At 66.7% G+C, this 57,671-nt stretch carries 47 protein-coding genes and 1 pseudogene (2 of these 48 running past the window's edge); 16 read left to right on the top strand and 32 right to left on the bottom strand.

Annotated elements, in window-relative coordinates:
• Positions 1–219: the beginning of a toxin-antitoxin system YwqK family antitoxin gene (locus F468_RS0100515; protein WP_018994419.1), read on the bottom strand. The gene continues 759 nt to the left of window position 1, outside the view; 219 of the gene's 978 nt are visible here — the first part of the coding sequence; its start codon is at positions 217–219; its stop codon lies beyond the left edge, outside the window.
• Complete coding sequence (locus F468_RS0100510; RefSeq protein ID WP_018994418.1) at positions 216–2,513, bottom strand: hypothetical protein; 2,298 nt, start codon at positions 2,511–2,513, stop codon at positions 216–218. Before F468_RS0100510 ends, F468_RS0100515 begins: the two co-directional genes overlap by 4 nt.
• 498 nt (positions 2,514–3,011) lie before the next feature.
• Between F468_RS0100510 and F468_RS14480 the strand changes: the two are divergent.
• Together F468_RS14480 and F468_RS0100495 are read left to right on the top strand one after the other, a co-directional pair.
• Positions 3,012–3,110: pseudogene (locus F468_RS14480) on the top strand (formyltetrahydrofolate deformylase); the annotation flags it as partial.
• A 210-nt stretch (positions 3,111–3,320) separates the two neighbouring features.
• Complete coding sequence (locus tag F468_RS0100495; RefSeq protein ID WP_018139542.1) at positions 3,321–4,091, top strand: S1C family serine protease; 771 nt, start codon at positions 3,321–3,323, stop codon at positions 4,089–4,091.
• Positions 4,092–4,102: 11 nt separating this feature from the next.
• On the opposite strand, the gene F468_RS0100490 is transcribed toward F468_RS0100495, so the two are convergent.
• The 6 genes from F468_RS0100490 to F468_RS0100465 all read right to left on the bottom strand — a co-directional run bounded on the left by F468_RS0100490 (position 4,103) and on the right by F468_RS0100465 (position 9,680).
• On the bottom strand, positions 4,103–5,221 hold the full coding sequence (locus F468_RS0100490) for a nucleotidyltransferase family protein (RefSeq protein ID WP_018994417.1): 1,119 nt from the start codon (positions 5,219–5,221) through the stop codon (positions 4,103–4,105).
• On the bottom strand, positions 5,211–6,122 hold the full coding sequence (locus F468_RS0100485; RefSeq protein ID WP_018994416.1) for an HprK-related kinase A: 912 nt from the start codon (positions 6,120–6,122) through the stop codon (positions 5,211–5,213). Before F468_RS0100485 ends, F468_RS0100490 begins: the two co-directional genes overlap by 11 nt.
• Positions 6,122–6,388: an HPr-rel-A system PqqD family peptide chaperone gene (locus F468_RS0100480; protein ID WP_026296394.1), complete on the bottom strand. Its 267-nt coding sequence runs from the start codon at positions 6,386–6,388 to the stop codon at positions 6,122–6,124. The genes F468_RS0100485 and F468_RS0100480 overlap by 1 nt, the downstream gene beginning before the upstream one ends.
• Positions 6,389–6,440: 52 nt before the next feature.
• The gene (locus tag F468_RS0100475) at positions 6,441–7,151 is read right to left on the bottom strand and encodes a hypothetical protein (RefSeq protein ID WP_018994415.1); all 711 of its coding nucleotides are present in this window, start codon (positions 7,149–7,151) and stop codon (positions 6,441–6,443) included.
• 347 nt (positions 7,152–7,498) lie between these two features.
• Positions 7,499–8,239: a class I SAM-dependent methyltransferase gene (locus tag F468_RS0100470; protein ID WP_018139537.1), complete on the bottom strand. Its 741-nt coding sequence runs from the start codon at positions 8,237–8,239 to the stop codon at positions 7,499–7,501.
• Entirely contained in the window at positions 8,220–9,680 is a 1,461-nt protein-coding gene (locus F468_RS0100465; protein WP_018139536.1) for a VanZ family protein, read from the bottom strand. The genes F468_RS0100470 and F468_RS0100465 overlap by 20 nt, the downstream gene beginning before the upstream one ends.
• 133 nt (positions 9,681–9,813) lie before the next feature.
• Here F468_RS0100465 and F468_RS0100460 point away from each other — a divergent pair, with 133 nt between their 5' ends.
• Complete coding sequence (locus F468_RS0100460) at positions 9,814–11,193, top strand: hypothetical protein (protein WP_018994414.1); 1,380 nt, start codon at positions 9,814–9,816, stop codon at positions 11,191–11,193.
• A 12-nt stretch (positions 11,194–11,205) separates the two neighbouring features.
• Here the strand turns inward: F468_RS0100460 and tviB are convergent, their stop codons facing one another.
• Entirely contained in the window at positions 11,206–12,495 is a 1,290-nt protein-coding gene (tviB, locus tag F468_RS0100455; RefSeq protein WP_018139534.1) for a Vi polysaccharide biosynthesis UDP-N-acetylglucosamine C-6 dehydrogenase TviB, read from the bottom strand.
• Between the two features lie 239 nt (positions 12,496–12,734).
• Between tviB and wecB the strand changes: the two genes are divergently transcribed.
• Genes wecB through F468_RS0100430 form a run of 5 tightly spaced genes read left to right on the top strand, consistent with a single transcriptional unit; the run spans position 12,735 to position 18,001 of the window.
• On the top strand, positions 12,735–13,877 hold the full coding sequence (wecB, locus tag F468_RS0100450) for a non-hydrolyzing UDP-N-acetylglucosamine 2-epimerase (protein WP_018139533.1): 1,143 nt from the start codon (positions 12,735–12,737) through the stop codon (positions 13,875–13,877).
• 57 nt (positions 13,878–13,934) lie between these two features.
• Positions 13,935–14,882 (top strand): polysaccharide deacetylase family protein, encoded by a 948-nt coding sequence (locus F468_RS0100445; protein WP_018994413.1) that lies wholly within the window; start codon positions 13,935–13,937, stop codon positions 14,880–14,882.
• Positions 14,883–14,895: 13 nt separating this feature from the next.
• Positions 14,896–15,891, top strand: a complete 996-nt coding sequence (locus F468_RS0100440; RefSeq protein WP_018994412.1) for a polysaccharide deacetylase family protein — start codon at positions 14,896–14,898, stop codon at positions 15,889–15,891.
• Positions 15,888–16,886, top strand: coding sequence for a GNAT family N-acetyltransferase (locus F468_RS0100435; protein WP_018994411.1), 999 nt, complete (start codon positions 15,888–15,890; stop codon positions 16,884–16,886). Before F468_RS0100440 ends, F468_RS0100435 begins: the two co-directional genes overlap by 4 nt.
• Positions 16,883–18,001: a sugar-transfer associated ATP-grasp domain-containing protein gene (locus tag F468_RS0100430; protein WP_018994410.1), complete on the top strand. Its 1,119-nt coding sequence runs from the start codon at positions 16,883–16,885 to the stop codon at positions 17,999–18,001. The genes F468_RS0100435 and F468_RS0100430 overlap by 4 nt, the downstream gene beginning before the upstream one ends.
• Here F468_RS0100430 and F468_RS0100425 read toward each other — a convergent pair.
• Both F468_RS0100425 and F468_RS0100420 read right to left on the bottom strand, forming a co-directional pair.
• Positions 17,998–19,062 (bottom strand): ATP-grasp domain-containing protein, encoded by a 1,065-nt coding sequence (locus F468_RS0100425; protein ID WP_018994409.1) that lies wholly within the window; start codon positions 19,060–19,062, stop codon positions 17,998–18,000. The two genes, F468_RS0100430 and F468_RS0100425, sit on opposite strands and share 4 nt — an antisense overlap.
• A gap of 11 nt (positions 19,063–19,073) precedes the next feature.
• Entirely contained in the window at positions 19,074–19,649 is a 576-nt protein-coding gene (locus F468_RS0100420) for a GNAT family N-acetyltransferase (protein WP_018994408.1), read from the bottom strand.
• 447 nt (positions 19,650–20,096) lie between these two features.
• On the opposite strand from F468_RS0100420, the gene F468_RS0100415 reads away from it, so the two are divergent.
• From F468_RS0100415 to F468_RS0100405, 3 genes are all read left to right on the top strand, one after another.
• Positions 20,097–21,212, top strand: coding sequence for a sugar-transfer associated ATP-grasp domain-containing protein (locus F468_RS0100415; RefSeq protein WP_026296472.1), 1,116 nt, complete (start codon positions 20,097–20,099; stop codon positions 21,210–21,212).
• 82 nt (positions 21,213–21,294) lie between these two features.
• Positions 21,295–22,755 (top strand): asparagine synthase-related protein, encoded by a 1,461-nt coding sequence (locus tag F468_RS0100410; protein ID WP_018994406.1) that lies wholly within the window; start codon positions 21,295–21,297, stop codon positions 22,753–22,755.
• Positions 22,755–24,977, top strand: a complete 2,223-nt coding sequence (locus tag F468_RS0100405) for a hypothetical protein (protein ID WP_018994405.1) — start codon at positions 22,755–22,757, stop codon at positions 24,975–24,977. The genes F468_RS0100410 and F468_RS0100405 overlap by 1 nt, the downstream gene beginning before the upstream one ends.
• Positions 24,978–25,026: 49 nt before the next feature.
• Here F468_RS0100405 and F468_RS0100400 read toward each other — a convergent pair whose 3' ends face one another.
• On the bottom strand, positions 25,027–26,868 hold the full coding sequence (locus tag F468_RS0100400; RefSeq protein ID WP_018994404.1) for a hypothetical protein: 1,842 nt from the start codon (positions 26,866–26,868) through the stop codon (positions 25,027–25,029).
• 30 nt (positions 26,869–26,898) lie between these two features.
• On the bottom strand, positions 26,899–28,290 hold the full coding sequence (locus tag F468_RS0100395) for a putative O-glycosylation ligase, exosortase A system-associated (protein WP_018175022.1): 1,392 nt from the start codon (positions 28,288–28,290) through the stop codon (positions 26,899–26,901).
• A gap of 181 nt (positions 28,291–28,471) precedes the next feature.
• Here F468_RS0100395 and F468_RS0100390 point away from each other — a divergent pair, with 181 nt between their 5' ends.
• On the top strand, positions 28,472–30,070 hold the full coding sequence (locus F468_RS0100390; protein ID WP_018994403.1) for an acyl-CoA ligase (AMP-forming), exosortase A system-associated: 1,599 nt from the start codon (positions 28,472–28,474) through the stop codon (positions 30,068–30,070).
• Positions 30,071–30,111: 41 nt separating this feature from the next.
• On the top strand, positions 30,112–31,317 hold the full coding sequence (locus tag F468_RS0100385; RefSeq protein WP_038048924.1) for a pyridoxal-dependent decarboxylase, exosortase A system-associated: 1,206 nt from the start codon (positions 30,112–30,114) through the stop codon (positions 31,315–31,317).
• 16 nt (positions 31,318–31,333) lie between these two features.
• Here F468_RS0100385 and F468_RS0100380 read toward each other — a convergent pair whose 3' ends face one another.
• The gene (locus F468_RS0100380; RefSeq protein ID WP_018994401.1) at positions 31,334–33,133 is read right to left on the bottom strand and encodes an ABC transporter ATP-binding protein; all 1,800 of its coding nucleotides are present in this window, start codon (positions 33,131–33,133) and stop codon (positions 31,334–31,336) included.
• A gap of 298 nt (positions 33,134–33,431) precedes the next feature.
• On the opposite strand from F468_RS0100380, the gene F468_RS0100375 reads away from it, so the two are divergent.
• Both F468_RS0100375 and F468_RS0100370 read left to right on the top strand, forming a co-directional pair.
• Positions 33,432–35,039: an amino acid adenylation domain-containing protein gene (locus F468_RS0100375; protein WP_018994400.1), complete on the top strand. Its 1,608-nt coding sequence runs from the start codon at positions 33,432–33,434 to the stop codon at positions 35,037–35,039.
• A 43-nt stretch (positions 35,040–35,082) separates the two neighbouring features.
• On the top strand, positions 35,083–35,784 hold the full coding sequence (locus F468_RS0100370; protein WP_018994399.1) for a class I SAM-dependent methyltransferase: 702 nt from the start codon (positions 35,083–35,085) through the stop codon (positions 35,782–35,784).
• Here the strand turns inward: F468_RS0100370 and F468_RS0100365 are convergent.
• Genes F468_RS0100365 through F468_RS0100350 form a run of 4 tightly spaced genes read right to left on the bottom strand, consistent with a single transcriptional unit; the run spans position 35,781 to position 38,751 of the window.
• Positions 35,781–36,782: a glycosyltransferase gene (locus tag F468_RS0100365; RefSeq protein ID WP_018994398.1), complete on the bottom strand. Its 1,002-nt coding sequence runs from the start codon at positions 36,780–36,782 to the stop codon at positions 35,781–35,783. The genes F468_RS0100370 and F468_RS0100365 overlap by 4 nt on opposite strands.
• A gap of 8 nt (positions 36,783–36,790) precedes the next feature.
• Positions 36,791–37,675 (bottom strand): hydrolase 1, exosortase A system-associated, encoded by an 885-nt coding sequence (locus F468_RS0100360; RefSeq protein ID WP_018994397.1) that lies wholly within the window; start codon positions 37,673–37,675, stop codon positions 36,791–36,793.
• Positions 37,672–38,499 (bottom strand): hydrolase 2, exosortase A system-associated, encoded by an 828-nt coding sequence (locus tag F468_RS0100355; protein ID WP_018994396.1) that lies wholly within the window; start codon positions 38,497–38,499, stop codon positions 37,672–37,674. Before F468_RS0100355 ends, F468_RS0100360 begins: the two co-directional genes overlap by 4 nt.
• The gene (locus tag F468_RS0100350) at positions 38,500–38,751 is read right to left on the bottom strand and encodes an acyl carrier protein (protein WP_012983883.1); all 252 of its coding nucleotides are present in this window, start codon (positions 38,749–38,751) and stop codon (positions 38,500–38,502) included.
• Between the two features lie 430 nt (positions 38,752–39,181).
• Between F468_RS0100350 and F468_RS0100345 the strand changes: the two genes are divergently transcribed.
• Positions 39,182–40,894, top strand: coding sequence for an asparagine synthetase B (locus tag F468_RS0100345; protein WP_018994395.1), 1,713 nt, complete (start codon positions 39,182–39,184; stop codon positions 40,892–40,894).
• Here the strand turns inward: F468_RS0100345 and F468_RS0100340 are convergent.
• From F468_RS0100340 to F468_RS0100275, 14 genes are all read right to left on the bottom strand, one after another.
• Positions 40,888–42,234 carry a phenylacetate--CoA ligase family protein gene (locus tag F468_RS0100340; protein ID WP_018994394.1) on the bottom strand — a complete coding sequence of 449 codons (1,347 nt, stop codon included), beginning with the start codon at positions 42,232–42,234 and terminating at the stop codon, positions 40,888–40,890. The genes F468_RS0100345 and F468_RS0100340 overlap by 7 nt on opposite strands.
• A gap of 2 nt (positions 42,235–42,236) precedes the next feature.
• A complete protein-coding gene (locus F468_RS0100335) occupies positions 42,237–43,472 on the bottom strand; it encodes a glycosyltransferase (protein WP_018994393.1) in 1,236 nt (411 codons plus the stop codon).
• Positions 43,462–44,679 (bottom strand): TIGR04063 family PEP-CTERM/XrtA system glycosyltransferase, encoded by a 1,218-nt coding sequence (locus F468_RS0100330; RefSeq protein WP_018994392.1) that lies wholly within the window; start codon positions 44,677–44,679, stop codon positions 43,462–43,464. The genes F468_RS0100335 and F468_RS0100330 overlap by 11 nt, the downstream gene beginning before the upstream one ends.
• The gene (locus F468_RS0100325) at positions 44,676–45,623 is read right to left on the bottom strand and encodes a methyltransferase domain-containing protein (protein WP_018175009.1); all 948 of its coding nucleotides are present in this window, start codon (positions 45,621–45,623) and stop codon (positions 44,676–44,678) included. The genes F468_RS0100330 and F468_RS0100325 overlap by 4 nt, the downstream gene beginning before the upstream one ends.
• Before the next feature lie 2 nt (positions 45,624–45,625).
• A complete protein-coding gene (locus F468_RS0100320) occupies positions 45,626–47,557 on the bottom strand; it encodes an XrtA/PEP-CTERM system amidotransferase (RefSeq protein ID WP_018994391.1) in 1,932 nt (643 codons plus the stop codon).
• Between the two features lies 1 nt (position 47,558).
• The gene (locus F468_RS0100315) at positions 47,559–48,794 is read right to left on the bottom strand and encodes a TIGR03088 family PEP-CTERM/XrtA system glycosyltransferase (RefSeq protein ID WP_018994390.1); all 1,236 of its coding nucleotides are present in this window, start codon (positions 48,792–48,794) and stop codon (positions 47,559–47,561) included.
• Entirely contained in the window at positions 48,791–50,335 is a 1,545-nt protein-coding gene (gene xrtA / locus F468_RS0100310; RefSeq protein ID WP_018139505.1) for an exosortase A, read from the bottom strand. The genes F468_RS0100315 and xrtA overlap by 4 nt, the downstream gene beginning before the upstream one ends.
• Complete coding sequence (locus F468_RS0100305) at positions 50,332–51,573, bottom strand: TIGR03087 family PEP-CTERM/XrtA system glycosyltransferase (protein ID WP_018993302.1); 1,242 nt, start codon at positions 51,571–51,573, stop codon at positions 50,332–50,334. Before F468_RS0100305 ends, xrtA begins: the two co-directional genes overlap by 4 nt.
• A gap of 90 nt (positions 51,574–51,663) precedes the next feature.
• Complete coding sequence (locus F468_RS0100300) at positions 51,664–52,734, bottom strand: FemAB family XrtA/PEP-CTERM system-associated protein (RefSeq protein WP_018994389.1); 1,071 nt, start codon at positions 52,732–52,734, stop codon at positions 51,664–51,666.
• Positions 52,718–53,626: an XrtA system polysaccharide deacetylase gene (locus F468_RS0100295; RefSeq protein ID WP_018175003.1), complete on the bottom strand. Its 909-nt coding sequence runs from the start codon at positions 53,624–53,626 to the stop codon at positions 52,718–52,720. Before F468_RS0100295 ends, F468_RS0100300 begins: the two co-directional genes overlap by 17 nt.
• 16 nt (positions 53,627–53,642) lie before the next feature.
• Complete coding sequence (locus F468_RS0100290) at positions 53,643–54,704, bottom strand: XrtA/PEP-CTERM system-associated ATPase (RefSeq protein ID WP_018994388.1); 1,062 nt, start codon at positions 54,702–54,704, stop codon at positions 53,643–53,645.
• A gap of 2 nt (positions 54,705–54,706) precedes the next feature.
• Complete coding sequence (locus tag F468_RS0100285) at positions 54,707–56,164, bottom strand: TIGR03016 family PEP-CTERM system-associated outer membrane protein (RefSeq protein WP_018175001.1); 1,458 nt, start codon at positions 56,162–56,164, stop codon at positions 54,707–54,709.
• A gap of 73 nt (positions 56,165–56,237) precedes the next feature.
• Positions 56,238–57,131, bottom strand: a complete 894-nt coding sequence (locus F468_RS0100280) for an XrtA-associated tyrosine autokinase (protein ID WP_018139499.1) — start codon at positions 57,129–57,131, stop codon at positions 56,238–56,240.
• A 117-nt stretch (positions 57,132–57,248) separates the two neighbouring features.
• Positions 57,249–57,671 carry the 3' portion of an XrtA system polysaccharide chain length determinant gene (locus tag F468_RS0100275; RefSeq protein ID WP_018994387.1) on the bottom strand. It continues 1,134 nt past the right edge of the window, so the window shows 423 of its 1,557 coding nt (coding positions 1,135–1,557); the start codon falls outside the window, past its right edge — the gene reads right to left on this strand; it ends in the stop codon at positions 57,249–57,251.

Genomic DNA, 57,671 nt, shown 5'->3' with positions numbered 1-57,671 from the left:
GAAACGCTGGTGCTTGCCCTCCCTGTCTCTCGCCTGATAATGGCTCTGGGGCAGGCGCTCGGCCTCATGGTGGTGACCCTCGTTTTGAGCTGCGGGCTGGTCATCGGCAACGGCGAGGGACGGGGCACCGGCAAGAAGGACGGCGGCAAGCAGGACGGCGCCCAGCCGGGTTTGGATGCCATGTTTCATGATCAGGGTTCCCTTCGCCTGCTTGTTCACGGAAGCGGCGGCAGCTCGCTGGTCCAACGACGGTCGAGGGTTTCATCGCGGGCCACGCGCTGTTCGACACCCACGGCCTCTCCCATCACCCTGATGTAATGCTCCTCCTCCAGGTAGGCTGACAGGCTGGCCTCTGCCAATCCGCCTGCCAGCTCTTCCCGGCCATTGGGCAACACCCCTAGGGCCTCCCCCTGGGCGTCCAGGAAACGGTAATCGGTGAGGAGTGTGCGCATGGCGAGATCCTCATCGAACTCGTCACCAAGAAGCGCGCGCAGGTCCACCATCCAGGGGCGGTCATCCAGAGCGTGCCGGACAGGCACCCATTCGTCGCCGCCGCGGCAACGCAACCGCGACTCGACCTCCAGGTCGTAGAAGTACTGGTGATGTCCATCTTCGGTGCGCAGGGTGTAACGCTGCCTGTGCGGCAACTGCACGCCCTCATCACCGGACCACCAGGTGCTCCTCTCCGGCGTCCAGACCAGGGCGCGTCCCTGAACCTGCGCATCGTTCTCCACGGTGAGCCGACAACGGAGCTGCTGATCGCCGCTGAGCACCACATGCAGCTGATTGCTTTCTTCTCCGAAAGGCACCGGCTCACCGCCCGGGTCCGACAGCCGCCCGTCTGCCGAACCGAAGTCCTCTTCGGTCTGGTGGAAGAGAGGCCTGGAGCCGGGGGGTGGGACATCCAGGTCTGCCAGGCGCTGCTCCCGGGTCATGTAACGCAGCGAACGGGTGAAGGCCGGCTCATCCGCATGGCTGTAAACGGGCAAGGTCAGCTGCTCCGGCGGTTCGTCGAAGGCGAGATGGAAGCTGACCCGCTGGTATTCATGGCGTATCGAATCCAGCATCACAGCCTCCTCGAACCCGAACCATTCTGGCAAGGCATCGGGCTCGGTCCTCAGCAGCATTCCTCTTGCACCCGGAGCCGGGCTGATCCACCAGGGATAGAGCTGCCCCGGCCCACCCCAGTAGTCCACCCGGTACTCGCCGGCGGCATCCAGGGCCGTCACCTTGAACCGCGCTCCGTCTGTCTCGACCTCGCGGGTTTCGGCCTCGTCATCAAGGCTTATTTCAACTTCATGTACCGTGACCGGGTGCCAGGCGGCCTCCGCCTGGATTGCCTCGACCGCCTGAAGCCGGTCGGTCATATCCTGCCAGCCCAGCGGATGGAGGGTATGCACGGTGCTCATTCGCCGAGAATCATCGAACCCGTACTTCATCGTCGGCGGCGAGGAATGAACCGCCAGATCCACCTCGTCTCCGTGCTTGTCCAGCAACCGCAGGCCGGAAACCCGCATCTGACCGAACGTCTGGACGCTTTCCGGGTTGATCAGGTGTTCGAGCTTCAGCTGAAGCTCGCGACCGTTGTCGCGGTCGAGCACGCCGATATCGGAGGGCCAAACTTCATCGGCACTGGCCGCTGCGTCCTCTGTGGCAGCGCCATAAGGCTCCCATAGCTCTGCCAACTCCGGCTCGAGGCCGGCATTGTGTCGGGCCAGTTCAAACATTCCTGGCAAGTCATGCTCCCAGCCCTCCGGCACCATGGCCAGGCTTTGCCTGACACGTCCGCTGAACCGGTCCTCTTCCATGTCCGTCTCGGACACGGCGAACAGGCGCTCCATCCATCCGGTCTCCCGGTCGAGCACCATCACGCCAAAGACCCTGTCACCCTGTCGCTCCGCCTCCACCAACACGGTGACGTGACTGTCGGACACCTCCGCAACCGTGACGCCCAGTTCAGGCCATTCGCCCCATCCGTCCATGGTGAGTTCGGCACCCTCCTCCGCCGGCAAGGCGGTAAGGAGCCCGGGCTGCCCAAGCTGCTCCTCCAGATCACCCATGACCTCGGAGATATGGGGATGCTCCTCCTCGAACTGGGCCCAGAGCTCACCGTCGGCGGCCCGGAACCCGGTCATTCGCCCTTCTTCGGGGTCTAGATCCGCCAGGAAGCCTGCAGACATGATGTCCCCAAGCACCGACAGGTCGCGGGAGCCCACCTCAACACTACTGAACAGAGGGCCACGGCCGTCCCCGGCCATGAAGTAGAGCGGGATCGTGCGGATGACCAGACCGGCGTCACCTTCCTCGACCCGGTATCTCACCAGCATCTCGGTCGTTAACTGCTCAGTCTGGTTACCGAACGGTGACTCGACGTCGGCTTCGACCAGCTGGACCACCTGGAAGGTACGCTCGTCGCCGGCATCCGGCTGGAAGTGGACCTTGTCATCATCGAAGGGATTACACGCGGCGAGCAGACCTGCGCACAGCACGGGCAGGGCATAACGGTACTGCATTCGAAGTCCCTTTCAGTTGTCGTTTCAGCACCGCTTGGGTTGCGGCATATTGGTTCGGGCTCCAAATGGTACTCGTAGTGCCATGCGTCAATGCACCGACAAAACCAAGGCTTATTCAGCGCTTTTGAACGGGATCACTTTTTCCGTCCGTGGTGGCACCGCTCTTGGCGCTCCGACACCCGCCAACCCCGTTCATCCTTGCCGAGAACGGGACCTCCTCGGTAAAGGACGCTCCCTGTGGAGACGCACCTGGATGCCGCCAATCGTGATCGTCTGTTCGAGGAGCATGCCAGCCTGCTGGATCGCAAAGACTTCGACTAAGCGGAAGCCGGGGCGCACATCCTCGGTGCGGACCTGGCTTCGCTTATGGCACCGGCGCCCCGGGCCAGTGCCATCGAAATCCTGGCACGGGAGACAGCACCAGACGGACCACTCCAGCTTGCCGGCATCAGCCTTCCGCAACCGGTAAGGCCCACGCCGAACGACACCAGTGGTGTGGGCCGCGACGTGGAACGCTGGGCCCCCGCCCGCGGCCTGCGTTATCACCTCGAGGGCCGCGTCCTCACCCACGGCAACAAGACCGTCGTCTTCGACTGACCGCCTAGTCGGGGCTGAGTCTGGCCCTCCTTCTTGCCGCCGCACGGCTGAGTTATTGCATGCCCGGAAGGCCCGTCGGGCCGTGCTCTGCGCGCTATTCTCTAGAGGGTTGGCAACAGGGCTGGAGGGCGCGGCATGTGGGGATGGGGACACCTTCTTGGGGGCCTTCGATGGCCCGTTCGTTACCGGCGCCCGCGGGCCCTGTTGTGGATGGCGATACCGCTTGCGCTGCTCGCCCTGGTAGTTGGGCCGGGCCCCGCGCTCGCCGATCCGCTGCCCGATACGGCCGAGCGGGTGAAGGCCTCGGTGGTGAGTATCGCGACCTATCAGCCCACCCGCAGCCCGCGCGCCCAGTACCTCGGGACCGGCTTTGTGATCGACGATGGCCGTCTGGTGGTCACCAACGATCATGTCCTGCCCGGGAGTCTGGACCAGGGCAACCGCGAAAGGCTGGTGGTGGTCAGTGGCCAGGGTCGGGACAACACGATCCATCATGCCGAGGTCGTGGCCCGTGCCGCGAGCGATGACCTGGTCCTGTTGCGCATCGCCGCGCCCTCCCTTCCCGCGCTGCAACTCGGCAACTCCAGCCGGGTGCGGGTCGGAGAAGAGGTCGCGTTCACCGGCTACCCCATCGGCATGATCCTGGGGCTGTACCCGGCCACGCATCGCGCGGGCATCTCGGCGATGACCCCGATGGCGATCCCGGCGCGCCGTGCCGCGGAGCTGGATGACAGCCGCATACGCGCCCTGCGCAATGCCCCGCCAATGGTCTTCCAGCTGGATGCCACGGCCTACCCGGGCAACAGCGGCAGTCCCCTGTACCGCAAGGACACCGGCGAGGTGATCGGAGTAATCAACCAGGTCTATGTCCAGGGCGGGCGGGAAGCGGCCGTGCGCAATCCGAGCGGGATCACCTACGCCATCCCATCGGACCGTATTCGCCCCCTGCTGGAACAGTACCGCTCGCGGGCGGGCGATTGATCAGTGTTTCCCTAACCGTGCTGTTCCGGCTGCGGCTGGGCTGTGGCCGTCTCCGGTTTCTCGGCGAGAAAGGCCTTGTGGAACAGGTGTCGCGCCAAAAGGCCGGCCGGCATCTTGAGCCAGTGCCCACGCAGAAACAGCATGCCCCGTGCGACCGCATCGCGGCGCGGGGTGACCGAGCCGGCGCGCGTGTGCAGCCCGTGCACGAACGCCCAACGGCCAAGTCCCCGCAGGGCAATGCCCGCGCGTGCCCGGGCCAGCCGTTTCACGGGCTCGGGCGGGATCTCGGTCAGCAGTAGTCGGTTCGTGGCCCACAGCGCGCGTTCCGCCATCCAGGCGATGTTCAGGGCCTCGGCTTCCGCGACGAAGTGTTCCCAGAAGGCGTCGCCGTCACGTGCGCCGAAATAGCCAAGCAGCACATGGATGTCGTAGAGGTCGCGCAGGCCCCGATCCCATTCCGTCTCCGAGAACAGGTGCACGATTGCGTGGAGTACCAGATGCGCCGGACACAGGATCCGGAAGCGGAAGGGTTCCGGGAGCGCCTCGCTTTGCTGCCGCAGGCGGGCGGGATCGGGATGGCCGCGGAAGGTCTCCGGCAGGATGTTGTGGTGCAGGTCCAGCGTGGTACCCCGGTGCTGGTGCACCAGTGGAGGCAGTTCGTGCATCCACTCGCGGTAGTAGCGCTGGTCGTAGACATTGTGATGCGTGCCCGACCAGCCCTCGAAGAACAGGAGCTTCTCGGCCCGTTCGACCTCGCTGCGGGGAAAGAGCAGGTCGATGTCGTTGGCCAGCCGCCCACGTGCATTCGGCAGCCCGGCGGCCAGATAGGCCGCCCCTTTCAGCGCGACACCCGGACTCATCCGCGAGAGCAGCCCGTTGTCCAGGCGGCGCAGTTCCCAGGCCAGGGCCTGCGAGCGGTGCTCGGCGATCAGGGCGGCGCCCCAGAGGTGGCTGGCCACCGGTTCCGGCAGGCCGTCCGCCAGGCCCGCGTCGTCCGCGAGGTGCCAGAGCGTACCCAGCAGGGCGCTCTCGCGCGCGGCCGCTAGTAGCGGGGCCCATTCGGCCGTCGTGCGCTCGGCCATGCTCTCCGGCCGTGCCAGGGCCAGGCGCAGTGCGGTGTCAGCGTCCATCGGCCAGCCTGTTGAACTGCTCTATAGCCTCGTCCAGACGGCTGTAGGAAAAGTCGAAGCATGCGGACTGTTCGACCAGTCGTCCGGCGCTGTGAAAGCCTCGTGCACCGAGGGCGGCGTAATTGAAGGCATTGGCGATCAGCTGCATGAACCCGGAACCCGCCGTGCGCGGTTTCAGCTGGGTAGAGGCTCCTGGCTGGTAGTGCGGGAACACGATCCACCCGGGCCGGGCGGTCTCGTGACTGCGGCGCACGGCATCCGTCGGCGGGCGCATGTGTGCCACGGCGCCCTTCAGCGTGTCCGCGATCGGTGTGCTGAGAACCGCCGAGGGGCAGGCATCGCGGATTACGCGGATCGAGTCGTTTTTCAGGCTGACCGGCCGCGCGGGTCCGGAAACCTCACTGGAGGCCAGGTCCACCAGTACGGACTCGTCCGTCAGCAGGCGCCATCCGTGATGGGCCAGGGCTGCGCAGAGGGTGCTTTTCCCGGAGCCCGGCGGCGCGGGCAGGATCAGGGCCTTCCCGTCGCGTTCCAGGGCGGCCGCGTGCAGCACCAGTCGATGCGGCACCTGGTTGGCGATGCACCAGTTCAGTCCCCATTCGAGCATCGGATAGGCCTGGTGGTAGGCCAGGGGCTTGAAGACGCTGCGACGGTCGGCGAGAAACAGGACCTGGGGCCGATAGAAGCGGCGGTGGGAACGCGGTGCGCGCAGCTCGCAGTGGAAGTCGTAGAAACTCGAGTGGTCGGCTACTTCGAAGTCCCGGTACAGCGACTCGATACCCCGGGCCACGCTGGCGATCGGGCTCTGGATGCGGCTGGTGAAGGGGCCAGTGCGCAGATAAAGGCCACGGCCTGTCAGGCTGCGCTGGAGCCGGGCCTGTCCCAGATCCGCGATCCGCATCAGGGGCGTTCCCGGATCAGATCAGCCGATTGCAGGCTCGACAGCCAGCGCTCCAGTTCGGCCTCCGCGTCTTCCGTCGACAGGCCCAGGTGTCGCGCCAGGGCGGCCTCGTCCATCGCCGTGCCCTCGCCCAGACCGCCCATCAGTGCGGCGGCCGCGGGTGTCAGCAGGTGGGTGGTACCGGCCCCGGGGTGAAACACCACGCACTCCTGCCCCAGGGTGCGCTGTTGCAGCCCGTCAGTCCGTTGCCACCTGCGGCGCGACATATTGTTCCCCCTGGGTTCCGGCCATTACGGCGGCCATTACGGAATGAATGGCTCAGGCGGACCCCCAGCTCGGGAGGCCCATCGTGTTCTCCAGGAACCGATACACCTGCTCGGGGTACAGGCGGTCGCCGCCATCGGTCTCGTAGTGGCCATGCTCCAGGGTGTCGGTGACGATGTCCCGGACCAGGCGTTCGGAGAGCGGGTACCCGTTGGTGTACTTGGCATTCAACAGTGCGGCGGTGCCGTAGCGGATCACTTCGCGTTCGGCTGCCCCTTGCACATCCAGCACGAATACGGAAGCCGAGACGGCCCCGATCATGGTGAGGTCCCCTTCCTCTTCCTGGAAGCCCCGGCTCACGCCCGGGAAGCCGTAGTTCGAGTCGAACAGGACGCCGGACTCTACCGCCAGCCGCCATTCCGGATGGCTGTGGAAGGAGGCGCTGTTGAACAGTTGACCGCCGCCGCCACGGCCCTGGCCACTTACATTCTGTGAAAGACTGGCGTGCGTCGGGTCATAGCCCCCGCTCCAGTAGTCGGGGGAGTGGCCGCCACAGTCCTGGGGCCCGTCGTGGCGCGACACATTGCCGGACGCCCAGCCCGAGGGCATGCAGTTCGCACCGGCCGCCTTCAATGGCGAGGCATGCAGGGTCATCAGCAGAGGGGTGGCCCCGAGCATCGCCCGGCTCAGACGCCGCCGATTGTGGCCGTGTGTACCCAGCCCCTCCTGGCGCCGGCTTGAGTCCTGGTTGTCGTTTTGTTCCATCGTGTCCCTCCAGAATTTTCGGGACCGGGCGTTGGTTGGATCGGTATCGCGTCCAGGGAGACGCGGACAATCCAGACTCCTGGTTTGATACTAGTCCGGGTTACCCGGGTCCTCGCATTCCGTCGCGATATTTTTTATTGCCACACGTATTCGCCGCGACAACCAAAACACAGAGCAATATCTATACCCCAAATCAACAACGATGTAATCGGCTGTTTGGAAGGCTTTTTCTCATACCAAGGGTCCGGCGTGGGCTTTTCTGAGAAGTGATTTGTAAAAGGCGCTGACACTTGTGGTCGTTCGCCAATGCCGGCACGCCCGGTGGCATGAAGGAGTGTCACCTCCTTTTACATTTGCCCTTTGCGTGTACGCAGGATGAACGAGTGACACAACCGCTCCGCGATCCACGGCGATGCCTGCCAAAGGGCCCTCGCCCAGCGGCTCTCGGCCGGGCCCTGGAGCCCGTGCAGCCGGCCCGGAACCAGGGGCAGCCAGTAACACGCCAGAGGCTGCAGGCCGGCGGCCCGCGCGGCTGCCTGCAGCGAGTCGGTGGCCTCGTAGCGCAAATGGGGTGCCTTTCCGGCCCGGACCCGTCGGCGTTCCTGCAGCACGGTGGGCCAGGTCCTGGCGTTCAGCGCATCCACCCAGATCTCGCCGCCGGGGCGCAGCACGCGATGCATCTCCGCGAGTGCCGGGCGTGAGTCGGCCAGCGCCTGCATTACCCCGAAACAGAGCACGCCATCGAACTCGCCATCGGCGAACGGCAGGTGGTGGACATCCGCCGCCAGCCAGTCGATCGACGCGGGGCTGCGCTGTCGCGCCTTGTGCAACGACGGGGCGGAGTAGTCCAGCCCGATCGGGCTGCGCCCTTCGGCCTGCAGCAGCCGGGTATAGGTGCCGGCACCGCAGCCGATATCGAGCCATCGCGTCCCTTCGGGACGGGCCTGCTGCCAGAGCGACTGGAACTGCCGCACCCGGCTGGCCAGCCCGGTGGGCGTCCAGCCCGCGATTGCAGCGTCGTCGTCGCACTGGCTGCCCCGCTGGGTAAAGCGCTGGCGCCAGCGCTGCTCAAAACTGGAGTTCGTCACGCTCGTGTTCCCGCCTGGATGGTTCGCTGATGACTGTAGACCGCTCGGCCGTGACTGGCGCCGAACCGGGTGGCCGGGCCCGGGTGTGGCTCGTGGTACTGGCTTCGGTAGCAAGGCGCGTCAGGAAGTGCAGCGCGGTCGCCATGCCCCAGGCGGCCAATGTGGCCAGGACCAGACTGGCCGGGTCGGGCCGCAGCCCCACGACCAGCAGCTTGCCACCTTCCATCAGCAGAGCCGCGAGCAGCCCGCCGAGGGCGGCCAGCCACTGCAACTGGCGCGGATGCAGCGGGCGCCGGATCTGCGCCAGCCATATCAGCGCGCCCAGCGGCAGGTACATGGCCACATGCAGTGCCGCACTACGCAGGGCCACGGTCTCGCCGACGAAGTAGTGGTAATAGAACGGCCAGAGATTGAGCTGGGCCCATTGCGCCGAGATGGCCGCCCGGTCCCACTGGTAGGGGCCCAGGTCGTGGTTCAGGGCGAGCAGCGCGACCCCGTAGAGTGGCGTCGCAACGACCAGGAGCGGGATCGCGGCACGCCGCAGGGTCTGCATCACCTGCGGCGGCGAGAGGTACTCGTACAGGAGCATGCCTGTGGCAAATCCGGCGCCCCGCAGCACGGCCGATCGGCCCTCCGCGATCCCCGAGAGCGTGGCAAGATTCAGGGCCTCCAGCAGGATGGCCAGGAGCGCGGCCAGGGTCACCAGCACGGTCCCGTTCGCGGACGGGCGCCGTCCGAGTCCGTACGCGAGCAGGATCCCGACGGGCACACTGGCTACCAGTGTCAGGCCCAGCTCGGAGATACAGCGAAGACCGGACGTACAGGCCCCGGCTGCGACCCACAGGCCCCAGGTGTCGGAGTCGAGGCGCTGACTCCACTCGGCGGTGGACAGGACCAGGTCGAATGGGGCCAGGCCGATCGCGACGTACAGGATCGCATAGGCGATCAGGACGGCAGGCACGGTGACACGGTTTGGGCCTGCGAGCTGGCCTCGCCAGCGCAGCAGCGGCCGGCGCAGTCCCCACCACATCAGGGCCCCGACCACCGCACCGAGGAAATTGCCCGCGATGTCCGCCCCGGCCGGATAGCGATAGGGCAGCCAGATCTGCAGGAACTCCACCGTTGCCGTGGCCGCCAGCCCCAGAAGGGCGACCAGCGCGAGGGCACCCAGGTGCCATACAAGGTGACTGCGGCCATAGGTGAGCCAGGCCATCCAGAAAAAGCCCAGCGGCATGAACATCATGGCATTGGCCATGAACTGGGCGCGCCCGCTGGCGCCGGGTCCCTGCAGGCTCATGTCGCGGTAGAGTGACCACGCCTCCTCCAGACCCATCCCGCCGAACTCGAACGGCAGCAACGTCAGGTAGAGGGCAAATCCCAGGGACAGCCACGCCCCGATGACACAGGTCCACAGGGCCAGTGGTTCGCGTCTGCGTGTCATGGGTTGCCGCGCTCGCACATGGTCTAACCTGACAAGGGGGCATACACCGGAGTATGGCCCCTCCAATCGCCAGAGCGCGGGCTGGTTTCGCAGGCCCCGGGCAGGGAGTGCGGTGATGACGGCAGGGCGGTCAATGTTCCACTCGCTTGTGTCCCGGGCATGGGTGCTGGCGGGCGTGATGCTGCTGGCCATGATGACGGCGGGCGCCGACATGCCACGACCGGGCGGGGCGTCCGAGGCCCCCGCAGCCGCGACCCGCGTGCTGCAGACCGACCCGGAGGGATTGCGCCGTGCCGTGCGCCAGCTGCGCCCTGGCGATCATCTTCAGCTCGCCCCGGGCGAATACCCGGAGCCGCTGGTGCTGCGAGGCGTTAGCGGGACGGCCGAGCGGCCAATCGTGATCACCGGCCCGGATTCTGGAGACCCGGCCATCCTCCGCGGTCGTTCGGGCAGCAATACCATTCGCCTGATCAATGCCGCGCACCTGGTGATCCGGCACCTGACCCTGGAGGGGGGCGGGCACAACATTGCCGGGGTCGTGGTCGAGCACGACAGTGAATACGCCCACGACATCACGCTGGAGCACCTGACCATACGCGGCTACGACCGTTCGCAGGGCAACAGCGGCATCACCACCCGTGCCGCCGCCTGGAACTGGACCATCCGCCACAACGACATTCGCGATGTCGGCACCGGCATGTATCTCGGTCGGCCGGATGGTACGGGGCCGTTTGTCGCGGGCCTGATCGAGCACAACTTCATTGGCCGTACCCTGGGCTACAACATGCAGATCAAGCACCAGCGTCCGCGAGCCCCGCGCGCGGGGATGCCGACCGAACCCCATGCCACCATCATCCGTCACAATGTGTTCAGCAAGGCGGAGCGCGCGAGCAGCGGCCATCGCGCGCGGCCCAACCTGCTGGTAGGGCACTTCCCGCCCGAAGGACCCGGGCAGCACGACTGGTACTGGATCTACGGCAACCTCTTCTACCAGAACCCCCACCAGCGCCTCTTTCAGGGCGAAGGCCGTCTGGCCCTGTACAACAACCTGTTTTTCAACGATGCCGGCAGTGCCCTGATCGTGCAGCCGCACAACCACATCCCGAAGGATGTCCTGATCGTCCACAACACCGTGGTCGCACGAGAGTTCGGGATACGACTGGTTCCCGGCGATCGGCGCTATGAACAGGTCATTGCCGGGAATGCGGTCTTCGCCGACCCCGCGATTGATGCCGCGCGCACGGCGCAAACGGAAATCAACCACGAGGTCGGCTTCGAACGGGCTTCGGCCTACCTGGTGCGCCCGCGCGGGCCGCTTGCGGAGCTCGATCTGTTCCCGCTGGAAGGGATGCCGGGGTACGAAGGTTTGCCCGAGTTCCAAAGTCCTCTACCTCCCGGTCTGGGTCGCGACTACAACGACCGCGATCGCAGTCAGCCCCGATTCGGGGCCTACGCGGGCGGCTACGAGGCCAATCCGGGGCGGCGCGAAGGCGTCGGGCCGGCAGCCCGGTAGCGGCCCGCGCGGTCACAGGCGCAGGTCGCTGGCCTCGCGAGGGAAGACCGATTTCACATCGAACAGGACCGCTTGCGGGTGCGCGAGTGCACGGATCGCCTCCACTCCCATGTCCAGGAACGCCTGGTGGGGCACCGCCACGATGATGGCGTCAAACGAGTCCGCCTCGGGAGGCGCGGTGATCGGGGTGATGCCGTATTCGTGCTCGGCCTCCTCCGGGTCGACCCAGGGATCAAACACGACGACCTCCGTGTTGTACCCGCTCAGCGTATGGTAGATGTCCATCACGCGCGTATTGCGCAGGTCCGGGCAGTTTTCCTTGAAGGTCAGGCCCATCAGCAGGATGCGCGCCCCCACCGGATTGATCCCCTTGCGCACCAGCGCCCGGATGGTCGCGTCCGCGATGTGCGCCCCCATCGCGTCATTCACGCGGCGCCCAGCCAGGATCATCTCCGGGTGGTGCCCGACGGCCTGGGCCTTGTGGGTCAGGTAGTACGGGTCCACCCCGATGCAGTGCCCGCCCACCAGGCCGGGCCGGAACGGCAGGAAGTTCCATTTGGTCCCGGCGGCCTGCAGGACCGCTTCCGTATCGAGGCCCAGGCGCTCGAACAGCAGCGCCAGCTCGTTGATCAGGGCGATGTTCACGTCGCGCTGGGTGTTCTCGATCACCTTGGCGGCCTCGGCGACACGGATGCTCTCGGCCTTGTGCGTACCGGCGGTGATGACGCGCGCATACAGGGCGTCGACGAAGTCCGCCACCTCCGGTAGCGAGCCCGAGGTGACCTTCTTGATGGAGGTGACCCGATGCGCCTTGTCCCCGGGGTTGATCCGCTCGGGGCTGTAGCCGGTGAAGAAATCCTCGTTGTGGGTCAGCCCGGATTCCCGTTCCAGGATCGGGACGCAGTCTTCCTCCGTCGCCCCCGGATAGACCGTCGACTCGTAGATCACCACGTCACCGCGCTTGAGCACCTGGCCCACGGTATGGGTGGCCCCGAGCAGGGGGCGCAGGTCCGGTCGGCGGTGGGCATCGATCGGCGTCGGCACGGTCACCACGAACACATTGCACGCGCGCAGCGCCCCGAGTTCCGTGGTGTAGTCCAGCTGCGTCGCGGCAGCGAGATCTTCCGGCTCGACCTCGCGGGTGCGGTCGATGCCGTTCTTCAGGTCCTGGATGCGGCCGGGCTGGATGTCGAATCCCAGGGTCGGCCAGACCCGGCCGAACTCGACCGCCAGCGGCAGCCCGACATAACCCAGTCCGATAACCCCGAGGCGAATCTCTTCCGATGAGGGGAGTGCATGCATGAGTGAGGGCTCTTCCGTGCAGCGAGTTGAGTGGCAGGGCGTCTCACCAGGTCAGTGCCTTTTGCGCCTGGGCAGCCACGGTATTGCGAGCTTAGGCACAACATGGATGGCGGGACAATGATGAAAAATCTGCACAAATTTCGTCCTTTCGTCCTATGCCCATTTCCCTCAATTCGAACTACATTGGGCGCTAATGCCCCAGCCAAACCGGCGTGTCGGGGGGTCGACGGGATCTCTATATGTCTACAGATTCGCAATGCGACATCCTGTGCGTGGTGGGCGCGCGCCCCAACTTCATGAAGATCGGCCCGGTGATGCGGGCCCTGCAGCAAGCCGAGATACCGGCGCAGCTTGTGCACACGGGGCAGCATTACGACCCGGCGATGAACGAGCGCTTCTTTACCGATCTGCAAATCCCGTATCCCGATATCAACCTCGAGGTGGGTTCCTGCTCGCATGCCGTGCAAACGGCCGAGGTGATGATGCGTTTCGAGGGCGTGCTGGACCGTGTGCAGCCTCGCGCCATTCTCGTGGTGGGCGATGTGAACTCCACGATTGCCTGTGCCCTGGTGGCGGCCAAGAAGGGGGTCGGGGTCATCCACGTGGAGGCGGGGTTGCGCAGCTTCGATCGCAGCATGCCGGAGGAGGTGAACCGGGTGCTCACCGACCAGATCTCGGATCTGCTGTTCATCACCGAACGCCACGCCCGCGACAACCTGGCGCGCGAGGGTATCGCCCCCGATCGGGTGCACTTTGTCGGCAACGTGATGATCGATACCCAGCTGTACAACCTGGACCGTGCCGTACCGTGGCAGGAGACCCTGCGGGCGGCCGGGATGGAGGCCGATACGTTTTCCGACAGCGGGGCCTACGGCGTGCTGACCCTGCACCGCCCCTCCAACGTCGATCATGCACCGGTGATGGAGCGTCTGGTCGACAGCCTGGTGACCATCGCCCGGGAGCTCCCGCTGGTATTCCCGCTGCACCCCCGCACCCAGGCCCGTCTGCAAGGTTTCGGGCTGGAGTCTGCGCTGCGCGAGGCACCGATCGCCGTGCTGCCGCCGGCCGGCTATCTGGAGATGCTGGGACTGATGAAGGATGCCCGTGTCGTGCTCACCGACTCCGGCGGTATGCAGGAGGAGACCACCGCCCTCGGGGTGCCCTGCATCACCCTGCGCGAGAACACGGAACGGCCGATCACGATCGATGAAGGTACCAATATTTTAGTAGGCAATGATCCGCAACGACTGATGGAGTCTTTCCGCGAGGTCATGGACCATGGGGGCAAACAGGGGCGCATCCCGGAGTACTGGGACGGCAATGCCGCAGAACGCATCGTGGCCGTCGTGGCTGACTGGCTGAATCACGCAAGAAAATCCTGACCGGTACGTTCGCGCTCCCCCGACCGACGCCCCGAGCGGGTTCAGGAGATCGTGCGCATGCTGCGAGTACCGCTGTCCATGCTGTCGCCGCAAGGCCGGCGCGCACGCCTGACGATCCTCGCCTATCACCGCGTGCTGGCGGACCCCGACCCGCTGCGACCGGAAGACCCGGTGGCCGAGACCTTTCGCTGGCAGATGCGCCTGCTGGCAAGGGAGATGAACCCGCTGCCGCTGGACGAGGCCATCGAGCGCCTGCAGGAAGGCCGGCTCCCCGCCCGGGCCGTAGCGGTCACCTTCGACGATGGTTATGCCGACAACGCGGAGATCGCGTTGCCGATCCTGCGCGAGGAGGGGGTGCCGGCAACGTTCTTTGTAGCCACCGGCTATCTGAATGGCGGCTGCATGTTCAACGACATGCTGATCGAAACGGTTCGCCGGATTCCCTCCATGGCAGTGGACCTGGCCCCGGAGGGACTGGGCACGCGTCCACTGGAGTCCATGGCGCAGCGCCGCGCCACGATCCACGCCCTGATCGGGGCCCTCAAATATCGGCCGCTGGCCGAACGCAGCCGTCGCGCCGAGGCGTTGGGCGCGCGCTTCCACATCATGCCCCCCGGCGACCTGATGATGACCGATGACCAGGTTCGCGAGCTGGCCGATGCCGGCATGGGGATCGGCGGGCACACCGTCCTGCACCCGATTCTGGCGGAGACCGATGCGGAGACCGCGCAGCAGGAGATTGCGGAGGGCAAGGCCGAACTCGAGGCCCTGGTGGGGCGTCCCGTGCGCCTGTTTGCCTATCCCAACGGTCGTCCCGGCAAGGACTATGCGCCGGAGCATGTCGAGATGGTGCGTGCCTGTGGGTTCGACGCCGCCGTATCCACCATGGCCGGTGCCGCCGGCCGCGACACGGATCCGCTGCAACTCCCGCGTTTTACCCCCTGGGACCGAACGCCTCTGCGCTTTGGCCTGCGGCTGGCGCGCAATCTGGCTTCAGCCCACTGAAGGTGCGATCACGATGACGACCCGCGTCCATTTGACCGTTGATACCGAGTTCAGCATCGCCGGGGCCTTCCGCGAGCCGCAAACCCACCAACCGGTCGGGCCGCCGTCGGTCTACTGCCATCGTAACGGGCGCTCGGAGGGTCTTGGTTATCTGCTGGACACCCTCGACCGGTATGCGATTCGTGCCACCTTCTTTGTCGAGACGCTGAACACGATTTATTTCGGCGACGAGCCGATGGGCGAGATCGCCCACGCGATCGCCGGCCGCGGGCACGATATCCAGCTCCACCTGCACCCCTGCTGGACGTACTTCGGACACCCGGACTGGGTTCAGCGGCTGCAAAGCGACCCGCCGAACGACAATGTCACCCGGCGCAGCGTCGAGGAACTGGCCGACCTGATCGAACAGGGAAGGGCGACGTTCCGCCGCTGGGGGCTGGATGCCCCCAGCGTGCTGCGTACCGGCGGGCTCAAGGTCGACCTGAAGGTCTACGCTGCCATGCGGCAGGCCGGGCTCCCCCGGGCCTCCAATATCGGGCTCGCGATCTATCCGCCGGCCGAGCCGGAGCTGCAGTTGCGGGGCGGCTGCCATGTGATCGACGGGGTACTCGAGTTCCCGGTGACCACCTACACCGATTTCCAGTGGGGGCCACGGACCCATCTGAAGTCGCTCACCATTACCGGCACCTCCTGGCCGGAGATGCGCAGGCTGCTGTTCCAGGCCCGGCGCCAGGGGCTTAGCGACGTGGTCGTGCTGACCCACCCGTTCGAGTTCGTGCGCTATCGGGACGATCAGCCGACACCCGGCATCAATCCGCTGACCCGCCGCCGCCTGGAGCGACTGTGCCGGTTTCTGCGGTCGGAACCAGGATTCACCCCGGCCTGCATGGCCGACGTGCTGGCCACGCCCGCGCCTCGGGAGGCGACCCCCATGCTCACCGTCCCCGCAGCCCAGGCGGCACTGCGCGCCCTGGAGAACTGGACCAGTCAGCGGGTGTTCTGGGGATGAAAGCCGACCATCCAATGGCCGGACATTCGGTGGCCCGCTATCCGGTCGAGCGGGTCCGTCTCGCCCTGCGCATCGGCGAGATCACGCTGGGCGACGTCTCGCTGCGAATGTCGGTCGACAACCGCCATTTCCTGCAGCGCCCGGCGGCCCAGGCACCGTACGCCGGGGATGCCGTCGCCGATGGCCACCTGGCCCGCTCGCAGCCCGTCGAGGGGCCGTTGCCGCGGCTGTCGTGGGTGGCGGGCTATCTGCGCTACGTCCCCAGCCAGTACATGCGCCACTACATCGATCTCGACATGGGCTGGGCGGGTTATCAGGCGAAGTTCTCCTCCAAGTCCCGCCAGACGATGCGGCGCAAGGTGCGCAAGTTCGCCGATGCCTCCGGGGGCACGATCGACTGGCGCACCTATCGCACACCGGAGGAGATCGAGACCTTTCGCAGCCTCGCGCGCGAGGTCTCGCGGCTGACCTACCAGGAGCGCCTGCTGAACGCCGGCCTCCCGGACGATGACGCGTTCGCCGAGCGCAGCGCGCGGCTGGCCGCTGCCGACCAGGTGCGGGCCTACCTCCTGTTCCTGGACGGCGAGCCGGTGGCTTATCTGTATTGCCCGGCCCGCGACTCGGCCCTGGTCTACGCCTACCTGGGCTACCACCCGAAGGTGGCCGCCCTGTCGCCGGGCACGGTACTGCAATGGCTGGTGCTGGAATCCCTGTTCCAGGAGGGCCGGTTTCGCTATTTCGATTTCGCCCCGGGCGACAGCCCGCACAAGGCCCTGTTCGGCTCCGCCCACCAGCTGTGTGCGGATGTCTATTACCTGCGGCGTCGCCCGCGCCCGCTCGCCCTGGGTCTTGCCCATGCCGCCACCACGCTGGCTTCAGACGCCGTCTCCGCGGCTCTGTCCCGGCTCGGGTTCAAGCAGTCGCTGAAGCGTTTCCTGCGCCGCGGCGGGGCCAGCAGCCCCGTCGGCCATGATCGGGAGGTGATCAAGAAATGATCCTGAAACGCCATTTCCGCAAGGCCTACACCTGCGCCAGGGGCTACTACCTGGCGGTATCGCAGCCGACCCCGGACGCCCCGCGCGTCACCACCCGGCTGCGCGGCGTACTCAAGGCTCGGTTTCAGCATCGCATCGGGCCGCGCTATTACTCGCTCTACCGCTTGGCCGCGATCGAGCCCTCGCGCTGGAATGATTATGTGATCGACAACAAGGACTACGGGGATAACTTCCGAGCGATCAGCGCGGAACGCTACCGAACTATCATTAACCGCAAGAGCCTGTTTTCTGATCACTGCCAGCGCCATGGGCTGCCCACGCCAGAACTGCGGGTGATCGTCCCGCCCAGTACGGCATCGCTGGACGATAATCGCTCAAGCACTCGGAGCCTGGTTGCTCCCAGCGTGCGGCGCTGGCTGGAGTTGATGGGAGATCGTGCGGATGATCTGTTCATCAAGCCTGATGACGGGGCCTATGGAGATGGGGCGTTTTCCGCCAGCCGGCGAGGGAGCCGCTGGCACTATCAAGGCCGTACCACGACTGCCAGCGACTTGTTCTATTTCATCCGGGAGCGTGCCAACGAGGGTCAGATGCGTTTTATCGTTCAGGCGCGCATCCAGGCCCATGACGAGCTCAGGGAGTTGATGTCGCCCACCGCCGTGGGTTGTGTGCGGATCGTGACGTACATGCGAGACGGGCAGGCCCACTTGTTCTGTGCGGAGATCAAGCTGACTGCGGGGGACGGGGACACCGATAATTTCGGGCTGGCGGCCAACGGCAATATGGTCTCCGCTGTAGATATGGAGAGCGGTCGCTTGTCGGTCGGTTATGCCTCGCACAGTCCCGCCTGGCCGGTTATCCAGCCGGTGTCCGAGCATCCGGATACGGGCAGACGCATCGAGGGTACCCGGTTGCCCCTGTGGGAGGCGGTAAAGGGTCTCGCGCTACAGGCCCAGCGCAGTCTGCCCGAGGTCAAGACAATTGGCTGGGACATCGCGATTACCCCCGAGGGCCCGCTGATTCTCGAGGGCAACACGACCTATGGGCTAGCCAGCCTCCAGATCGCGCATCAGCGCGGGTTCCGGCGGGAGATGGAGCAGATCTTTCGCGGCTAGAGCAGAAAGGGCAGCGGATCGCGCATTGCCTGCCACAGGCCGCGCAGGTTGTACGGGGCGATCCCGCGCCACTGGCGGGGCTGCCAGAGCAGGTGTTTCAGCAGGTGGCTGTGCAGGTGGTAGGCACCGGCCGCGGGGGAGGCGCGTACAGCCGGGCTCCCCGCGGCCAGCGCAAAACCCGCCTCGACGAAATTGATCCCGGCCCACAGCGAGGCCTGCAGGGTGTACCAAAAGCGCGGATTGCACTCGAGTACGCGCACGTCCCCGGTCGATTCGTCCACGCGCAGGTCGATATTCGCCACGCCGGTATAGTTCGCCGCCCGGACGATCCGGCGACCGATCTCCAGCAGCCGCTCGTCGGTGAAGAATTCCAGCGAACAGGGATTCCGGCGCGATTGCAGGAGATGGCAGACCACTTCCCCATCCCGGGCCAGCAGGCTCAGGTCCGCGTCGAATCCGGGCACATATTCCTGCACCACCAGCGGGAATTGGGCATGGCGGCCACCTCTCTCCAGGTGGGCCTCGATGTCCTCGAGCCGCTTCGCCTGAAGGATTCCATGGCTGGATTCGCCGTACAGCGGTTTGACCACGACTGGGAACGCCATTCCGGCATCCTGCAGATGCTCCAGGTCTGCGGGGCTTTCGAGGTGCAGGGCCCTTGGACACGGGATTCCATGGGTCTCCATGAAACGTTGAAAGGTCCATTTGTCGTCCAGCATGCCCAGCACCTCCAGGCTGCTGGAGGGAAAGGCCGTCACGCCCGGCAGGCGCGGTGCAAGCGCGTGGACTACGCCGGCCCCCAGGATGTCGGCCCCGATAATCCCGTCGATACGGTGTCGTGTGCAGTAGTCGCGCAGGTGGTCGCCAAAGGCTTCCAGGGTTTCCGGCTGGGTGTCCGGCAGGGGCATGCGCTGGTAGCGATCGCGGTACCGGGAGTGACGGGCGGCCCCCGGGGACTTGAGCTCCAGCAGGTGGATCTCGGCGCCGAGGTGCTGCAGGCAGTACAGCACCTTCAGGGCAAGCGGCGACCCGTCCGAGAACACCGCGACGCGCTGCGGCATGGGCGTCTCGGTCATACCGGCAGGCGAAGTTGAATGCGCCGGGAGAACGGGCAGATCTCGATATAGGAGCCGGCGACCCGCCAGCCGGTTTTTTCGCTCACCCGGATCGAACTCTTGTGGCTGTGCCAGATGCGGCTGTACAGGCGGGTGAAGCCCCGCTGCGACATCAGGTAGGCCGTCTGCCTTTTCAGCAGGGCCGCATACCCCTGCCCGCGATGCTGGGGCAGGGTGTACAGCCCGGTCGATTTCGCCGCCCCCTCGGGAAGTCTCCAACTGCGCCCCTGGCGCTCGGCCTCGTAACGCGCGCCCCACCAGTACCATTGCACTGCCACGAGTTCATCGTCGCGAAAAAGGCCGAACCCCTGGGCCCCTTCGCCTCCGAACTCCCGACGCTGGAGCAGCCCTTCATCCACCACGCCGTCCAGGTCCTCGGGGGTGATCGGCTCGACCCGGATACCTTCGGGCAGTTCGGCCGCGGGTTGCGGGAGGTCGATATAAAAGACCTTCCAGTACTGGTAATCGCCCAGCCCCAGGTGCAGGGCCTCCTTTAAAAGGCTGCGCGGACTATAAACATTGACGGTGGCCACACGCTTCCCCCATTGCAGACTTCGCTGACGACGGCGACTGCCGAGCAAGACCTTCCTGAGTTCCGGCGCACGTAGTGTCGCAAGCGTGGTTGGCAGATTGATTTCAAATCAACTGCCTATAAAGGCGGTGTCGGCTACGTGCCCATGTGTCGCCAGAAAGCGATCCTGAATCATCGTATCCCTAGCATATATCGCGTTGTTGCAACTGTCGGTACGGTTTTTTTGGTACGCGACAGGCCTTTTCGCGCCGTTTTGAACTGCTAATCTGAAACGTCCGGATTCGGCCTTTTGCAGGAACGGCGTGGTTGCTCGTTCAGACCTGGAAAACGGGATTCTCTTGCGCCAGCGGGAGCAAGTGCGTTCAGGCGTTTACTTTTAGTCGTGGAGTCCATCGTGGGTAAAGTCTCGGGGTTATTGGCATCCGCGCTTTATCGCTCTAATCACATCGTGCGGCACTTCTGCCGCTCAGATGTGTGGGGCCAGTTTCAGGCGGCCGCCAACCACTACGGTTCCTCGACACCGGCCATCGCCTGGAAGGCGCTTCGGCTGTACGGCGCCGGTCGATTTCTGCCGGGCGAGTCGTTGTGTCGGGGACTGCTGGACCCGCGGCTTCCGGTGAACGAACACCTGGCCCACGTCAGTGAGGAGCGCCTGCACGGGCTCCAGCATGCGGTGAACTCGCCGCATGCGGCGATGTGTCGCGACAAGCTCATGTTCCACGACTTCTGTCGCAGCCATGACCTCCCTGTGGCCGACCTGCTCGGGGTCGTTTCGCGTCATGGTTCGCGTGACGCCGACGGAGAGCCGCTCTCAACGCCCGCGCAATGGGAGGCCTTTGTGCGGCGGCTACCCGCAGCATTTCTGGCCAAGCCCAGACACGGGCGCCAGGGACACGGGATCGTCGCGCTGCGGCTGGATTCACGGGAGGAGGCCGGACTGCCCGAGTTCGCGAAGGAGGTCGCCGGTCTGGCCGATGATGGCGAGGATCGCATCCTCGAGCAGCGCCTGCGCAGCCATGATCGTGTCGCTGAACTAACCGGAACCCGGTCCATATCGGCATTGAGGCTGTTCACCCGGGTCAGCCCGGAAGGGGAGCCGGAGGTGCTGGACTGTCACTTCCGCCTGATTGTCGGCGATTCGGTCACCGATAACATCAGTGACCCGTGCACCGGACGTTTTACGGCCAACGTGGTGGCCCTGCCACAGCTCGAAGATGGGCGGCTGGGCACGGCCTGGGCGTTCAACGCCAATGGTCTGGGCTATGACTGGGTCACCCACCATCCGACCACGGGTGCCTTGATCGAAGGATTCGAGGTCCCGTTCTGGGTGGAGGCCCTGCAGCTGGTCAAGGCCGCGGCAAGGGACCTCCTGCCGATCCGGACCGCCGGCTGGGACGTGGCCCTGACCCCGAACGGCCCAGTCCTGATCGAGGTGAACGAGCGTTTTCAGCACGTCGGGTTTGGCGATGGCATTCAGCGTATCCGGCAGGCCCTGCTGGCGGACAAACGCTATCTGGAAACCGGCGGCCTCTCGTGCCCTCCTTCGTCTTCGCAGCTGCATTAGTCGCCATGCCCTCGCTGTCAGCTCATTGCGCGGATCGGCGAAAAGGCCTCCAGGTCCACCGGGATCCCTTGGGGAGCATACGATGGCGTTCGTAGAGGTTATCGGTCGCCAGTGCCTGGGGCAGGCTTCCCATCATCTGGAGTTCGACTGGGTCGCCGGAGGCCCGACACTCGTCGCGGGCTGGTCATTCGACGGGGCGAGTCTCTCCGTTTCGGCGGATCGGCTCGGGTTCATCCCGCTGTTCTATGCCCGCGAGGGCCGTCGCCTGATTGTGGCCGATTCCCTGCAGGAGGTCGCGGCGCGCTTGTCGGCGCCCACTTTTGACGACGAAGCCATCGCGGTCTTCATGGCCCTGGGCTATCTGGTGGGTGATCAGACTCCGCTGGCGGGCGTGAAAGTCCTGATGCCGGGAGAGACCCTGCTGTGGCGCGAGGGTGTGCTCTCCGGCGAGCGTTCCGCCATCCCCCTGATGGCCGCTTTTCCCGGAGATCCGCACGAGGCGCGGACACGGTTCGCGGAACTCTTTGCGCGGGCCATCGAACGACGCGCCGCTGGAGGCGTGGGGCGCCTGCCTTTGTCCGGCGGCCGCGACTCGCGCCATATCTGCCTGGAACTGGCACGCCAGGGCACCCCCCCGCCCCGAACGCTCGTCCTGCAGGCGAAGAGTGGGGACGAGACTGGTGCGGCGCAGGCGGTGTCCCGGCACCTGGACATCGAGTGTCAGGTGATCGAGATGTCCCAGGATCGCGTCGCCGCAGAATGGCAAAAGAATCGCCTGAACCACTACTCCACGGATGAAAACAGCTGGTATCTCGAGCTGCTGCCCTATCTGGACGGCCCGGTCTTCGATGGCCTGGCCGGCGATATCCTGAGCAATGGCAACTATTTCGACGCGCGCATGGCCGAGTGTCTGGATGCCGGCGACCTCGCAGGCGCGACCAATCGCTTGCTGGCGGGGGGCAGCTATACCGCGTTCCTGAAGCGCCCGTTTCAGGAGCGCTGGGGCATACAGATCGCCCGTGAGGCGATCAACCGCGAGCTGTCCGCGCACGCCGGTGCGCCCGACCCGGTCAAGTCGTTCCTGTTCTGGAGCCGGATCCGCCGCGAGATCGCCCTGCTGCCGATCGCCATGGCCGGCCAGCAGCACGCGGTATGCCTGCCCTATCAGGATCCCGACGTGCTGGCGTTTCTGCTGAGCCTGCCGTGGCAGTCGTTTGCGATGCGCGCGTTCCATGACGAGGTGATCAAGAGTCACTATCCCCACGCCGCGCACATCCCGTACAGCCAGAAGCCCACGGAGCCGCGCCCACGCGCGGAGTGGACGCGTATCAGCCGCAGTGCGGCCCACCTGGCGCGGCCATTGTTCAATGTGTTCACTCGTCCCGAGCGTGTGGTCGCCTACACCCTCGAGGCCCTGCGCACAGGGCGTACCCGTCCGCTCTCGCCGACCTTCGTCAAGGTGATGCCGCTACTCCAGGCGGTGCAGGAACTGGGCGTCGACCCTCACCGTAACCAGGCGGCCCCGGCCGTCAAGGTCGCCTGATGCACCGGCTCGGATTCCTCAGCACCGTCTGGCTGCTGGTCGCCCTGGCGCTGGGATCCGTGGCTGGCCAGGCCGCGGCGAATGACAGCGCACTGGCCCGGCTGGCGGCCGGCCTGCAACCCGGGGAGCTGGCGCCGCTCGACGCCGGCCTGCCCGAGGGGTTCCAGCGCTATCACGACTTTCTGCGTGCCTACTCGATCGATCCGGATACCTGGAACGACAGCGCCCACTGGGATGCCGAGCGGCGCCAGCTCTTCATGTATGGCGACCGTGGGTCGCGGCCGGTATTCATTGCCTACCGCGAAGACGGCCATGAGTGGCAGCACCTGTCCGCCGAGGGCCCACCCCCCTTCGCGCATGTCTATGGCGGGGTGGCACTCGATCCCGAGCGGGGGCATTACTACAAGATCAGCGCCGGCCGCTCGCAGCGCACCCTGCATCGCTATTCCATTGCGGAGGATCGCTGGGAACTCGCGACTCGCAGTTTCCCCGGTCCCGGTGGCGGCTGGGAGCATACCGACCCAATCGAGTGGCATGACGCCCTGGACCAGCTGATCTACCTCCGTGAGGGTCAGGTCTATGGCCTCCGCGATGGCCGCTGGGTCGAACACGGCAAGGTCGCGGTGGACGGCTATCACTCCTCCGCCCAGTACAACCGCGTGCGCGACGAGATGCTGTTCATCGGTGGCAACAAGTCCCGCAACAAGGTCTCCCTGCTCGATGGCAACGGCCACGTGCGTGACCTCGGCGACGCCCCGTTCGTGTTCGGGATCATGAACGAGAGCCTGACATACGACCCGCAAACGGGGAACTACCTGGTGCTGCGGGCCGGCCGCGTGCGCGAGTTGTGGGAGCTCGACCCGGACAAGGACGAATGGCGCAAGTCCGCCGACTGGAGCGGCCAGCGCTGGCCGTTTGATCGCTATGGCGGGATCGTGCCGGTGCCGATCGACGACTTCGGGGTGATCCTCTGGCTCAACCAGGCCGGCCCGCTGCTGCACCGGCATCAATCGGCGTTCGGTCAGGAGCGGGCGGCCGCCGTCCCGCCACCACGGGCCGAATCACACGCGGCGTTCCTGCAGGTTTCGGCATCGCAGCCCGCGCCGGAGCGACGTTCAAAGCTGTACGACATCGCCGAGACCCTGGAACCGGGCGAGTTCCGCCGCGTGGAGACCCAGCTGCCGGACGGAGTCCCGGACATGGCGCGCATGAACAACACCCAGTGGCATGACCCGGACAAGCGCGGCACCTTCGGGGTGGGCTGGACCGACCGCCACATCTTCGATCCGGAGACCGGGCGGCTGTTCAATATCCTGATGCGGGACAATTCCGTTCGTTCGGTAACCTGGCTGGAGCCGGATTTGACCTGGGCCGGCGTCGTGGCCCCTCCGGGGCTCGATTATGACGGGGGCGAACGGCGCCCGTACAACCGCCTGATGGATGGCGGTGATGGCTACCTGTACTTCTCGCCGAGCGAGCCGCGACGCTCCGACATTGGCCGCCTGGTGCGCGCCCCGTACACCGACCCGACGGCCTGGGAGGAGGTCGGCCTGGGTGCCGGCCAGGGCAATGCGCATGCAGTCGGCGATCACTCGACCGTGTGGCATCCCGATATCGAGAAATTCGTCCTCTATACGCTGGGCTCCGCCAGCTACGACCTTATACCGGGTGACGGCATCGAGGCCCACACGATGGGGCAGGTCCGTGTCTGGGGGCATGGCGATCGGGCGTGGACCTATCCCCGGAATCACCCGGATTATCGAGGCCCCGAGGGCCGCACCCAGTCCTCCGGGTATGGCGGAACCATGCTCTACAACCCGGTGCATCGCGAGGTGCTGATCTATGGGGGCATGACCCAGTACGGCGGCAACCACCGCCGCGGCGCCGAGGCCACGGCCACCATCGATCGCGAGGGCCGATTCCAGCGGCACGGGGCCTCCGGACAGGCCTATGTTGCCGGCGGCAGCCGGCTGACCTATCACCCGAAGACCGGGGACTACATCCTGCTGCAGAACAATGCCCGGCAGATGTACATCGGCGATCCGCCCCGCGGCAAACCCTGGCGGCTGATGTACAACTGGCAGCAGGTGGACTTTGCCGACCGCCCGTTTGACCGCTACGAGAACTGGCATCGCGTCACCCCGCTGCCCGGGACGGATGTGCTGATCTGGTCCGACCTGCGCCGCGGGATCATCCTGCAGCGCTTGCCCGAAGGCGACTAGGAGACGCGGATTGAATCCCGCGTCTCCCTCACGTTCCGGGGGCGGGTATTCAGTCGCTCCAGCCAAGCGTCAGTCGGTGGGCATAGGGGCCCGGGGGCAGCGGTTTCGGCGGTAGTGCGCAGCCCAGGCCGGGGATGGTCGAGGGCAGGGGGATCTGGACGATCGAGCGTCCGGATGCGGGAAAGAGCACTTCGGTCCACTGACCGGTCACCGGATCCTGCTGCTGAAAGCGCCGCACACTCGGGCCGTTGTCGACCACCAGCGCATGGCCGCCCGGGTTCAGGTAGTGGACCGGGACCTCGCCTCGGCATTCCAGCGCGACCTCCTGGCGCAGTGTGGGCCCGGCGGGGTCCAGCCAGAACGTGATGCGGCCGAACAGGACGGACGAGCGCGGGCGCCGCAGGGCCTCCCCGCGTCCGACGGCCCCGCCGAACCAGCGCCAGTCCAGCGCGGCCAGGCCGCGCCTCCAGAGGGTGCGGGCCGCTGCCCGCAGCACGGGGACCGCGTGGCCATCTTCCAGCCGTACCCGTACGGCGGCCCCCGGCGTATCCACCGTCACCGAGCGAAAATCGGCCAGGGCCCAGAACTGGTCGCCGATTCGAAACAAAGGTACCCAGCCGGCCAGGGCCGGGTTGCGCAGCAGCGCTTCGGCCTCGACCCGTACCGCCGGCGGGCACAGGATCCGGTCGCGGTGGCGAATGTGAAAGGGCTGACCACCGGCATAGCGCAGCTCGGCCACGTCGCGGCTGAACGCCTGTTGCGCTTGCCCGCGGGTGCTGATCAGGGCACACAGGTCCGGCCCGGCCCGGGCGCACAGTACGCCCGCCTGCAGATCCTGCTGGCAGGCGCCGGTCCGCCCTCCTGCCCATTGAAGATCCTCGACGATCTCCGGCGTCCCCTCGCGGCGCCGCCGGTCGCCGGCCCATGCCAGGACCGCAGCGGCCCAGGCGTTGTAGACCGACAGGTGCATGTAGTTGTCCCATCCCGCGGGACGGTTCCCGGGTGTGGAGGCACGATCCGCGGGCGTCAGACCCAGCAGACCGTCGCCTCTGCGTTGCCGCTCCCATCGCGCCAGCACGCCACGCAGCATCTGCCCGGCCGGGGCGTCCGTCTGCTGTGCCCCGGCCAGCCCGAGCAGATCCAGGCTGCCCACCAGGCAGGCGTCGCCGAACAGGGAGTGGGTGCTGCGGCCAAGACCTCCCGCGTACTCTCCGCCGTCCCAGGTCAGCGCGACCCAGCCATAGAGGCGCTGGGTGAGCGTTGCCAGCGCGGGCGTGGGTGCGTAACACAGCGCAATCGAGGCGATCAGCAAAGCCTTGTGGTGGTACGCCATCGGGGTGGCCACGCCCCGTGGCCCCGGGCGGGCCGGATAGTCGATAAAACCGCCGCTGGCGGTCGTCCAGCGTTCCAGCAATGCGGCCAGCCGAGCCGCCGCATGGTCGCGTGGGCGGCCGGGCCGGGCCTCAACCAGACGGCAAAGCTGGGCCAGCAGGGTCCAGTTATTCGACGGATAGTGTCGACTCGGATGGCACCGTTGCAGCGCCTCGTCGAGCATCGTTTCCAGTGCGGGCGTGACAGGTTGTACCCCCGCGATGACCCGTTCCCGCAACAACAGCAGCAACAGGCGGTTGAACGGTGCGTGCCCGGCGTGGCGGCCACAGCGCGTGAGCCAGGCCCGCAATGGCCAGCCCCACTGTTCCATCTCGGGGCCACCCTGCAGGTACAGCGCCAGGGTCGCACTGGTCTGGCCGTAATGGTCCACGGGGCTCGGCGCCTGCTCGATGGGGTCCCAGAGCCCGGTGTCCGGTCGCACATGGGCTGCGACCGCCTGGGCAAGGCGCTCGGCCCACGGCTGGAGCGTGGAGGCGCCCAAGGTGACGACCTTACCCATGAGCGTGCGTGTACATGAATCCGTGTTTCCCTAGCGCGAGATGCCGGGCGCCCCGGTGGCGCTGTCGGGTTCGGCTCGCGTCGGGAACGTGTTCGCCTGGACTGGTGCGGACACGGGCGCCTCGGCCACGCGGGGTGCTTCTTCCAGTTCGCGGCGCATGATGACGGCCAGGGCGATGAACGCGAACAGCAGGTTGAAGTAGATCACGTCGAGGAAGGCCCCGGCAGCCAGGTAGCCGAGCAACCCCACCTGGATGGCCCAGGCGTATTCCGCCAGCCAGATCTGCCCCGTCTCGAGCCGGGCTCGCTTGCGGATCCGGTTCAGCGAAAAGAACGTGAAGCCGACCAGCAGCAGGAAGGTGGCGAGTCCACCAAAGCCATGTTCGCCCATCAGGCCGAAATAGATGCTGTGCGGCGACAGCACGTGGCGCCAGTCCCCCTCGAAATTCGCGTAGCCGACCCACCAGTCATAGCCGAGGTGGTGGTTGCGAAAGCCCATCCCGGTAAGCGGTCGCTCGGTGGCCATGTTCCAGTTCACGCCCCACGCCTGGATGCGTTGCATGGCGGAACGGTCTTCCTCGTAGGTCTCGATCGTGCCCCAGCGATCCAGCAGACGATCCGGCGCGGTCACTCCAATCACCCCGAAGACCAGCACGCCGGCCATCACCATCGCCAGCTTGTGGCGCATGTGCCAGAACAGGAACGGCGCGACCACCAGGATCCCCAGCAGGGCCCCGCGGGAATAGGTCGCGAGGATCGCGATGGCAGTCAGCCAGAACACGCCGTATACGCCCCAGCTGATCGGCCGGTAGAAGCGCTCCAGGCCCGGGATCTCGAGATCCACCCAGCGCTCGCGGAACAGCCGCGCGCTGATCAGGATCAGCGGCAGCACCATCACCATTGCCAGCCCGATGTACGTGTTCCCGGACAGATAGGAGCCCGGAGGGCCCAGCACCATGTACTGCCCGCCCGTGGACAGCGTGAACAGGCCGCCCTTGAACCCGAAAAATGCGATGGAGAATGTAATAACTAATAACAGCCAGACGATGCGAAGCTGACCGAATATCAGCATGGGTGTGATAAATGTAATCAAGAGGATCTTAAAAACGTGCTGCCAGAAGTCCCATGCACCGCTGGAATTTACCGCAAAATACGAAGTCATGGTGATGTAGCCGAGAAACACCCATAACATCACCATCTCGCGCGTCATCGGCATCGGCCGTCGATCCTTGGCCAGAAACAGCGCGGCCAGCGTTGTCATGCCAATGACGGCGGCTACGGGGAAGCTGCGCATGAACGACCAGGTGAGGCCATGCGGGGCCATCAGGCCGACCCAGAACCAGGCGGGGATGCCGACCCAGGGCCTTGCCAGGATCACCGGGATCAACACCATTATTATAAAAAACAGCAGGTAGTCGCGCATCGCAGAGAATTCCGCTATACAGCAGTACGTGCGTGTCGATTCGAGTTTCGACACATGAAAACGGCGATAGTGTTCGGCCCACTCGAAGAGTAGCCTATTTACCGAACGAGTGGGTATGGGGTTGTAAAAGATTCGTACTCGGCTGCGTGCCGAATCCACCTTGACGGAGTCCGTTCTGATCATGCGTCACACCACCCTGCTGCACGAAGGCGTTTTGCACAGCGCCGAGCGAAACCCAATGGCCTCGGCCATCACCCATCGGGGGGTCACGCAGTCATACGAGGCGGCCGCCAGCGACATCGAGAACGCAGCCCGACGGCTGCTCGCCACCGGGCTTCAGCGACAGGACCGGGTTGCGGTGTATCTGGACAAATGTCCGGAGGCGGTCCATGCGATGTTCGGGGCCTCGCGGGCGGGAGGGGTGATGGTCCCCGTCAACCCGCTGCTGAAGGCCTCGCAGGTCGCGCACATCCTTCAGGACTGCCGGGTGCGAATCCTGGTCACGTCCGCAGTGCGCTATGCCGCGCTGCGCGATGCCCTGGCGCAATGTCCGGAACTGGACACCATCCTGTTCGTGGACACACCGCCTGACGCCGAAACATCGGGCGGGCCGCGGCTCGAGGCCTGGCAGTCGGCGGCGGATTTCGGGCTGGGCAGGCCGGCCCATCGGGTCATCGACACGGACATGGCGGCGATCCTCTACACCTCCGGCAGCACCGGGCGACCCAAGGGCGTGGTGCTGTCGCACCGCAACCTGGTGGCCGGTGCGCAAAGCGTCGCGCACTATCTGCACAATCGTGCGGAGGACCGCATCCTCTGCGTGCTGCCGTTCAGCTTCGATTACGGCTTCAGTCAGTTGACCACCGCGTTCCTGACCGGGGCCCATGCCACCCTGCTCAATTACCTCCTGCCCCGCGACGTTCTGAAGGCGGTGAGCCAGGGCGGGATCACCGGGCTGGCGGCGGTGCCACCGCTGTGGATCCAGCTGGCCGAGATGGAGTGGCCGGAGGCCGCGCGGCGATCCCTGCGCTACATCACGAACTCGGGCGGCGCGATGCCCCTGAAGACCCTGAAGCGCCTGCGGGCGCACCTGCCGCGCACCCAGGTCTATCTGATGTACGGCCTCACGGAGGCCTTCCGTTCGACCTATCTGCCGCCCGAGGAGGTCGATCGTCGCCCCGACTCCATGGGGCGGGCCATACCCAATGCCGAGGTCATGGTCGTGCGCGAGGACGGCAGCCGCTGCGCCCCCGGAGAGCCCGGGGAACTGGTCCATCGCGGGGCCCTGGTCGCGATGGGCTACTGGAACGATGCCGCGCGCACGGCCCAGCGCTTCCGTCTCGCGCCGGGACAACCCGAAGGCCTGCCGGGCCAGGAGATGGCCGTGTGGTCCGGGGACACGGTGCGGATGGACGAGGACGGATATCTGTACTTCGTCGGCCGGCGCGACGAGATGATCAAGACCTCGGGGTACCGGGTGAGCCCGGTGGAGATCGAGGAGGTCGCCTATGCCACGGGGCTGGTGACCGAGGGGGCGGCGCTGGGTATCGCGCATCCGCAGCTGGGCCAGGCGGTCGTCCTGGTCGCGCTGCCCGCCGAACCCTCGGTGACCCATGACCAGCTGATGGCGCTGCTGCGCGAACGCTTGCCGGCCTTCATGGTACCCAGCCACCTGGAGCTGCGGTCGCAGTCCCTGCCCCGCAATGGCAATGGCAAGATCGACCGCAAGGCGCTGGCGGCCGAGTTCGAGGGCCTGTTCCAGGCGGTCGCCCTGTCATGAACCGGGAGGTATCCATGACCTCCGCCCCCCGGCATGCGGCGATGGCGGCCTTCGAGGTGCGCGACCACTCGCTGCTGATCGGCGGTATCCCTCTGGCCGAGATCGCCCGCCGCGCGGGCCGGACCCCGTTCTATGCCTATGACCGACAGGTCATGACGCGCCGCGTCCAGGCCCTGCGCCAGGCCTTGCCGCGGGACCTGTCGATCCACTACGCGATCAAGGCGAACCCGATGCCGGCGGTCGTGGGGCATATGGCCTCGCTGGTCGATGGCCTGGATGTCGCCTCCGGGCGCGAACTGCAGATTGCACTGGACGCCGGGGTGTCCGCGGCCGATATCAGCTTCGCCGGGCCGGGCAAGTCCCCGGCAGAGCTGGAGATGGCGGTGGCCGCGGGGATCACGATCCACCTCGAGTCCGATACCGAACTGACGCGGGTCGCGGCGATCGCCGAACGTACCGGCAGGACGCCCTGCGTCGCGGTGCGCGTGAACCCCGACTTCGAGCTGAAGACCTCGGGCATGAAGATGAGTGGTGGGCCCAAGGTATTCGGCGTGGATGCCGAGTGCGTGCCCGAGATGCTGGGGCGCATTGGCGAGCTGGAGTTGCACTTTCGCGGCTTTCACATCTTTGCCGGCTCGCAGAACCTGCGCGCCGAATCGCTGATGGAGGCCCAGGGCCTAACCCTGGACCTGGCATTGCGCCTCGCCGACCATGCCCCGGGGCCGGTGGAGACACTGAACATCGGGGGCGGTTTCGGGATCCCCTATTTCCCGGGCGATCAACCGCTGACCCTGGGCCCCATCGCCGAGCAGCTCGAGAAACGCCTGCCGGAGGTTCGCGCGCGGATGCCGCAGGCCGAGATCATCCTCGAGCTGGGCCGCTATCTGGTGGGGGAAGCGGGCGTTTACGTCGCCGAGATACTGGACCGCAAGGTCTCGCGCGGCCGGGTATTCCTCGTCACCAATGGAGGGCTTCATCATCACCTGGCGGCCTCGGGCAACTTTGGTCAGGTGATCCGCAAGAACTACCCGGTCGCCATCGGCAACCGCATGGGAGAGGCCGACACCGAAGTCGTGGACGTCGTCGGGCCGCTGTGCACCCCGCTGGACGTCCTGGGTCAGCAGATGGAACTGCCCCGCGCGGAGATTGGCGATCTGGTGGTGGTCTTCCAGTCCGGGGCCTATGGCTACACGGCCAGCCCCAGGGGTTTCCTCAGCCACCCGGAGCCGGCGGAGATCCTCGTCTGACGCGAGGGGTCCGCTGTCAGGCGTGCCCGGCCGCCAGCTGCTGGAAGTGCGTGCTGCCGTCGACCAGCATCTCCCAGCGGCCCTGGTCGACCAGACGCCCGCTATCGAGCACGTAGATCTGATCGCAGGGTTTGACGGTGCTCAGCCGGTGCGCGACCAGGATGATCGTCTTGTCGCCGCTCAGGTTGTGAATGGCGTCCATCACGGCGCGTTCGGTGGCGTTGTCCAGGGCGCTGGTGGCCTCGTCGAAGAACAGCACCGCCGGGTCGCGGTAGAGGGCCCGGGCAATGCCGATGCGCTGACGCTGTCCGCCGGACAGGCGGGTCCCGCGTTCCCCGATCAGGGTGTCGTAGCCGTGCGGGAGGTCGTTCATCACGAAGTCGTGCAGGTTGGCCAGGCGCGCGGCCCGCTCCACCGCGGCATGATCGATCTCGGCCTCCGGTACGCCCAGGGCGATATTGGCGGCGACACTCTGGTCGGCCAGGAAGATGTGCTGCGGGACATAGCCGAGTGCCGCCTGCCACTGCCGCACGTTCGCTGCGGTGAGTGGCTGCCCGTCGACCAGAATCGCTCCCTCGTCGGGTTCCAGCAGCCCGAGCAGGGCATCCACCAGTGTGCTCTTGCCGGCCCCGGACGAACCCACCAGCCCGATGGTCGTGCGGGCCGGGATCTCCAGCGAGAGGTGATCCAGTGCAACGCGGTCATGCTGGGGGTAGCGATAGGTCACGCCCTCGACCCGAATGGCCTGCTGCGGCGCCAGTGCAGCAGAGGCCTCGCCGCGCGGGGGCAAGACGTCGCCGCCGCGATCACCCAGATCCTTCAGGATGTTGTCGACCGCCGCAAAATTGAAGCGCAGGGCGGCCACGTTCTGGAAGATCTTCTGGAAGGCGGGAATCAGTTGCTTGCCCGCCAGCGCATACAGGCCGAGCAGGGGGAGGGCCTGGGCGAGCCCCCCGTCGCCGGCCATCAGGTACAGCACGAGCAGCAGTACACCACCAAAGGCGATCGCCTCGATCGCGTACTGCGGGGTGTCCTGCAGGAGCACCGCGTTCGCCTGGTGCCGGGCGTAGCGCCTGGACGGGTGGCGGTAGCGTTCCAGGTAGTCGCGCTCGCGTCCTAGCAGGCGGATCTCCTTGGCGCCCGCGAAGGCCTCGGCCGCCGCCGTGAAGCGCTCGCGGTTGGCCTCCACCCGGTCCTGCCCGATCCGGTTCAGCCAGATCCGGGCCACGATGTAGATGGCCGCATAGACGCTGCCCAGACCCAGGGCCACGATGAGCGCGAGCCACGGCTCGACCAGGATGAGCAGGGCGATGATCGAGACCGCCAGCAGACCCTGGCTGACCAGGCGCATGGCCGGCATCACCGCGCCACTGATCGCGTGCGTGGTCTCCTGCAGGATCGTCTTGGCCAGGTCGCCCGAATTGCGGTGCAGGAAGAAGGTGTAGGGCCGTCGCAGATAGTCGGCCATCAGGCGGCGCGACAGTTCGTACTGCTGCATGTGGGAGAAGCGCGTGATCGACCACTGCGTCAGCGCCTGCAGCAGCGTCCCGAGCATGAACATTACAAACGCGGCCACCCCCAGAAAGTAGAGAAACTCTCCGGTCGACTCGAAACCGAGGGTGTTGTACGCCTCGTTTAACAGCCCGTGGCCGTGAACCATGTCCGGATCGGACAGCACCGCGAGAAACGGCATCACCGAGGCGACGCCCACGGTCTGCATGAACGCCGCGACGATCATCAGGATCACCAGCAGCCCGACCTTGCGGCGATCCCGGGGGTGCAAAAGGGCGTTCAACTTGCGCAAGGTTCTGAACATGTAATCAACCGGTTTTCAGCATCGGGACCCCTATGACGTATAGCGTTTTTTTACCCTCGTGGAAACGGGAAAGTGAGGCCTGACGGGGCGGAATGGTCCGTTAATTACAAAACTCATGCGGCCGTCCAAACCGGAATATCAGGTAAATCCCCCGCGGTCGGGATTGCGTGATTTAACCGGTTTCCGGATTCTCCCAGAAGAGGGTGGACAGCCAGCTTTCGGCGAGTATTCAAGTAAAAACTGCCGCCAGCAGGAGCGGCCTCCATCCCGTACATTTGTGACTTCAAGGAGTGGTCGGATGGCCATGGACGAGTACGGTTTGCACGCCGGGTTCCTGCGCGCGGCTAGGCAGTTCGCGGACCGCCCGGCGCTGGATGTGGAGGGGGGCGAGATCCGCTACCGGGATCTCTACGCCGCCAGTGCCAGCCTGGCTTCGGGCCTGCAGGCCGTCCTGCTCGCCGACGGGCCGTGCACGATCGGCGTCCTGGCCCAGCGCTCGCGCATCCTGTACCAGGGCCTTCTGGGGGTGCTGATGGCCGGGCACACGCTGGTACCCCTGAACCCGTCCTTCCCCCCCGAGCGAACACGGCGGATGGTCGATCTGGCCGGCTTGGGGGCCTTGGTCGTGGATGCCACGGGGATGCAGTCGCTGGATGGCTGGCTGGGGCCGGAGCATTCCGACTGTGCGATCTGGCTGCCGACCCGGGAGGACTGCGATGCCTTTCAGTCCCGCTGGCCCGGGCATGCCTTTTATGCCCTGGACGCGGCCTCGCCCCCCGAGGGATGGTCGCCGGCACGGGTCAATCCCGACGATCTCGCCTGTCTGTTCTTCACCTCGGGCAGTACCGGTGTACCCAAGGGCGTGGCCGTGCGTCATCGCAATGCGGCCCGGTTCGTCGCCATGTCGCGGGAGCGCTATGACCCTCTGGGGCTGAGCGAGAACGATCGTTTCTCGCAGTTCTACGACATTACCTTCGACTCCTCGATGTTCGACCTGTACGTGGGATGGGCCTACGGGGCGTGTCTTTGCTGCCCCTCCGCCCGCGAGTGGTTCAACCCCAACCGCTACATCGCCGACAAGACCCTGACCGTCATCGACATCACGCCGTCGGCCGGCCACGGCATGAGTCGCCGCAACGGCTGGGCCCCCGGCCGTTTCCCCCAGCTGCGGCTGTGTCGCTTTGGCGGCGAGGCCCTGTCGGCGGAACTGGCCAGGATCATGGCGGCCGCCGCGCCCAACGCCACGATCGACAATGCCTACGGACCCACCGAGTGCACCGTCGATGCCTGCTTCTACCGCTGGGACCCGGCGCGTTCGCCTGCCGAGTGCACCCACGGGATGGCCCCTATCGGCTATCCGGGCAACCAGGTCGGCATTCGCGTGGTCGACGAGGACTTTCACGAAGTGCCGGAAGGGGGCGAGGGCGAGCTCCTGATCAGCGGGCCGCAGGTCAGCGCCGGGTACTGGAAGGACCCGGAGCGCACCGCGGCCGCATTCATCCGGCTCGGGGACGACAGCACCCTGTATTACCGCACGGGCGATCTCGTGCGGCGCCCGTATCCCGGAGAGCCCCTGCAGTTCCTCGGGCGCTTCGATCACCAGATCAAGATCGGTGGCGTGCGCATCGAGCTGGGAGAAGTCGAGCAGGCCCTGCGCGAGGCTGCGGCGACCGACCAGGCCGTTGCGGTCGGCTGGCCGCGTACCGCAAGTGGAGCCTCCGGCATCATCGCCTTTGTGGTCGCCGAACACTTGGACGTGGAGGCGATTCGGGAACGACTGAGGCAGCGGCTCCCCACCGTAATGGTGCCGCGGGAGATCCATCTTCTGGACGAACTGCCGCTGAACGCGAATGGCAAGGTTGATCGCAAGGTGCTCGTCGAGACGCTGCAGGCGGCAGAAGTGTGAATGACCCTGCGCCTTCCGGCGCTGTCCCCGTCAGGCCGGCGAGATGAAGGAGGCGCTGGTTCAGTTAAGCTCCTCCCTGCACCGGCATGGCTGGTGGCGCACCCTGGCCCTCATCCCGCGGAACGTCCTGTTCCGGCTGACGGACTTCGACCGCAAGCATGGCACCAATACGGGCATCCAGGCCGGGGACGACGCGGGTCTGCCGCAGGAGCACGAGGGATACGAGGGGACCCCGCCGCGTCTGTTCCACAGGATCATCCGCTCCCTGGGCATCGCCCCCGCGCGCTATGCGTTCATTGATCTGGGGTCGGGCAAGGGAAAGGCGCTGCTGCTCGCATCGCATCATCCGTTTCGCCGGATCATCGGGGTCGAATACAACTCCCGCCTGGACGCGATCGCCGCCGCGAATGCGCGGATCTACCGGCACCCCGAGCGCTGCATGCACCGGATCGAGACCGTCTGTGGCGACGCCGGCGCGTTCGGGTTGCCGCCGGGCGACCTGCTGATCTACCTGTTCAATCCCTTCAAGGCCGCGATCATGGAGCGCGTGCTCGCGAACCTCGAGAGCGCCCTGCAGGCCGACGGAGAGCGGGACGTGCTGGTCGTGTACCAGAACCCGACCCAGCGAAGGCTGCTGGACGAGGCCCCATTTCTGGAGCGCGTGGCCTACCGGGAGTACCGCACCAGGCGGCTGCGAAAGATGCCGATCGGCCGTGTCGCGGTTTATCGAAACCGCCGAGATTAGCTCCGGGCGAACAGGGCCTTCACCGTACTGGCCCCCAGATACCCCCAGGTCTTCATGCGTCCCGGTCGGCGCACCAGGGCCTGAAAGAACGCGCGCCGGGCGATCCGTGGGTCTCCCTCCCAGTAATGGTGGTAGCCGAAGGTGAAACAGGCATCACCCAGGCGCTCGCGGACCCGGGGCCAGGGGGTCTTTTCGCCATTGGGCCCCACCAGACCCCAGCGACCCAGCGCCCGCTGGACCACTTCGACCTCGTAGTTCACGTCCGGGTATCGGGTCATGCAGCCACGCCCGTGCAGGCGATAAAGGGCGGTGACCCGGTCCAGCTGGCGGTACTCGGTCAGTCGCGAGGCTCGAATCCAGTAGTCATAGTCCTGGCCGCGCTTGAGCTGCGGGTCGAACGGGCCGACCTGTTCCACCAGCTCGCGCCGCATCATCACCGTGATCGTATGCGGCAGGGATTCCATTAACAGCTGGTTGTACACCCAGCCCGAACCCTCTGGGACAATCTCCGGCACCTCGGTCACCGGAACCGGGGGATCGGCCAGGGTATGGGGCGGGGCGAACTGTCCGCTGGCATCGGGCTTCCACGCCAGAAAATCCGTGTGCACCAGGCCGATCTCCGGGTGCTGCTGCATGTACAGCACCTGGGCGGTCAGCTTGCCGGGCAGCCAGACATCGTCGGAATCGATAAAGGCGATGAAGCCGCCCTGGGCAGCCGCGATGCCGGTATTGCGGGCTACGGCCGCCCCCTGGTTCTGCTGGGTCAGCAGCGTCAGACGATCGCCATACCCGCGCAGGATCTCGACCGTCCCGTCGGTCGAGCCGTCGTCCACCACGATGAGTTCGATGCTGGGGTAGTCCTGATCCAGGACGCTGTCGACGGATTCGGCAATATAGGCCGCCGTGTTGAAGGCCGGCATGACCACCGACACCAGTGGCTTGCGGGGGAGCCCCTCCGGCTCGGCCGGGGGTGTGCTGTGCGCCAGGGAAGTTTCCATGGGTGGCATCATCCCGGGCTGTGCCCGGGCGCCTGGCGCAGCCAGTCATGCGTCCATGTCGCAACCTGGTCGCGCCATTCGCGGCGGGAAAAGGTGTGGTTGGCGTCCGGCAGTTCGCGCAGGGTCACGCGTGGCTGTCGCAGCAAGCCGTCCCAGGCCGGTGCATGGCTGGCTACATCCCGAAACTCGGCGGCCGTCAGGTCCTCTCCGCTCAGGACCAGGAGGATCGGCCCGTGAAAGCGGCGCCAGCCCTCGGCCATCCGGTCCGGCAGAGGTGCCGACGAAACATCGAAACGGCCCTCGTCGGTCGCAGCCGGGGGAGCCCCGGCACGACGGCCCAGTACCGTGCCGACCATTCGTCCCAGGGAGCGCAGGGAGACCCAGGGGTTGAAGCGTCCCTTCAGGGCGCCTGACCAGAAGTCGCGCGAAACAAGCCGCTGGAGGTAGTAGGTCTTCAGGTAGGCGCGGGCCAGGCCCTCGTCGGTGCGGACCCACGGGTTGGCCAGCACCAGGCCCGCCACCCGGGGGTCCCGCCAGGCATAGAACAAGGCGGCGGAGGCCGCACCGCACAGACCCCAGATCACGACCTCGCGCATTCCCGGTACCTCGGCCGAGAAGGTATCCATCGCCGCGCGCAGGTCATCGTGCACCTCTTCGTAGTCGCGCTGGGCGCCGGACGAGTCGCCCATGCCGCGAAAATCGAAGCGGAACACTGGTATCCCCCGAGCCGCCAGGTCGCGCGCCAGGAGCAGAAACTGGCGATGACTGCCGACGCGATACTGCGGGCCGCCCACGGCGATCAGGACGCCTCGTATGGCCCCGGCGGCGCCGGGGTGAAGGATGCCGAGCAGCTCCTCCCCGCCCAGCCGGAAGACGACCGCCCGCTCGTTCATGCCGCCCGCCCCAGGGATACCGTGTGTCCCAGGCAATCCATGGTGTGTTCCAGCAGGGCCGGGACCTCGAGGATGTCCGGCGCATTCCAGAAGGGTTCGCCGAGGACAACGGAGGCGTGAGCTTCCACCCCCTGCTCGCGCCACGCATCCAGCGTCCGGGTGCTCCCCGGGGACAGAGCAGCGCCCTCGCTGTCGCTGACCTCGAACCAGTACACCGGCCCGTGTGGAGGTGGTGCCAGGCGGGCCTTTGCCAGTGCCTCTGCCAGTGCCGGCGCCAGCGTATAGCCCGCGACCTCGATGGCTTCTCCCGCCTCCAGTCGGCCGCGCAACTGCCCCGTGCTTTCCTTCTCCCCGCCCATCATGGCGGCGGCCATGCGCAGGCGGAGGAACTGCGTCAGGTGCTGTTCGCCGTTGGTAACCGGTTGCCACAGCACGGTCGCCGCCACCGACGGGGCGCGTGTGGCCAGAAGGTCGCTGATCAGCAGGGCGCCCGCGCGCAGTCCCCAGAGGATCAGGGGGCCCTGGCCGTCGGATGCCGCCTCCAGGTGATCCAGGCAGCGCGAGAGGTCGTCGAGCCAGATCTCCCAGCGCGCATCGCCAAAATCGCCACCGCTGTCGCCGCAGCCGTACAGGTCCGGCAGCAGGACGGTGTACCCCTCGCGGGCCATGCGCCGGGCCTGCAGCGCCACCATGCGCCGGGCCTTGTTCAGCTCCTCGGCAAACGGGGGTACGAACAGGACCCGCCCGCGGGCAGGGGCCCGGGCGGCCGGGTGCAGGACATAAAAGATCGGTCCGGCGCAGCCCGGCAGGAAACCGGCGTCCATCTAGGCACCATTCTTGTGTTCAACGAAATCGACTAGGGCGCCGACGGTCTCGAAGGTCTCCGCACTGACGTCATCGTCATCGATCACAATGTCGAACTGTTCTTCCATCTCGTTGATCAAGGAAACCACCGCCATGGAGTCCAGTTCGGGGACCCCGCCCAGCAGGGGGGTGGAGCGGTCAAAGTGCTGGGCGCGGCCGTTCAGGCCGAGGGCGCTGTCAAGCAAGGCCTTGATGTGCTCGAGCGTCGACATGATGCAGATCTCCTGTTCCCTGGTGGCGCATTCCACATACTTCCAGAAGCCCTATTGTGAAAGTTTGTGGCCGACAACTGGAGACCTTGCGGGTACCAAATAATCAATACTTTAAAGTGGTCGGAAGTCCCTCCATCATTGAGTTTTACCTTTTGCCGGCATTTTTGGTTTGCTGGAAGGTAAACGCGGAAACTTGAATATCGGCATGCCCACGGGAGCCATCACAGGCGGGCACTTGCTGCTGTTTCCTTGAACGCCGCTTCAGGCGACAGGAAGGCCAATGGCGGGACTATGTGGATGGTTTGGAGCGCCCAGGGGGGCGGCGGGCGATATCCTCGGCCTGCAGGAGGCGGGGCTCCCTTCGGTCCCGGGTGAGTCCAGCGCGCGCTGCGATGGCCCCCGGGGCGGGTGTCTGGTCCAGGGCGGCTGGGTGGCCCAGGCCCCGGATGGGCTGATCGCGGCCATCGCCGGCCACCCCCGGTGGCGGGAGCGCGGCCTGCAGCGCCTGGCGCTGGAGCAGTCGCCCGCCCATGCCTTGCTCGACGCCTACCGGCGTTTCGGCGATGCCCTGTTCAGCCAGGTGGCGGGGGATTTCGTGGTGGCGATCCTGGACCCGCAGCGGCCGCGCCTGCTCGCGGGCGTGGACCGCATGGGGCAGGCCTCGCTGCACTGGGCGGCGGTGCCGGGCGGGGTAGCCTTCGGGACAACGGCCGGCAGTGTAGTTCGCTATCCCGGTCTGAGCCGCGATCCGACCCCATCGGGGCTTTATCACTATCTCTTCTTTCACATGCTGCCCGCACCGGTCAGTGTGTTCGCGGGCGTCGAGAAGCTGCGCGCCGCGCATTACCTGGACGGTCAGGCGGACACAATCCGCGTGAAGCCCTACTGGCTCCCGCATTTCCGCGAGGCGCGCATGGGCGATGCCGCCGAGATGGGGACGGCCCTGCGGGATCAGCTGCGCAATGCCGTCAAGCAGCAGCGGGAGACGCCGAAGCCGGGGGCCTTTCTCAGCGGTGGGCTGGACAGCTCGACCGTGGCCGGGCTCCTGGCCGAGACGACCCCCGAGCCGCCGCCGACCTTCAGCATCGGTTTCGATGCCCCGGGTTACGACGAGATGGAGTACGCCCGCATCGCGGCCCGGCACTTTGCGACCCAGGCGAACGAGTACTACGTGACGCCGGACGATGTCGTCGCCGCTGTCCCCCTGATTGCGGGCAGTTACGACGAGCCCTTTGGCAACTCCTCGGCGCTGCCTGCCTATTTCTGTGCACGTATGGCGGCACAGGCGGGCGTGACACGGATGCTGGCCGGCGATGGTGGCGACGAGCTGTTTGCCGGCAACGCACGCTATGCCAAGCAGGGCCTGTTCGAGCACTGGCAGCGCCTGCCACGCCCCTTGCGCCAGGGCATGCTGGAACCCCTGGCGACCCGCATCCCGCAGGGGGCCGGCTGGTTGAGCAAGGCGCGCCGCTACGTGGAGCAGGCGCGCATCCCGCTGCCCGATCGGCTGCAGACCTACAACTACCTGTATCACCTCTCGCCCACGGCGATGTTCGAGCCGGACTTTCTCTCGGCGGTGGATACCCAGGCCCCGTGGGATCTGATGCGCGAGATCCACGACCAGCCGGCACACGCCTCGCCGCTCAATCGCATGATGTACCTGGACTGGCAGCAGACCCTGGCCGACAACGACCTGCGCAAGGTGACCCGCATGTGCGAGCTGGCCGGCGTGGATGTCGTCTTTCCGATGCTGGACGACGACGTGGTGGAGTTCTCCCTGGGCATCCCGTCCGACCAGAAACTGCGCGGGCAGCGGCTGCGCCACTTCTACAAGGAGGCGATGCAGGGCTTTCTGCCCGACGCCATCATCGACAAGAAGAAACATGGCTTTGGCCTGCCCTTCGGGGTGTGGATGCACGACCACGCGCCGCTGCGCGAACTGGCCTATGACAGCCTGCTGCGGCTCAAGGGGCAGGGCTTTCTGCGGCCGCAGTTCATCGACGAACTGATAGCGCTGCACCGCGACGGACACGCGGCCTATTACGGCGACATGGTGTGGGTGCTGATGATGCTGGATCTCTGGCTGCACGCCCCGCCGAGCGAGATGCCAGCCGAAGCGCGCGCCCAGGCGGGCGGTTACTGAACCCGGCAGACCACGTGCCGGTGCTTGCCGCCGGCTTCCGGGGCGATCGCCTCGACCTGGCGGATTTCCACCGTCAAGGATTCCCCCAGGGCCTGTGTGAAGGCACGCCGCAGGCGCTGCTCCACGGTCTCGGCCAGGGGCTCGTCGAGGACCAGCAACAGCTCGACCCGGTCCGGCGCGTGCTGGATGATCTTGTACGAGCGCAGGCCCGCGATCTCGCGCAGGCAGTAGTTGAAATGACTGCCGTGCACCCAGCGGCCATCGAGCGCGATCAGGCCGTCGTTGGCTCGCCCCTCGATCTCCCGCAGCAGCGGCAGGCCGCGCCCGCAGGGGCAGGGCGCCGGGTCCAGCGCGCCACGATCACCGGTGCGGTAGCGGATGAAGGGATACTCCGGGCCCATCAGATTGGTGACCACGATCTGCCCGGTCTCGCCGGCCGGAAGCGGTCGCCCGGCATCGTCCAGGATCTCGACGATCAGCGCCTCGGCCGTCAGGTGCAGCCCGCCATGCGGGCACTCGCGTGCGATCAGGCCGGCATCCCGGCCGCCATACTCGTTCGCGACCCCACAGCCCAGTACGTCGGTGATGATCGCCCGCCACTCCGGGCGCAGGACCTCCGACGTGGTAAAGGCCACCCGAATACCCAGATCATCCAGGCGCCGGCCCTGTTCCCGCGCGTGTGCGCAGACCCGTGCCAGTACGGAGGGATAGCCGAAGATCATGCGCGGGCGGAACTCGCGAGTCTGGTCAATGATGGCATCGACCCGTGCCCGGTCGAGGTCGCGGGCCGGGACCAGGCGCGACCGCAGCACGCGGTCGCGCCAGGACCGCAGGCGATTCTGTACGTCGGTCTCGTTCGGTGCGCCCCACAGGACCAGCTCGCGATCGCCAATGTCGACGCCCCACCAGCGGGTCGCGCGCCACTTGGCGGCGATGTCCATCGCAATGCGCTCGCGCCCCAGCCAGAAGGCCAGCGGTTCGCCGGTCGAACCGCTGGTACGTTGCGCGACCAGGTGTTGTGCCCCGTCCGCTTGCCACTCATGGCCTGCCTGGCGCAGCACGGCCTTGTCGATGATCGGCAGGCGTTCAAGATCCGCAAGGCTCGTCAGTGCGCGGGGTGACCAGCCCTGGTCGGCGAACCACTGGCGGTAGAACGGTATCTGTTGGGCCACGCGTTCGAGCAGGAGCTGCAGGCGGGTCAGCTGCAGGTTCTCCAGTGCCTCGGGTGCCCACCACTGGGTCGCCTCCAGCGCCTTGCGCAGGCGCACCGTCGAGTGCCCTTTCAACCGCTCGTGCACGGGAAACGCGCCATGCGCGATCAGCGAGGTGTACAGCCCCATCTTCAGGCGCGCCGTGGCAGGCGATGTCCGACGGGCCCGGCGATCGTCTCGAAGGCCGCGACCAGTTCGGGTATCCGCACCCGCCAGTCATTCGCCCGCGCATGGGCCAGGATCGCCGCGCGGTCCCACTCGCGCCCCAGGGCCTCGTGGATCGCCGCGCGCAGTGCGTCATGATCCCCGTACGGGACGATCAGCCCCACCTGCTCCGAGGCGACGACCTCGGCGTTGCCCCCTACATCCGTGGTGACGATGGGCAGCCCGCAGGCCGAGGCCTCCAGGAAGACATTCGCCCAGCCTTCAAAGCGTGTGGCGAGCACGAACAAGTCCCCCGCGGAGTACACGAACCGCAGCTCGTCGGGCGCGACGGGCCCGAGGAACCACACCCGGTCCTGCAGCCCCAGTGCCTGGACCTGCTGGCGCAGCTCGGCCTCGTTGTTGCCCTCGGGGGTGCCGCCGCCGGCAATCACCAGATGCAGGTCCGGGTGCTGTTGCAGCAGTTCGGGCAGGGTCGCGATCACGCGGTGAAAGCCCTTGCGCTCGGAGAGCCCGCCGACGGAGATCAGGAACCGCCCCTCGGCGGGCAGGCCCAGGCGCTGCCGGGCCTCGGTCCGGTCCTCAGGCTTGAAGCGGTCGAGATCGGCCCCGTTCCCCACGACCTGCACATGGTCGGGCTCGATGCCCCAGTCCAGCGCCTCGTCGCGCAGCGCCCCGGCCACCGAGAACACCCGCGCCGCATCCTCCAGCGCCCGGCGAATCTGCGCCCGGTGCAGCGGCCGGTCGCGGAAACGGTTCAGGCTGCCGCGCAGGGTGATGGTGCAGGGGCGGTTCAACCAGCGTGACAGCCAGCGCGCGGCGACCCCGTCGGGATAGATGAAATGGGCATCGATTACGTCGAAGCCGAACTCGCGCTGCAGCCGACGCATCAGGCGCAGACTGCCGAGCGCCTGAAAGAAGCCGTCGGTCCACTTGAACAGGCCCGGGATACACAGGAAACGAGGGTGGTAGACGTGAATCGACCCCTGCCGCTCGAAGGCCGGCAGCGGCGGTCGGGCGTGCGGACGCAGGCGTCCCAGCCAGTTCTGGAACGGGAACCAGGGCGCCGGGGCCACGACGACCAGGTCGAGATGTTCGGCGACACGGCGCATGCGCTCGCGCACGAACAGTCCCAGATTGGGTTGCGCCGCGTTCGGGTACACGCGCGTGAAGACCACCAGACGTGGGCGCCCGTCATCCGGCACGCAGCACCTCCGGCCGGGCCCGCAGCCCGTCGTAGACCGACTGGTAGCGTGCGACACTCGCCGCCCAGGTGCGCTCCTGTTCCACGAAACGCCGTCCGTTCTCCCGCACCCGTGGCCAGTGTTCGGGGTGCTCGAGCGTCTCCAGCACCCGGGTGGCCAGGGCCTCGGGGTTGTCGGCCGGGAACAGCCAGCCGGTCTCGCCATCCCGGATCAGCTCCCGGTGCCCGCCCACGTCCGATGCCACCAGCAGGCGCCCCTGGGCCATTGCCTCCAGTGGTTTCAGCGGCGTGACCAGGTCGGTCAGGCGCATCGAATGGCGTGGATACACGAGCAGGTCGACCAGGTCGTAGTAGCGCTGCACCTGGTGATGCGGGACGCGCCCGGTGAAGATGACGCGGTCCTGGATGCCGAGGCGTTCGGCCTGGGCCTTCAGGCGCTCGGCTTGCGGGCCGCCCCCGACCAGCAGGATGCGCACGTCGGGCGCCCGGGCCTGGATAAGCGGAAAGGCCTCGAGCAGGGTATCCAGTCCCTCGTAGGCATAAAAAGACCCGAGAAAGCCGAGCACACGGGCGTCACCCAGACCCAGTTCGGCCTTCAGGGCGGGATCGGGCTGGCCGCCCAGGTGGAAGTCATCCGCGTCCACCGCATTGGGGATCACGGTGACCCGCTCGGCCGGGATGCCGCGCGCGATGATGTCGCGGCGCAGTCCCTCGCAGATGGTGGTGACATGTCCCACGCGCTTCAGGGCATAGGTCTCCAGCTCTCGCGTCAGGCGGTAGCGCAGGCCATATTCGCGGGCGGTGCCATGGTCGACCGCGGCGTCCTCCCAGAATGCCCGCACCTCGTAGACCACCGGGATCCCCAGCCGGCGACCGGCACGCAGGGCCGGCAGGGCATTCAGTGCGGGCGAGTGCGCATGGATGATGTCGGGCGCGACCTGGCAGGCGACGCGGGTCAGCCGCTGGGTCAGCGCCTGCATCAACCCCCATTGTTCGACCCCCGGGATCGCGCTCGGGTTGTAGGTCGTGCGGTAGAAATGCAGGCCGTCGATCGTCTCCTCGTCCGCGTTCGCGCCGGTATGCTTGGGGCTGGTCAGGTGACAGGTCTGCCAGCCCCTGCGGCGCTGTTCGCGCAGGATGGCCGCGGTGCGAAAGGTGTACCCGCTGTGCAGCGGGATGGAGTGGTCGAGGACGTGGAGGATCTTCATGCCGCCGCCCTCGCTTCGTCGTCGGGCGCCGGGCGGGTCACCACGAGCCAGAATCCCAGGCAGCGCAGCGTGGCCTTGTCGAGCCCGCGAAATGGTTCGGCCAGATAAGGGGCCACTGCAGCCACATCCTCGTCCAGTGCCTCGGCCGTGGACTCGAGATGCCGAACCACGAGTCCTGCACGCTTGATTGCCTGCCGGTAGCGGTCCAGACGCCAGCGGTTCGGGACACCCTTGCCGGCATACATCCAGTGCCACAGGCCCACCGGCCAGGTGAGAAAGTCGAGCGGGTTTTCGCGGTGCAGGCCATGGCTCTTGAGGTCCACCTGATGGACCGCCAGCGCCCCTGGTTTCAGGGCCGTCGCCATGTCGCGAAAGGTCGCTTCCAGGTCATTGACGTGTTCCAGCACCGCGCGCGAATAGATCAGGTCGACCTCGGCGTTCAGGCCCGACAGCCCATCCCGGGTCACGCGGTATTCCAGCCGCTCGCTGCGAAACCCCGAGGCCGGATCGCCGGGGCGCTCGAAGCACGCGGCCGCCCGTTCGTGGGCCTCGGGGCCCAGGCCGTCCAGCAGGCACTGCAGGACCTCCAGCTGAAAGGGGCTGCGCTGCGACAGCGCAAAGCGGTCAACGCAGGTTACCCGGGCCGCGCCATGGGCCAGCATTAGCAGCGCCACGCCGGGCACGTCGCCGGGCCCGTACTCCAGCAGGTGCTTGTCGCGAAGGGCGTCCTCGATCGCCTCGGGCGGGACCCCCAGCTGATCGAAGTAGTCGAAGAAACAGGTGGTGAAGTACTGCGCCACGGATTCCGCCGTCTCCGCGCCACGGCCACGGCCGGTCTCGTGGGTCAGGCGTACGTAGAGCCTCGGAGCTCCCTGGGCCAGTAGGTTGCTGAGGATGGCACGAGTGGCACGCGAGGCATCGGCAACCGGGTGGCGTCCATACATGGCTAGGCTCCAGGCAGGACGCAGCCGCTGCGCGGGCTGGTCGGTTGCACCTTGTCCAGAAAGGTCTGGAACATCATCAGTGACCACAGCGCCGCGCTGTGATCGCGTGCGCCCCGGCCGTGCTCGTCGACCAGACGCCTGAGGGTACGTTCGTCGAACAGCCCGGAATCACGCATCTGCTCGCCCAGCACCCGCTCGTGCATCGCCTCGCGCAGTGGCCCCCGGAACCAGTTGGCCAGGGGTACGGCGAAGCCCCGCTTGCGCCGATAGAGAATCGAGTGGGGCAGGTAGGGTTCCATCGCCTTTTTCAGGACCGCCTTGCCTTCGCCGTCGCGCAGCTTCAGTTCCGGTGCGAGCGTGGAGGCCCACTCCACCAGCGGGTGATCCAGCAGCGGCACGCGGACCTCCAGCGAGTGCGCCATGCTGGCGCGGTCGACCTTGGTCAGGATGTCGCCCGGGAGGTAGGTCTTGAGGTCCAGGTACTGCACCAGCGAGAGCGGGTCATCGGTCGGGGCCCGCCCGGCATGGGCGCGCAGCACCTCGACCGCCCCGTAGCCCTGCAGCTCGCGGCGGAATGCGGGCGAGAACAGAGAGTTGCGCTGCTCGTCGCGCAGCACCGACACGCCCTGGAAATATCCCTCGACCGCATCCCGCGCCAGTGCCTGGAAGGTCGCCCGGGCGCGCAGCGGGCGCGGCGCCCAGTCCGCCTTGGGATAGACCTGGGCCAGGCTGCCGAACAGGACCCGCCGCAGGCCCAGGGGCAGCGGGTTGCGCAGGCGTTCCTCGGCGAGGTGGTGCCGATACCGGCGATAGCCCGCCAGGTTTTCGTCGCCCCCGTCACCGGACAGCGCGACCACGACCTGTCGGCGGGCCTGCTCGCAGACGCGATAGGTCGGCAGGGCCGAGCTGTCGGCAAAGGGTTCATCGTAGAGATCGCCCAGGCGTTCCAGCAGGGCAAAGTCATCGGGGTCGACCTCGCGGTTGTGATGCTCTGTCGCGTAACGCTCGGCGACCTCCCGGGCATAGCGCGACTCGTCATAGGCGGGGTCGGCAAAGCCGATGGAACAGGTGCGCACGGGCTCGGTGGAGAGCCCGGCCATCATCGCCACCACGGCGCTGGAATCCACGCCCCCCGACAGGAAGGCCCCCAGCGGTACCTCGGCGACCATGCGGATGCGCACGGACTCGCGCAGACGTTCGGTCAACTCCTCCGCCGCCTCCGACATGCCGATGGGGGCGGTTGTCGCAAAGGGGACATCCCAGTACGCACGCGGGCTGGCGGCGGAGCGCTGGTTGCGCCGTACGGTCAGCGTATGCCCCGGTGGAAGCTTGTGGACGCCGCCCAGAATGCTGCGCGGCTCGGGCACATAGCCATACGCGAAGTATTCCTCTACCGCGCAGGGATCGAGCTCGCGTGTCTGCCCGGGATGGGCCAGCAGGACCTTGAGTTCGGAGCCAAAGATCAGCTGGCCATCCGGCAGCGTGCTGTAGTAAAGCGGCTTGATGCCCAGGCGATCGCGGGCCAGAAACAGGGTCTGGGTGTGGCGGTCCCAGAGGGCGAAAGCGAACATCCCGCGAAAGCGCTGGACGCAGTCCTCGCCCCATTCCTCCCAGGCGTGCACGATGACTTCCGTATCGCAGTGGGTACGAAAGCGATGGCCCGCCCGCTGGAGTTCATGGGTCAACTCCGGGAAGTTGTAGATCTCGCCGTTGTAGGTGACGACGACGCTTCCATCCTCGTTGAACAGTGGCTGCTGGCCACTGGCAAGGTCGATGATCGACAGGCGGCGATGCGCCAGCCCGACCCCGGGCTCCAGGTGGATACCGCCTTCGTCCGGGCCCCGGTGGAACTGGGTGGCATTCATGCCCTCCAGACAGGCGCGGTCAATCGGGCGCCGCCCGTGCAGATCGAAAATACCGGCGATACCGCACATGTCAGCGCCCCATCGTTTCGTGTTGTCGCCGGCGGCCCCTTGCCCGAACCGAGGGGGTTCGGGCGTTGGCCCTGTCCAGCAGGCTGTCGTAGACCCCGAGGTAGCCGGCCACCATGGCGTCCATGCTGAATTCGGCCTCGGCGCGAATGCGGGCCGCCTGTCCCATGCGCTTGCGGGTATCCGGACTGGCGAGTGCATTGCGGATGGCCTCGGCGAGGGCGGCCGGCGCCCCTGCGGGGACCAGGGCCCCCGTGTTTCCGGGGGTCACCAGGTCAGGATTGCCGCCAACGTCGGTCGCGATCACCGGAAGCCCGGAGGCCATGGCCTCGAGGATGGTGTTGCAGATCCCCTCGGCCAGAGAGGGGAGGACAAAGAGGTCCATCGCCCGCAGGCACTGCGGGATGTCCTCGCGGGCCCCCGGCAGCCATGCCTGTTGCGCGACTCCGGCGGCCTCCAGGCGCTGGCGGGCCTGTTCCCTCAGCGGGCCGTCTCCCACGATCACCAGGCGAAGACGGTCGAAGGGCACCGGGGTGTTTTCGCGCAGGGCAATGAATGCCTCTACCAGGTCCAGCGGGGCCTTCACTGCCTGCATCCGCATCACGCTCCCGATCACGATGTCCTCCGGGCCGGCAAAGCCCGGGGGCCAGGGGCCTGTGCGGGTGCCCTCGCGCGGGTGGAATCGCCCGGTATCCACCCCGTTACAGATGTGCGTCAGCCGCTTGGTTCCGACACCAACCCGTTGCTGCAGGTAGTCCATCTGATGGCGCGACAGGGCGATGTACCGGCCGACCAGGGGGCGCACCAACCGTCGCATGTAACGATGCTTGTCGCGGGAGCCATCGAGGTCGGCGATATCCCAGCCGTGCTCGCCATGTACCCGGGCGCGCACGCCGGCCAGGGCGGCGGTGACCTGCCCCTCCAGTGTTGCCAGATTGCGGGTGTGGACGATCGCGGGGCGCAGTTCGCGCAGCAGCCGCCACAGGCGCCGGTGTACGCCCAGGTCCTTGCCCTCGCGCTTGTGCAGGGCATGCAGGCTGATGTCCTCCCGCTGCAGGCGCTCGCTGAACCGCGTGTAGTCGGTCATGCAGATGATCGCGTGCCGGTAGCGCTCGGCGGGCATGTGGTTGAGCAGGTTGACCAGTCCGTTCTCCATGCCGCCGACATCCAGGCGATGGATGACATGGGCCACGCATGGGCGCGGGTCGGCGGCACTCCCCTTGGATGCCAGGGCGCTCATCGCTGGTTCACGTCCTGCAGCCGTTCCAGCACCTGCGGCATCGCGGCCTCCACATAGGCGCGTATCGCATCCTCGGCCTGCTGCGGTTCGTCGTGGTATTCGGCGTAGATTACGATCAGCGCGGCGTCGTCGCGCCCGCCCAGCAGTCGGCTAATGGCCTCGCGGGCCTTGACCTCGAAGGGCCGGGTGGTGAGATGCCCGTTCGCCCAGTACCACTGCCAGGCCACCATCTGCTGCTGGCGCCCGCGCAGCAGGACCCGCTGCGGATCGGGATAGCCCGCGACCTCCGCCTGGCCGCGCCGGGCCTGGCTCCATTCGGCCCGCTCCCGGCCCGCCAGCGTGTTGTGCCAGCCGAGCATGTTTCCGTGGCGCGCCTGTTCGCGGTAGAAGCCTACGTGCATGCCGACCTCCACCTGTGAATCGTTTACGACCCAGCCCCCGCGCTCCGCACGCATGAACTGGTAGCCGGGCTGCCAGCCGGGCCGCTCCCGAGCGGGCACGGCGGTCCAGCCGGAAGGAACGATCGGTCCGGTGCCCAGGCCCTGTATCGGGCCGAGATCCCGGGTGTCCATCCAGTGGGCATAGACGGGACCCAGTGTGACCACCAGCGCGGCGATCACGGCCATATGAGCAAAGCCCATGGCCCCGGTTTGCTGGGCTCGTGCCGGGACTCGGCGGGCGGGCTCCCCGGCTGCCCCATCCTCGCGCCAGAAGGCCCCGATCCAGAACATCAGAAAGATCACGACACCGAAGAAGACCCACCCGTAGATCAGGTGGTCGACGCCCGCGGCATACTCCATGTCGCTCAGGTGTCCGATCATCACGATCATGTAGGCGCGCAGGCCATTGGCGATGATCGGCACGATGATCGCGACACCGACAAAGGCCAGCCGCCGCCAGAGGCTGCGGTACATCAGATAGGCGTACAGCGTCCCCAGCGCGACCGACGCAATCAGATAGCGCACACCGCTGCAGGCCTCGATCACCGACCAGCGTCCGGTCGGCAGTTCGAAGTGCAGGCCGTCGCGGTAGATCGGTATCCCGGACAGTTGAACCGCCGCGACGGTGAACTCCGCGGTGAAGTCCATCAGCGGAGGCACCAGGAATTCGCCCAGCGGGACGGCGAACAGCAGGTAGGCCAGCGGGAACTGCAGGACGCGCACGACTGTGGTGCCCATGACCAGCCACACCAGGAAGGGGATCATCAGGGTTGCGGCGAACTGGCGCACCGAGATGACATCCACCAGCTCGCCCATGACCCAGGCGAGCCCCAGCAGCACGATCGGGACCAGCGCCAGGGGATAGGGGCGCGGCGATACAGCCGCCAGCTCGTCACGCTTGAGATAGACCAGAAACAGGACGATCGGTACGACCAGGAATCCATGCGCGAAGGTATCCGAACGCGCCCAGGTATCCACCATCGAGACGAATGTGGGCGCGAACACAACCAGCGTGGTCGCAATCAGGGCGGCCAGTGCCAGCACGGGCGCCCACCACCGTTGCACCAGCGGCTGGGACATCACAGTGGCCGGCGTGCTCATGCATCCCCCCGGGAGACGATCGCCTCGCCCTCGTGCGCCAGCCCGCTCTCGAGATAGTCGTGCAGGCACGCGAGGTTGCGGCCCCAGTCGTAGTCCGTGGTGATGCGTCGGCGGGCGCGGGCGGCCATCTCGGGATCGGGCTGTTCCAGGCACTGCAGGACCGCGCGGGCGAACACCTCGGGGTCGGTCTCGGCCTCGATCACCTCGTCATCGCGTACGGCGGTGATCCCCTCGAGCGCCTGCGGGGAGGCCACGACCGGCCGCGCCAGCGCCATGGCCTCGAGCACCTTGTTCTGGACTCCGCGCGCGATCCGCAGGGGCGCCACCGAAACCGCGGCACCGCCGACCCAGGGGCGCATGTCTTCCACTGGTCCCACGACCTCAACGCCCGGCTGGCGCTCCAGTTCGCGGACCTCCGGCGCGGGCCGGCTGCCGACAATGTAAAAACGCACATCCGGGTGAACCTGGCGAATGCGTGGCAGGACGGATTCCGCGAACCAGACCACCGCCTCCACGTTCGGCCAGTAGTCCATGGCCCCGCTGAACACGATCGGCTGGACCCGGTCCGGATAGGGGCCTTTCTTCGGGAGGTGCTGCGGGTCGAAGTACGCCGCATCGACGCCGTTGTTCAGTGCATGCACCCGCTCGGCACTCTCCGGCGCCAGGGCCCGAAATGCCGCGGCTTCGTCCGGTGATACGAACAGGCTGGCCTCGCTGCGCGCCGCGACCTGTCGTTCATAGCGCAACAGCTGGCGTCCTTCGCGGCGGTAGATCGCGCTCATCGGCCAGGGCTTGCTGGCGGCGTACTGGGTCCACTTGTCGGAGTCGACATCGACGAAGTCCACCACCCGCGTCAGGCGGGCCCGGGGCGGGAGGTATTGCGCCATGGCCGAGGAGAACACCAGAGCGCGCGAGATCTCCTGCTGCTCCAGTACCCGGTCGACCCAGCGCTGCAGTTCCGAATCGCGATACCAGGGGAGGGTCAGCGGCTCCTGTGTCAGCAGGCCGCGCAGGGCGCGCCATTTTGCGCGCCCCGGCGAGAGCGGGCGCACGCAGACGCCCGCGCAGCAGCGCTCCAGCTCTTTGACGTAGGCCGCATCGGCCGGGTCGTCGATAAAGGTGCCCAGGTAGACCCGGTAGCGCCGCGTCAGATCGCGCAGGATATGGTACGAGCGAATCTTGTCGCCCTTGTTGGGCGGCCACGGGATTCGATGGGTCAGATAAAGTACGGCATCCATTGCAAGCTCACCCGCTGCTGCGGTCGAAACGGAAGCCCCAGTGCGACCCGTCCCCGGGTGTGCTGGGGTGTTGAATAACGGTCACGAGCACTACCCGAGATTGCGGGACAGCCAGGGCCCCACCCGGTTGGCCACCGCCAGCGGCAGTCGCTGCCACGCCTGGATGAAGTAGCGGTACTTCGGGTTGAGCGGGTTCACGTCGGGCATGGCCCGGGCACGCACCAGGTCGTACTCGTAGTACAGGGGCTGGGGCTCGAAGCCCCAGTTCTTCTTGAAGCTGAATGACCCGGTATCGCGCTTGCTGCGGCCAAAATCGAAGAGGCGCAGACCCGACTCGCAGGCCCGGCGCATCACCTCCCAGTACATGAAGTCATACCCGGCCACCTCGCGGGCGCGCGGCGTGCCGCCGCCGTAGTAGGGCAGGACCTGGTCGCGGAAGTAGAAGTTGAGCACGCTGGCCACAGGGGTCCCCGCGTCGGTGACGGTCAGGATCCGGCAGTCGTCGCCGAACACGGTGCGCAGGATGCGGAAGTAGCGCCGGCTGAACACGGGCGTCCCCATGCGATGCACGTTGGCCGCATAGATCGGGAAGAATCGCTCGATGTCCCGGTCGATCTCGCTGACCAGGCCGGCCTTGATGCCCTTGCGCACCATGCGCCGCTGTTTGCGCGGGATCGCCTCCAGGTTCTCTTCGACCTCTTTCGCCATCTCCTTGCGAAAGGTCACATACAGGTGCTTGGTCGGTCGGTCCGGGTGGTAGGGCGCCATATGGCGGTACTCGAGATAATCCACCTTGTATTGCTGCGCGAGCTCCCGGGCCCGGTTGTCCAGGGCCACGAAGGCCTCTTCGGTGCGCGCGGCGATGCCGCCGTACACACAGAACGGCAGCGAAACCAGGGAATGGCCGAACAGAAAGCTGCGCACGCGCGCCAGGGGCAGGACACCCTCGATCCCGTTCGGGCCTTCGGCAAACAGGAAATGGGTCGAGTGCCCGAAGGCCTGTTCGATGACCGTCTGCCAGCCCGCGCGATGGAAGAACGTCGCCACCGGGCAGGTCTCGACAAAGGCATCCCACCGGGCAACATCGGCAGGCGTGAGGTTCTGGACCCGCAACGCGGTCGCGCGCGAGATCGTGGGTCGCTGGTCAGTGGACTTGAGCATGGCTGTTCGCTGTCGTCGGGGTTGGCGGCGCCGGGCTGGCGAGGAGGTGGGCAAAGACCTGGTCCATGCGGCCCCAGCGGAAGTCCTGCAGCAGCCGCTGCAGTCGACGTTCCGTACGCCCGAGGTTGAGGTAGTGACGAAAACGCGTCCTGGCGCTCACGCCGGGGACACGCGGTTGTCCGGGATCGATCTCCCAGGGGTGGAAATAGAACACCCCGGACAAACCGTCTTTGTTATTGATCCTCCGTAACGCCTGGCGGGAGACCGCATAGGGCAGCAGCCGAAAGTAGCCGCCACCGGCCGCCGGCAGATTGCGGCCAGCAACGCGCAGGGTGGCCGGGGGCAGTTCCAGCACGCCCTGGGGGCCCCGCGGGCGATAGGGGTGACGCGGCGCGCTCGGCGTGCCGTAGTGATCGTGCTGGACCGGATAGATGCTCGAGCTGTAGGTGTGGCCCGTTTCGGCCAGCAGGTCGAGCGCCCACAGGTTGCCCTCGCCGATCGAGAAGCTGGGGGCGCGATAGCCGCGCACCTCGACACCGGCGATGTCTTCCAGGATGGCCTTGGCGCGGACGATGTCCGCGCGAAATGCCTGAGGCTCCAGTTCGGTCACCCGCTGGTGCCCGTAACCGTGGCTGGCCAGCTCGTGCCCGGCGTCGACGATTCGGCGCACCGCCTGGGGATAGCGCTCGGCGATCCAGCCAAGGGTAAAGAAGGTCGCGCGCACGCGGTGATGATCGAACAGCGCCAGGATCCGCTCGAGGTTGTACTCCACGCGGCACTCCTGGCTCTCCCAGCAATGGCTCGGGAAATGCGGCGCCAGGGCCGAGACCTGAAAATAGTCTTCGACATCGACGGTCAGGGCATTGGCTACGGTGGGCGGTGCGGACGGCATGGCGGTTTCCCCGGCACTAGTGCCGGGCGAGCTCCTTGTGGTCGAAGCCCGAGAACTTGTCCAGCGAGTCCAGGGCGTCGAGGATGCGCTGCGACTGTCGGTAGTTGATCGCCAGGGCGTGCTCGATCCGTTCCAGGCGTTTTTCCATCGCCTCGTAGCTGTCTTCCAGACGGATCAGGGTCAGCTCGTTGGCAACGGCGCGTTCGGTATCGATCACGCCATTCACGGCGTTCCCGGGTTTCGGCTCGGCCGTCTCCTGCTGCGCGCCAAAGTCCTCCTCGATCTCGTCGATCACCCGGCGGGCCTCGTCGGCGTCGAGGTCGTAGCGCTCCTCGAGATAGCCCATCAGCAGCAGGCGGTCGCACAGGGTGTTCACCTTGCGCGGGATGCCGCCGGTGAACTCATGGATCACGGGCCAGATATCGGTGGCGAAGTGGGGCGTTCCCTCCCAGCCCACGCGCGACAGGCGGTGCTCGACGTAGGCCCGGGTGTCGTCCTCGTCCATCGGGCCCAGGTGATAGGTGGCGATCACCCGCTGGCGCAGCTGCTGCATGTTTTCGCTGCGCAGGATGTCGCGAAATTCGGGCTGGCCCAGCAGGAAGCTCTGCAACAGCGGCCCGTCAACGCCCTGAAAATTGGACAGCATGCGCAGCTCTTCCACCGCATCCATGCTCAGGTTCTGCGCCTCGTCCACGACCAGCAGCGCGCGCTGCCCGCGTGAACGCGTGTTCAGCAGGAAGCGCTCCATGTGGCGCAGCTGGCTGGCCTTGTCGTCGCCGGTTCCTTCCAGGCCGAAGGCCAGGCACACCGAGCGCAGCAGGTTCTCGGCATCCAGCTGAGTGCTGACCAGTTGTGCCGCGAGTACCCGCTTGGTGCCGAGTGTCTCGAACAGGCTGCGCACCAGGGTCGTCTTGCCGGCCCCGACCTCGCCGGTGATGACGATGAAACCCTCCTGCTGCTGCACGCCGTATTCGAGGTAGGCCATGGCCCGCCGATGGCCCTTGCTGGCGTAGAAGAATTTCGGGTCCGGGCTGAGGGCGAAGGGCTTGCCCTGCAGCCCATAGAAGTTCTCGTACATGCTCAGAACTCCTTGGTGATCAGCGCGATGATCGAGTTTTCCCGGTATTCGTTGACCCGGCTGTTCGAATCCCGCTGCTGATAGCGATAGGCCAGGCTGCCCCGCAGGTCCGGGGCGAACTGGCGGTTCAGGCTGGCGCGGAAGTAGAAGAAGTCGTCTTCGCGGTCGCTGCCCAGAAACTCCGTGCGCGAGACCCCGGAGCTCAGCTCCGTGGTGGTGCGCGGCCCCAGTGTCAGCTCCCAGAAGGCGATCACGCCGGTGCGGCGATTGTCGTCTTCGAAAATGCCGGCACCGGTGTCGAACTCGGCCTCGCGTCGGGTCTGGTAGCCGGTAACCCCGAACACGCTGCGCCCGGTATCGTAGCGCCAGTTCGCACGGGCACTGCGTGTCAGATAGAACCCCTCGATCAGCGCTTCTTGCGTAACCAGCGCGCTCGTGAACAGTAACTGGAGCTCTTCGAAGGTGTACTGGTCGAAGATCTCCTCGAACGTCATGCCCTCCAGTTCGGCCAGTTGGGACACGTCAAGGAACATGAATTCGCGCCGATCGCGGGTCGAGCTGATGCCCTCGGAATAGCTGACGCCGTAGCTGGCGCGGCGGCTGCGGTGCGTCGCGCTGAGGGCTCGTGTTGTGCCGAAGAAGCGTTCGCCATAACGTGCCTCGACGGAGGTCACCGGTGTCGGGGTCCAGCCGACACCGACCTCCCAGAAGCTGCCATCGTCGTCGTCGCGCAGGGTTTCGTAGTCGTTGAACTCCTCGCCCACGACGCCAAATACGCGCAGGGTGCGGCCAATGTTGTACCCGAGGGTTGCGCTGATCTCGCTGAACTCGCCCTCCAGCCCGTCTTCGTACTTCAGCCGGTCGTAGAAGCCCGCCAGCTGCCAGAACACGCGATCAAAGGTCGGGCCGCTGTCCAGGGTGTATTCCGCGCGGTTGCCGGTGCTGCTGGCCCGGTTGCTGCGGTGGTAGTGCCGCTCGTCGTAGGTGTAGCGAATGTCCTGGCGGGCAAAGGTGCCGAACTCGTTCTGCAGGTTGGGCGACACGCTGTAATACGAGGTCTCCTCGATGTTGCTGCGTGGCGTGCTGCCGCCGATGCCGACCGGGTCCAGCAGCGAGGTGGCCTGTTCCCGGCGCGAGGCGGTCACGTCGACAAAGAACGTGTCCTCGATGACCTCGGTCTGGTTGCGGGCGCGCAGCATGTGGGTCGTGCGGTCTTCGCTCGACTCGGACAGGTGGGTGCGATGGTTGAGCTGGTAGTCCACGCGGGTGTCATTGCGCACGCCGTCCCGGCGCAGGGTGAAGCCGGGGCGCGCATGCCCGATCAGGTCCGCATCCTCCTGCCCGCGGGGGGCCAGGCGGACGTTGTCGGTCGCCTCCACCCCCACCGTGACGCGCGGGGTGAAGTCCCACTCGGTGGCCAGGCCCGAGGCGGGCAGCGCCAGCGTGCCGCCGCCCAGCACGGCGATCAGACAGATCGCCCGGCCGTTCCGTACCGGGGCCTCCCTGCGGTGTGTGACCCGCACCCGTCCCTGGTTAGTGCTCATGGCTCACCTCCCCGTACGGGCGCTCGTGATAGTAGCCCGTGCCATAGCCAAGCCCCGGGGTGGAGGGCGCTCGGTTGAGTGCAGTCAGGACCACATCGCAGCCGGCGAGCTGCTGCATCGCGTTCTCCACGGAGGCGGCCGGGGTGCGCTCGGCGTCGACCACCATCACGACCTGTCCCATCCCGGCGGCCAGCACGCCCGGCTCGCTGGTGGCCAGTAGCGGGGGGGAATCGAACAGGATGATGCGGTCCTGATAGCGATCGTGAAGTTCGTCCAGCAAGGCCCGCATCCCGTCACTGGCCAGGATCTCGGTGGATCGCCCGTGCGGGCGCCCGGCGGGCAGCACCGAGAGGTTCTCGATGTTGGTCCGCATCAGGACATCGGGGATGCCAAGGTCCGGCTCCGTGAGGACATCCATCAGCCCGCGCTCGGCCTCGAACCCGAGGACCCTCGGAACGGTCGGCTGGGCCACATCGGCGTCGACCAGCAATACCGTGCGGTCGACCTCCATCGCCATGCTGATCGCCAGGTTGGTGGTCAGAAAGGTCTTGCCCTCGCGTGGCAGCGAGCTGGTCACCATGATCAGCCGTCCGCGGGGTATCCGCATTGCGGAGTGGCGCCCGAACGCGTTGTTCAAGAGCGGCCGCTTCATCATGCGGATCTCTTCGGCCAGGGTGGAGCGCTGGTCGCCGGGCACGATCAGCCCCTGCCGCCGCAGGTGCCCGAAGTCGATGCGAGCTGCCGCCGAGTGCTCGCCGTGCCCGGATGCCGGGGCCTCCGTGCCCCCCGCTTCCCGGTCCGTGTGTCCGGATGCTGCGTCGGCGGGCAGGGGCTGTATGGGAGCCGACCGGCTCTTGTCGAGGGCTTTTTCAATGATGCTCATGAGCGTCTGGCTCCCCTTGCCGTGCGCCGGCCCGCAGGGCCCGCGCCTCCATGGAACAAATGCATCCCGGTCCCTGATGCGTTGCGTGCGATACACCGGGCCGATGGCCGCGGCCGTTCATCGCAACAGGCTCAGCAGTTCGTCGAGAACACCGGCCGATCCGGTGAGGTAAAGACCCATGACCACGGCATACACCAGAAGGAGGGTGGCCAGGGCCATTGAAAAGGCCGACAGCTCCAGCCTGCGGCGGCGCCGTATCTGGGGTGTGCGTACGGCCGAGATGGTGCCCAGAACCGGGCGACCGGCGATCTCCGCGAGCTGCCGCCGATTGCTGACCGTCCGCCGCAGCTGTGAAAGCAGGAAGGCGAAGCCCGTGCCCGCGCCCAGACCGACCAGCAAGATGCCGGTGGCCATCAGTGGGCGGTCGGGTGCCGAGGGGGCTGTCGGTCGGCGCGGCGGCTCGAGGACGCGGAAATCGACCGAGTCGGTTTCCGACTCCACCGCGCCCGACATGATCGCCTGTTCGCGGCGGCTCTGGAG

Source organism: Thioalkalivibrio sp. ALJ2 (assembly GCF_000378325.1).
Classification (GTDB): Bacteria; Pseudomonadota; Gammaproteobacteria; order Ectothiorhodospirales; family Ectothiorhodospiraceae; genus Thioalkalivibrio.
The sequence above is the reverse complement of the archived record's forward strand: the minus strand, read 5'-3'. Positions and strand labels throughout refer to the sequence as shown.

What these genes read in the sequence shown, in the direction of transcription:
- F468_RS0100510 (WP_018994418.1), bottom strand. Translation starts at nt 2,513, where the DNA reads ATGCAGTACCGTTATGCCCTGCCCGTGCTGTGCGCAGGTCTGCTCGCC.
- F468_RS0100495 (WP_018139542.1), top strand. Translation starts at nt 3,321, where the DNA reads ATGGCGATACCGCTTGCGCTGCTCGCCCTGGTAGTTGGGCCGGGCCCC.
- F468_RS0100490 (WP_018994417.1), bottom strand. Translation starts at nt 5,221, where the DNA reads ATGGACGCTGACACCGCACTGCGCCTGGCCCTGGCACGGCCGGAGAGC.
- F468_RS0100485 (WP_018994416.1), bottom strand. Translation starts at nt 6,122, where the DNA reads ATGCGGATCGCGGATCTGGGACAGGCCCGGCTCCAGCGCAGCCTGACA.
- F468_RS0100480 (WP_026296394.1), bottom strand. Translation starts at nt 6,388, where the DNA reads ATGTCGCGCCGCAGGTGGCAACGGACTGACGGGCTGCAACAGCGCACC.
- F468_RS0100475 (WP_018994415.1), bottom strand. Translation starts at nt 7,151, where the DNA reads ATGGAACAAAACGACAACCAGGACTCAAGCCGGCGCCAGGAGGGGCTG.
- F468_RS0100465 (WP_018139536.1), bottom strand. Translation starts at nt 9,680, where the DNA reads ATGACACGCAGACGCGAACCACTGGCCCTGTGGACCTGTGTCATCGGG.
- F468_RS0100460 (WP_018994414.1), top strand. Translation starts at nt 9,814, where the DNA reads ATGTTCCACTCGCTTGTGTCCCGGGCATGGGTGCTGGCGGGCGTGATG.
- tviB (WP_018139534.1), bottom strand. Translation starts at nt 12,495, where the DNA reads ATGCATGCACTCCCCTCATCGGAAGAGATTCGCCTCGGGGTTATCGGA.
- wecB (WP_018139533.1), top strand. Translation starts at nt 12,735, where the DNA reads ATGTCTACAGATTCGCAATGCGACATCCTGTGCGTGGTGGGCGCGCGC.
- F468_RS0100445 (WP_018994413.1), top strand. Translation starts at nt 13,935, where the DNA reads ATGCTGCGAGTACCGCTGTCCATGCTGTCGCCGCAAGGCCGGCGCGCA.
- F468_RS0100440 (WP_018994412.1), top strand. Translation starts at nt 14,896, where the DNA reads ATGACGACCCGCGTCCATTTGACCGTTGATACCGAGTTCAGCATCGCC.
- F468_RS0100435 (WP_018994411.1), top strand. Translation starts at nt 15,888, where the DNA reads ATGAAAGCCGACCATCCAATGGCCGGACATTCGGTGGCCCGCTATCCG.
- F468_RS0100430 (WP_018994410.1), top strand. Translation starts at nt 16,883, where the DNA reads ATGATCCTGAAACGCCATTTCCGCAAGGCCTACACCTGCGCCAGGGGC.
- F468_RS0100425 (WP_018994409.1), bottom strand. Translation starts at nt 19,062, where the DNA reads ATGCCGCAGCGCGTCGCGGTGTTCTCGGACGGGTCGCCGCTTGCCCTG.
- F468_RS0100410 (WP_018994406.1), top strand. Translation starts at nt 21,295, where the DNA reads ATGGCGTTCGTAGAGGTTATCGGTCGCCAGTGCCTGGGGCAGGCTTCC.
- F468_RS0100405 (WP_018994405.1), top strand. Translation starts at nt 22,755, where the DNA reads ATGCACCGGCTCGGATTCCTCAGCACCGTCTGGCTGCTGGTCGCCCTG.
- F468_RS0100400 (WP_018994404.1), bottom strand. Translation starts at nt 26,868, where the DNA reads ATGGGTAAGGTCGTCACCTTGGGCGCCTCCACGCTCCAGCCGTGGGCC.
- F468_RS0100395 (WP_018175022.1), bottom strand. Translation starts at nt 28,290, where the DNA reads ATGCGCGACTACCTGCTGTTTTTTATAATAATGGTGTTGATCCCGGTG.
- F468_RS0100390 (WP_018994403.1), top strand. Translation starts at nt 28,472, where the DNA reads ATGCGTCACACCACCCTGCTGCACGAAGGCGTTTTGCACAGCGCCGAG.
- F468_RS0100385 (WP_038048924.1), top strand. Translation starts at nt 30,112, where the DNA reads ATGGCGGCCTTCGAGGTGCGCGACCACTCGCTGCTGATCGGCGGTATC.
- F468_RS0100380 (WP_018994401.1), bottom strand. Translation starts at nt 33,133, where the DNA reads ATGTTCAGAACCTTGCGCAAGTTGAACGCCCTTTTGCACCCCCGGGAT.
- F468_RS0100375 (WP_018994400.1), top strand. Translation starts at nt 33,432, where the DNA reads ATGGCCATGGACGAGTACGGTTTGCACGCCGGGTTCCTGCGCGCGGCT.
- F468_RS0100370 (WP_018994399.1), top strand. Translation starts at nt 35,083, where the DNA reads ATGAAGGAGGCGCTGGTTCAGTTAAGCTCCTCCCTGCACCGGCATGGC.
- F468_RS0100365 (WP_018994398.1), bottom strand. Translation starts at nt 36,782, where the DNA reads ATGGAAACTTCCCTGGCGCACAGCACACCCCCGGCCGAGCCGGAGGGG.
- F468_RS0100360 (WP_018994397.1), bottom strand. Translation starts at nt 37,675, where the DNA reads ATGAACGAGCGGGCGGTCGTCTTCCGGCTGGGCGGGGAGGAGCTGCTC.
- F468_RS0100355 (WP_018994396.1), bottom strand. Translation starts at nt 38,499, where the DNA reads ATGGACGCCGGTTTCCTGCCGGGCTGCGCCGGACCGATCTTTTATGTC.
- F468_RS0100350 (WP_012983883.1), bottom strand. Translation starts at nt 38,751, where the DNA reads ATGTCGACGCTCGAGCACATCAAGGCCTTGCTTGACAGCGCCCTCGGC.
- F468_RS0100340 (WP_018994394.1), bottom strand. Translation starts at nt 42,234, where the DNA reads ATGGGGCTGTACACCTCGCTGATCGCGCATGGCGCGTTTCCCGTGCAC.
- F468_RS0100330 (WP_018994392.1), bottom strand. Translation starts at nt 44,679, where the DNA reads ATGAAGATCCTCCACGTCCTCGACCACTCCATCCCGCTGCACAGCGGG.
- F468_RS0100325 (WP_018175009.1), bottom strand. Translation starts at nt 45,623, where the DNA reads ATGTATGGACGCCACCCGGTTGCCGATGCCTCGCGTGCCACTCGTGCC.
- F468_RS0100320 (WP_018994391.1), bottom strand. Translation starts at nt 47,557, where the DNA reads ATGTGCGGTATCGCCGGTATTTTCGATCTGCACGGGCGGCGCCCGATT.
- F468_RS0100315 (WP_018994390.1), bottom strand. Translation starts at nt 48,794, where the DNA reads ATGAGCGCCCTGGCATCCAAGGGGAGTGCCGCCGACCCGCGCCCATGC.
- xrtA (WP_018139505.1), bottom strand. Translation starts at nt 50,335, where the DNA reads ATGAGCACGCCGGCCACTGTGATGTCCCAGCCGCTGGTGCAACGGTGG.
- F468_RS0100305 (WP_018993302.1), bottom strand. Translation starts at nt 51,573, where the DNA reads ATGGATGCCGTACTTTATCTGACCCATCGAATCCCGTGGCCGCCCAAC.
- F468_RS0100300 (WP_018994389.1), bottom strand. Translation starts at nt 52,734, where the DNA reads ATGCTCAAGTCCACTGACCAGCGACCCACGATCTCGCGCGCGACCGCG.
- F468_RS0100295 (WP_018175003.1), bottom strand. Translation starts at nt 53,626, where the DNA reads ATGCCGTCCGCACCGCCCACCGTAGCCAATGCCCTGACCGTCGATGTC.
- F468_RS0100290 (WP_018994388.1), bottom strand. Translation starts at nt 54,704, where the DNA reads ATGTACGAGAACTTCTATGGGCTGCAGGGCAAGCCCTTCGCCCTCAGC.
- F468_RS0100280 (WP_018139499.1), bottom strand. Translation starts at nt 57,131, where the DNA reads ATGAGCATCATTGAAAAAGCCCTCGACAAGAGCCGGTCGGCTCCCATA.